Origin of the sequence: uncultured Methanobrevibacter sp. (assembly GCF_902788255.1) — an archaeon.
GTDB lineage: Archaea > Methanobacteriota > Methanobacteria > Methanobacteriales > Methanobacteriaceae > Methanocatella.
This window is the reverse complement of the sequence record NZ_CADAJR010000012.1, coordinates 1-51,624: the sequence shown is the minus strand read 5'-3', so window position 1 is coordinate 51,624 and position 51,624 is coordinate 1. Positions and strand designations below refer to the sequence as shown.

56 protein-coding genes and 2 tRNA genes are annotated in these 51,624 nt (G+C 32.9%); 31 read left to right on the top strand and 27 right to left on the bottom strand.

What is annotated here, in order from left to right:
- From QZV03_RS04475 to QZV03_RS04460, 4 genes are all read left to right on the top strand, one after another.
- On the top strand, window positions 1-589 hold a 589-nt coding region (locus QZV03_RS04475; protein WP_296874500.1), incomplete at its 5' end, for a thiamine pyrophosphate-dependent enzyme.
- A 9-nt stretch (window positions 590-598) separates the two neighbouring features.
- Window positions 599-1,099 carry a 4Fe-4S dicluster domain-containing protein gene (locus tag QZV03_RS04470; protein WP_296874499.1) on the top strand — a complete coding sequence of 167 codons (501 nt, stop codon included), beginning with the start codon at window positions 599-601 and terminating at the stop codon, window positions 1,097-1,099.
- Between the two features lie 6 nt (window positions 1,100-1,105).
- On the top strand, window positions 1,106-1,345 hold the full coding sequence (locus QZV03_RS04465) for a 4Fe-4S binding protein (RefSeq protein WP_296874498.1): 240 nt from the start codon (window positions 1,106-1,108) through the stop codon (window positions 1,343-1,345).
- 50 nt (window positions 1,346-1,395) lie between these two features.
- The gene (locus QZV03_RS04460; protein WP_296874497.1) at window positions 1,396-2,238 is read left to right on the top strand and encodes a fumarate hydratase; all 843 of its coding nucleotides are present in this window, start codon (window positions 1,396-1,398) and stop codon (window positions 2,236-2,238) included.
- A 1-nt stretch (window position 2,239) separates the two neighbouring features.
- Here the strand turns inward: QZV03_RS04460 and QZV03_RS04455 are convergent, their stop codons facing one another.
- The 5 genes from QZV03_RS04455 to QZV03_RS04435 form a co-directional block, all read right to left on the bottom strand.
- A complete protein-coding gene (locus tag QZV03_RS04455) occupies window positions 2,240-3,124 on the bottom strand; it encodes a phosphate uptake regulator PhoU (protein ID WP_296874496.1) in 885 nt (294 codons plus the stop codon).
- Between the two features lie 8 nt (window positions 3,125-3,132).
- Complete coding sequence (locus QZV03_RS04450) at window positions 3,133-4,014, bottom strand: hypothetical protein (protein WP_296874495.1); 882 nt, start codon at window positions 4,012-4,014, stop codon at window positions 3,133-3,135.
- A 144-nt stretch (window positions 4,015-4,158) separates the two neighbouring features.
- Window positions 4,159-4,231, bottom strand: a tRNA-Thr gene (locus tag QZV03_RS04445).
- 26 nt (window positions 4,232-4,257) lie between these two features.
- Window positions 4,258-4,340, bottom strand: a tRNA-Leu gene (locus tag QZV03_RS04440).
- A 67-nt stretch (window positions 4,341-4,407) separates the two neighbouring features.
- Window positions 4,408-4,761, bottom strand: a complete 354-nt coding sequence (locus QZV03_RS04435) for a hypothetical protein (RefSeq protein WP_296874494.1) — start codon at window positions 4,759-4,761, stop codon at window positions 4,408-4,410.
- Window positions 4,762-4,895: 134 nt separating this feature from the next.
- Between QZV03_RS04435 and QZV03_RS04430 the strand changes: the two genes are divergently transcribed.
- The 7 genes from QZV03_RS04430 (at window position 4,896) to QZV03_RS04400 (ending at window position 10,155) form a co-directional block, all read left to right on the top strand.
- Window positions 4,896-5,063: a 4Fe-4S binding protein gene (locus QZV03_RS04430; RefSeq protein WP_342764223.1), complete on the top strand. Its 168-nt coding sequence runs from the start codon at window positions 4,896-4,898 to the stop codon at window positions 5,061-5,063.
- An 8-nt stretch (window positions 5,064-5,071) separates the two neighbouring features.
- Window positions 5,072-5,842 (top strand): TrmB family transcriptional regulator sugar-binding domain-containing protein, encoded by a 771-nt coding sequence (locus QZV03_RS04425; RefSeq protein ID WP_296874493.1) that lies wholly within the window; start codon window positions 5,072-5,074, stop codon window positions 5,840-5,842.
- Between the two features lie 11 nt (window positions 5,843-5,853).
- Window positions 5,854-7,137: an oligosaccharide repeat unit polymerase family protein gene (locus QZV03_RS04420; RefSeq protein ID WP_296874492.1), complete on the top strand. Its 1,284-nt coding sequence runs from the start codon at window positions 5,854-5,856 to the stop codon at window positions 7,135-7,137.
- Window positions 7,138-7,417: 280 nt separating this feature from the next.
- Entirely contained in the window at window positions 7,418-8,050 is a 633-nt protein-coding gene (gene cbiM, locus QZV03_RS04415) for a cobalt transporter CbiM (RefSeq protein ID WP_296874491.1), read from the top strand.
- A 1-nt stretch (window position 8,051) separates the two neighbouring features.
- A complete protein-coding gene (locus tag QZV03_RS04410) occupies window positions 8,052-8,357 on the top strand; it encodes a PDGLE domain-containing protein (RefSeq protein WP_296874490.1) in 306 nt (101 codons plus the stop codon).
- 119 nt (window positions 8,358-8,476) lie between these two features.
- Entirely contained in the window at window positions 8,477-9,307 is an 831-nt protein-coding gene (gene cbiQ / locus QZV03_RS04405; protein WP_296874489.1) for a cobalt ECF transporter T component CbiQ, read from the top strand.
- An 8-nt stretch (window positions 9,308-9,315) separates the two neighbouring features.
- Window positions 9,316-10,155, top strand: coding sequence for an ATP-binding cassette domain-containing protein (locus QZV03_RS04400; RefSeq protein WP_296874488.1), 840 nt, complete (start codon window positions 9,316-9,318; stop codon window positions 10,153-10,155).
- Here QZV03_RS04400 and QZV03_RS04395 read toward each other — a convergent pair.
- The 4 genes from QZV03_RS04395 to feoB (QZV03_RS04380) all read right to left on the bottom strand — a co-directional run bounded on the left by QZV03_RS04395 (window position 10,152) and on the right by feoB (QZV03_RS04380) (window position 15,043).
- Window positions 10,152-10,355, bottom strand: a complete 204-nt coding sequence (locus QZV03_RS04395; protein ID WP_296874487.1) for a hypothetical protein — start codon at window positions 10,353-10,355, stop codon at window positions 10,152-10,154. The two genes, QZV03_RS04400 and QZV03_RS04395, sit on opposite strands and share 4 nt — an antisense overlap.
- 50 nt (window positions 10,356-10,405) lie before the next feature.
- A complete protein-coding gene (locus tag QZV03_RS04390) occupies window positions 10,406-10,636 on the bottom strand; it encodes a FeoA family protein (protein ID WP_296874486.1) in 231 nt (76 codons plus the stop codon).
- Window positions 10,637-10,769: 133 nt separating this feature from the next.
- Complete coding sequence (gene feoB, locus QZV03_RS04385) at window positions 10,770-12,824, bottom strand: ferrous iron transport protein B (RefSeq protein ID WP_296874485.1); 2,055 nt, start codon at window positions 12,822-12,824, stop codon at window positions 10,770-10,772.
- Between the two features lie 200 nt (window positions 12,825-13,024).
- Window positions 13,025-15,043 (bottom strand): ferrous iron transport protein B, encoded by a 2,019-nt coding sequence (gene feoB / locus QZV03_RS04380; RefSeq protein WP_342764224.1) that lies wholly within the window; start codon window positions 15,041-15,043, stop codon window positions 13,025-13,027.
- Window positions 15,044-15,226: 183 nt separating this feature from the next.
- Between feoB (QZV03_RS04380) and QZV03_RS04375 the strand changes: the two genes are divergently transcribed.
- Window positions 15,227-16,234: a lipopolysaccharide assembly protein LapB gene (locus tag QZV03_RS04375; protein WP_296874483.1), complete on the top strand. Its 1,008-nt coding sequence runs from the start codon at window positions 15,227-15,229 to the stop codon at window positions 16,232-16,234.
- A gap of 255 nt (window positions 16,235-16,489) precedes the next feature.
- On the opposite strand, the gene QZV03_RS04370 is transcribed toward QZV03_RS04375, so the two are convergent.
- Window positions 16,490-16,984, bottom strand: a complete 495-nt coding sequence (locus tag QZV03_RS04370; protein WP_296874482.1) for a hypothetical protein — start codon at window positions 16,982-16,984, stop codon at window positions 16,490-16,492.
- Window positions 16,985-17,046: 62 nt separating this feature from the next.
- On the opposite strand from QZV03_RS04370, the gene QZV03_RS04365 reads away from it, so the two are divergent.
- On the top strand, window positions 17,047-17,508 hold the full coding sequence (locus QZV03_RS04365) for a MarR family winged helix-turn-helix transcriptional regulator (protein WP_296874481.1): 462 nt from the start codon (window positions 17,047-17,049) through the stop codon (window positions 17,506-17,508).
- Here the strand turns inward: QZV03_RS04365 and QZV03_RS04360 are convergent.
- Window positions 17,505-18,221, bottom strand: coding sequence for a hypothetical protein (locus QZV03_RS04360; protein ID WP_296874480.1), 717 nt, complete (start codon window positions 18,219-18,221; stop codon window positions 17,505-17,507). The genes QZV03_RS04365 and QZV03_RS04360 overlap by 4 nt on opposite strands.
- 140 nt (window positions 18,222-18,361) lie before the next feature.
- Between QZV03_RS04360 and QZV03_RS04355 the strand changes: the two genes are divergently transcribed.
- The 3 genes from QZV03_RS04355 to QZV03_RS04345 are packed head-to-tail and all read left to right on the top strand — an operon-like array spanning window position 18,362 to window position 20,588.
- Complete coding sequence (locus QZV03_RS04355; protein ID WP_296874479.1) at window positions 18,362-19,615, top strand: tripartite tricarboxylate transporter permease; 1,254 nt, start codon at window positions 18,362-18,364, stop codon at window positions 19,613-19,615.
- An 8-nt stretch (window positions 19,616-19,623) separates the two neighbouring features.
- The gene (locus QZV03_RS04350; RefSeq protein ID WP_296874478.1) at window positions 19,624-20,325 is read left to right on the top strand and encodes a hypothetical protein; all 702 of its coding nucleotides are present in this window, start codon (window positions 19,624-19,626) and stop codon (window positions 20,323-20,325) included.
- Window positions 20,322-20,588 (top strand): hypothetical protein, encoded by a 267-nt coding sequence (locus QZV03_RS04345; RefSeq protein ID WP_296874477.1) that lies wholly within the window; start codon window positions 20,322-20,324, stop codon window positions 20,586-20,588. Before QZV03_RS04350 ends, QZV03_RS04345 begins: the two co-directional genes overlap by 4 nt.
- Here QZV03_RS04345 and QZV03_RS04340 read toward each other — a convergent pair whose 3' ends face one another.
- Entirely contained in the window at window positions 20,589-21,482 is an 894-nt protein-coding gene (locus QZV03_RS04340; RefSeq protein WP_296874476.1) for a methyltransferase, read from the bottom strand.
- Between the two features lie 108 nt (window positions 21,483-21,590).
- On the opposite strand from QZV03_RS04340, the gene QZV03_RS04335 reads away from it, so the two are divergent.
- From QZV03_RS04335 to QZV03_RS04290, 10 genes are all read left to right on the top strand, one after another.
- Entirely contained in the window at window positions 21,591-23,042 is a 1,452-nt protein-coding gene (locus tag QZV03_RS04335) for a CpaF family protein (RefSeq protein ID WP_296874475.1), read from the top strand.
- A 4-nt stretch (window positions 23,043-23,046) separates the two neighbouring features.
- Window positions 23,047-23,946, top strand: coding sequence for a type II secretion system F family protein (locus tag QZV03_RS04330; protein ID WP_296874474.1), 900 nt, complete (start codon window positions 23,047-23,049; stop codon window positions 23,944-23,946).
- Between the two features lie 542 nt (window positions 23,947-24,488).
- Window positions 24,489-25,598 (top strand): site-specific integrase, encoded by a 1,110-nt coding sequence (locus QZV03_RS04325; protein ID WP_296874473.1) that lies wholly within the window; start codon window positions 24,489-24,491, stop codon window positions 25,596-25,598.
- A 749-nt stretch (window positions 25,599-26,347) separates the two neighbouring features.
- Window positions 26,348-26,506 (top strand): hypothetical protein, encoded by a 159-nt coding sequence (locus tag QZV03_RS04320; protein WP_292743691.1) that lies wholly within the window; start codon window positions 26,348-26,350, stop codon window positions 26,504-26,506.
- Between the two features lie 158 nt (window positions 26,507-26,664).
- Window positions 26,665-26,988 (top strand): hypothetical protein, encoded by a 324-nt coding sequence (locus tag QZV03_RS04315; RefSeq protein ID WP_296874472.1) that lies wholly within the window; start codon window positions 26,665-26,667, stop codon window positions 26,986-26,988.
- Window positions 26,981-27,115, top strand: a complete 135-nt coding sequence (locus QZV03_RS04310) for a hypothetical protein (protein ID WP_296874471.1) — start codon at window positions 26,981-26,983, stop codon at window positions 27,113-27,115. The genes QZV03_RS04315 and QZV03_RS04310 overlap by 8 nt, the downstream gene beginning before the upstream one ends.
- Before the next feature lie 14 nt (window positions 27,116-27,129).
- The gene (locus QZV03_RS04305; RefSeq protein ID WP_296874470.1) at window positions 27,130-27,690 is read left to right on the top strand and encodes a hypothetical protein; all 561 of its coding nucleotides are present in this window, start codon (window positions 27,130-27,132) and stop codon (window positions 27,688-27,690) included.
- Window positions 27,691-27,713: 23 nt separating this feature from the next.
- On the top strand, window positions 27,714-28,214 hold the full coding sequence (locus QZV03_RS04300; RefSeq protein ID WP_296874469.1) for a hypothetical protein: 501 nt from the start codon (window positions 27,714-27,716) through the stop codon (window positions 28,212-28,214).
- A 16-nt stretch (window positions 28,215-28,230) separates the two neighbouring features.
- Window positions 28,231-30,246, top strand: coding sequence for a hypothetical protein (locus tag QZV03_RS04295; RefSeq protein WP_296874468.1), 2,016 nt, complete (start codon window positions 28,231-28,233; stop codon window positions 30,244-30,246).
- Between the two features lie 264 nt (window positions 30,247-30,510).
- On the top strand, window positions 30,511-30,921 hold the full coding sequence (locus QZV03_RS04290; protein WP_296874467.1) for a hypothetical protein: 411 nt from the start codon (window positions 30,511-30,513) through the stop codon (window positions 30,919-30,921).
- Between the two features lie 285 nt (window positions 30,922-31,206).
- On the opposite strand, the gene QZV03_RS04285 is transcribed toward QZV03_RS04290, so the two are convergent.
- The 7 genes from QZV03_RS04285 to QZV03_RS04255 all read right to left on the bottom strand — a co-directional run bounded on the left by QZV03_RS04285 (window position 31,207) and on the right by QZV03_RS04255 (window position 35,919).
- Entirely contained in the window at window positions 31,207-32,616 is a 1,410-nt protein-coding gene (locus QZV03_RS04285; RefSeq protein WP_296874466.1) for a phage terminase large subunit, read from the bottom strand.
- Window positions 32,609-33,418, bottom strand: a complete 810-nt coding sequence (locus QZV03_RS04280; RefSeq protein WP_296874465.1) for a hypothetical protein — start codon at window positions 33,416-33,418, stop codon at window positions 32,609-32,611. The genes QZV03_RS04285 and QZV03_RS04280 overlap by 8 nt, the downstream gene beginning before the upstream one ends.
- A gap of 10 nt (window positions 33,419-33,428) precedes the next feature.
- Window positions 33,429-33,677 carry a hypothetical protein gene (locus tag QZV03_RS04275; RefSeq protein ID WP_292896531.1) on the bottom strand — a complete coding sequence of 83 codons (249 nt, stop codon included), beginning with the start codon at window positions 33,675-33,677 and terminating at the stop codon, window positions 33,429-33,431.
- A 138-nt stretch (window positions 33,678-33,815) separates the two neighbouring features.
- Window positions 33,816-34,022 (bottom strand): hypothetical protein, encoded by a 207-nt coding sequence (locus tag QZV03_RS04270; protein WP_296874464.1) that lies wholly within the window; start codon window positions 34,020-34,022, stop codon window positions 33,816-33,818.
- Window positions 34,023-34,166: 144 nt separating this feature from the next.
- Window positions 34,167-34,934 (bottom strand): hypothetical protein, encoded by a 768-nt coding sequence (locus QZV03_RS04265; protein WP_296874463.1) that lies wholly within the window; start codon window positions 34,932-34,934, stop codon window positions 34,167-34,169.
- Between the two features lie 111 nt (window positions 34,935-35,045).
- Window positions 35,046-35,447: a hypothetical protein gene (locus QZV03_RS04260; RefSeq protein ID WP_296874462.1), complete on the bottom strand. Its 402-nt coding sequence runs from the start codon at window positions 35,445-35,447 to the stop codon at window positions 35,046-35,048.
- A gap of 16 nt (window positions 35,448-35,463) precedes the next feature.
- Window positions 35,464-35,919, bottom strand: coding sequence for a hypothetical protein (locus tag QZV03_RS04255; RefSeq protein WP_296874461.1), 456 nt, complete (start codon window positions 35,917-35,919; stop codon window positions 35,464-35,466).
- Window positions 35,920-36,099: 180 nt separating this feature from the next.
- On the opposite strand from QZV03_RS04255, the gene QZV03_RS04250 reads away from it, so the two are divergent.
- On the top strand, window positions 36,100-36,414 hold the full coding sequence (locus QZV03_RS04250) for an HNH endonuclease (protein ID WP_296874460.1): 315 nt from the start codon (window positions 36,100-36,102) through the stop codon (window positions 36,412-36,414).
- A gap of 580 nt (window positions 36,415-36,994) precedes the next feature.
- Here the strand turns inward: QZV03_RS04250 and QZV03_RS04245 are convergent.
- From QZV03_RS04245 to QZV03_RS04235, 3 genes are read right to left on the bottom strand one after another with little or no spacing between them, the layout of a single operon-like run.
- Window positions 36,995-38,050: an FRG domain-containing protein gene (locus QZV03_RS04245; RefSeq protein WP_296874459.1), complete on the bottom strand. Its 1,056-nt coding sequence runs from the start codon at window positions 38,048-38,050 to the stop codon at window positions 36,995-36,997.
- A gap of 59 nt (window positions 38,051-38,109) precedes the next feature.
- A complete protein-coding gene (locus QZV03_RS04240; protein ID WP_296874458.1) occupies window positions 38,110-39,057 on the bottom strand; it encodes a hypothetical protein in 948 nt (315 codons plus the stop codon).
- 9 nt (window positions 39,058-39,066) lie between these two features.
- The gene (locus tag QZV03_RS04235; RefSeq protein WP_296874457.1) at window positions 39,067-40,380 is read right to left on the bottom strand and encodes an AAA family ATPase; all 1,314 of its coding nucleotides are present in this window, start codon (window positions 40,378-40,380) and stop codon (window positions 39,067-39,069) included.
- A gap of 839 nt (window positions 40,381-41,219) precedes the next feature.
- On the opposite strand from QZV03_RS04235, the gene QZV03_RS04230 reads away from it, so the two are divergent.
- From QZV03_RS04230 to QZV03_RS04215, 4 genes are all read left to right on the top strand, one after another.
- Window positions 41,220-43,445 (top strand): hypothetical protein, encoded by a 2,226-nt coding sequence (locus QZV03_RS04230; protein ID WP_296874456.1) that lies wholly within the window; start codon window positions 41,220-41,222, stop codon window positions 43,443-43,445.
- A 243-nt stretch (window positions 43,446-43,688) separates the two neighbouring features.
- Entirely contained in the window at window positions 43,689-44,084 is a 396-nt protein-coding gene (locus QZV03_RS04225; RefSeq protein WP_296811422.1) for a hypothetical protein, read from the top strand.
- Window positions 44,085-44,353: 269 nt separating this feature from the next.
- Window positions 44,354-45,835 carry an Eco57I restriction-modification methylase domain-containing protein gene (locus tag QZV03_RS04220; RefSeq protein WP_296874455.1) on the top strand — a complete coding sequence of 494 codons (1,482 nt, stop codon included), beginning with the start codon at window positions 44,354-44,356 and terminating at the stop codon, window positions 45,833-45,835.
- Window positions 45,828-46,745, top strand: coding sequence for a BsuBI/PstI family type II restriction endonuclease (locus tag QZV03_RS04215; RefSeq protein WP_296874454.1), 918 nt, complete (start codon window positions 45,828-45,830; stop codon window positions 46,743-46,745). The genes QZV03_RS04220 and QZV03_RS04215 overlap by 8 nt, the downstream gene beginning before the upstream one ends.
- A gap of 6 nt (window positions 46,746-46,751) precedes the next feature.
- Here QZV03_RS04215 and QZV03_RS04210 read toward each other — a convergent pair whose 3' ends face one another.
- From QZV03_RS04210 to QZV03_RS04190, 5 genes are all read right to left on the bottom strand, one after another.
- The gene (locus QZV03_RS04210) at window positions 46,752-47,150 is read right to left on the bottom strand and encodes a hypothetical protein (protein WP_296874453.1); all 399 of its coding nucleotides are present in this window, start codon (window positions 47,148-47,150) and stop codon (window positions 46,752-46,754) included.
- Window positions 47,151-47,221: 71 nt separating this feature from the next.
- Window positions 47,222-48,148: a hypothetical protein gene (locus QZV03_RS04205; RefSeq protein WP_296874452.1), complete on the bottom strand. Its 927-nt coding sequence runs from the start codon at window positions 48,146-48,148 to the stop codon at window positions 47,222-47,224.
- Window positions 48,149-48,157: 9 nt separating this feature from the next.
- Window positions 48,158-49,096, bottom strand: a complete 939-nt coding sequence (locus tag QZV03_RS04200; protein WP_296874451.1) for a hypothetical protein — start codon at window positions 49,094-49,096, stop codon at window positions 48,158-48,160.
- The gene (locus QZV03_RS04195; protein WP_296874450.1) at window positions 49,096-49,581 is read right to left on the bottom strand and encodes a hypothetical protein; all 486 of its coding nucleotides are present in this window, start codon (window positions 49,579-49,581) and stop codon (window positions 49,096-49,098) included. The genes QZV03_RS04200 and QZV03_RS04195 overlap by 1 nt, the downstream gene beginning before the upstream one ends.
- 226 nt (window positions 49,582-49,807) lie before the next feature.
- Window positions 49,808-51,088 (bottom strand): helix-turn-helix domain-containing protein, encoded by a 1,281-nt coding sequence (locus tag QZV03_RS04190; protein WP_292887584.1) that lies wholly within the window; start codon window positions 51,086-51,088, stop codon window positions 49,808-49,810.
- Between the last annotated feature and the right edge of the window lie 536 nt (window positions 51,089-51,624).

Below are 51,624 nucleotides of genomic sequence, written 5' to 3'. Positions count from 1 at the left end.
CGGTGGTGACGGAGGAACTGTAGATATCGGTTTACAATCCTTATCCGGAGCTATGGAAAGAGGACACAACATGACCTACATCTGTTACGATAACGAAGCTTACATGAACACAGGTATCCAAAGAAGTGGAGCAACTCCATTTGGTGCAACCACAACTACCTCACCAAAAGGAAGCGGAAGCTTCGGGGAAGACAAACCTAAGAAAAACATGCCTATGATTATGGCTGCCCACGGAATACCTTATGTCGCTACCGCTTCAATCGCATATCCTGAAGATTACGTGAACAAAGTTAAAAAAGCTGCAGAAACCAAAGGCCCTGCATATATCCACTTACAACAACCATGTACTACCGGTTGGGGATATCCTTCTGAAAAAACTATTGAAATGGGTAGATTAGCTGTAGAAACTGGATCTTGGATTTTATATGAAATCGTAAACGGTAAATTCGAAATCACTTACAGGCCTGAAGAAAGAAAACCTGTAAAAGAATATCTCGCACCACAAAAAAGATTCAGACACTTAGATGATGAACTCATTGAAAAAATCCAAAAATATGTAGATGCAGAGTGTGAAGAATTAGGTTTATAAGGTGATACAATGGAAAAAATTTCTGTTAACAGTAATTTATGTGACGGATGTATGAACTGTGAAAACATGTGCGCATCTGTTCATAGATCCAGTAGAATAAAAATCGTAGAATATCATTCTTCCTTTTATTCCATTGTATGTCAACACTGTGAAAGTGCACCATGTATTACAATCTGTCCAACAGAAGCCATAACCGATGAGGGAGTGGACACCTCCAAATGTATCGGATGTGGACTCTGTGTTATGGTTTGTCCGTTTGGTGCAATGACATTTGATGCAAACATTGCTGAAAAATGTGACCTCTGTGCTGATAGAGAAGAAGGACCTGCATGTATCAAAGCCTGTACCAAAAGAGCTATCAGTATTCTTGATCCTGCTAAAGTCAAATCCAAAAATCAGGAAAAATATCTTTCCAAAATGGCAGGATTATATGAACCTGACAAGAAAAAAGGCGGCTTTGTCCATGTACTGACAAGTCAAGCAAGAGCAAGACTTGTGCTAGAAGAATAAAAAATTATGTTTAATTCAGGAAACTGTACTACATGTACAACCTGTGGAAGTTGTCAACAAACACCAAATGTTGACACTCCAACCTTATTTTGTATGAACTGTGAACCATCAGATGCACCATGTCTAAAAGTCTGCAAGGAAAATGCCATTGAGGTTTTAGGCGGAGCCATCATTATCAACAGCGAAAAATGCAATCTCTGCAGAGACTGTGTCGATGCCTGCCCCCACAACATTATCAAAATATAAATATTTCAAAAACCAAAAATAACAATAATTAATTTTATAAGGGTTTTATTTTGATTACTAAAGATGTTATTAAAGAAAGTGTTTATGAACTTTACAAGCAGGCAGTTATCGTTCTTGGTGATGATGTAAAAAAATCACTTGAAGACGCATTAAAAATAGAAGAACATGAACTTGCAAGGCTAAATATTGAAGCCATATTAAAAAATATTGAACTTGCCGAAGAAAAAGGCATTCCAATGTGTCAGGATACAGGCCTGCCCGTTGTTTTTGTAAAATTGGGAAATGTTGAGGTTGAAAATCTGCGTGAAGGAATAGAGGAAGGAATAAAAAAAGCCACAACAGACGTGCCAATCAGACCAAACATTGTAGATCCCCTAACACGTGAAAACACCAACATAAACGTTGGAGATTACATTCCACCAATCGACATTGAACTGATAGACGAAGACTACCTTGAAATAACAATTTTACCGAAAGGATTCGGTTCAGAAAACAACAACGCCCTAAAAATGGCATTGCCTGCCGAAGGAATTGAAGGAATAAAGGAATTTGTAGTGGAATCAGTTCTTAAAGCAAAAGGAAAACCATGCCCTCCAACCGTAGTGGGTGTCGGAATCGGAGGAACATCAGACCTGTGTCTAAAATTAGGTAAAAAAGCGTTGCTCGGCAAAGTTGGTGAAAGAAACCCTGACCCACAAATAGCCAAACTCGAAGAAGAGATACTTGAAGAAATCAACGCTTCAGGAATCGGACCTATGGGACTCGGTGGAAAAACAACAACACTTGACGTTAAAATCCTGAAGGCCCATACACATACCGCAGGATTGCCAATAGGTGTCTGCATCCAATGCTGGGCAGACAGGCATGCGACAACAAGAATCTACGACGAATAGATTATCTGAATGTTCTTGGAGTGGTTGGTCTTGGAATATTGTCGTGGAATTCCACTGCAACATCAACCATTTCCACAGAAATGTCACCTATTCTTTTAAAAGCCTTCACCAGCCTGAATAAGTAAATAAAATAATTTGAACGCTCTTTTTCATCAAAGGTACTTTCAGCCATTTGAGTTGCAATCAAATTTATTGCCTTGGATTGCATTATATGAATTGTATCCGCCAAATCCATAACATCATCTTTCAGCTCGGTTTTGCCTTCAATAAATGCCTTCATGGCAATACTAATCATGGATTGTGCAGTCTTATACATCTTTTTCAATTTTTTCAATATGTTGTCATCAATCTCATAAACATCATTGATTACAAATTTTGCAATATGACCGCAGTAGTCCCCAATACGCTCCAGGTCATATGCAATCTCATTGTAAAGAATTGATTTTGAAATTTCGGAATGCTGATTGATGCTGACAATGGTTTCAACGGAGGTTCTGATTTTTTCAACCATATTGTTTGTGGCAAAGTCCATCTCCAACGCCTTGCTTGCCTTATCCTCATCATATTCCAAAACAGCATCAAAGGACATTTCAAGCTGTGAGTGGACATGTCTTGCCATATTGGCCAACATATCATTGATTAAAACATTGCCAGGAGAATTTTTGGTATTGACATAATCCCCAACAGATTCTACCGCATTCTGATAGCTTTTCAAATCAATCATGTATGCTCTTTTGACTGTGCCCTCCTTGACAAGGGGCTGCAACAGTTGAGTGACATATCTGCGTGTGATTCCTAATTTTTCGGCTATTTCATCCTGGGTGGATGGATTTTCATATAAAATCAAATCCAGAATTTCCTTTAATGTCTTATCACGTTTGCTCATTTAACTCACTATTTCTTATAGTCATCCAAAAGATCATTAGATTCAAATTGGATATTGCTTGAAGACCTGTTAATACCGGTTTGAGGTTTTTCTTCACTTAAATGATTTTCAAATTGAACCTTATCCTCATGTCTTAGCTGATTTATCGGTTTGTGATTTCTTACACGAATACCTTTTCTTTTTTTCTCATATGCAAAGTCATCATGTTTTGGAGAGTGATGAACTTTTCTGGCATTGGATTTGGAGAAATTTCCCTGATTAACTTTATGCGAGAACATTTTGGATTCTTTTTCAGTGTCCCTGGCAGACACCAATATTTTATATATCACAAAGACAATCAATATCAATGCAATAACTGCAATTGGAAAGTCAAACCTGGCAAATACTCCGTCATAGATATTGGTTATGACATTTCCCGCATCTACAAAACCCCTTGCCAGGAATATTAATCCAACGAATGCAATGATTGCACCGTGTGATTTTTTAATTATATCCGGATTTAAAAGCAGAGGATATACGCTGATAATAATCATTGCTACTCCTAAAATCCTGTATAAACTGTTATTTGCCAAATTCTGTAGGGACAGGAATGCATTAAGGAATGTTTGAGGTAAAATTCCCCATTGAGATAATAAAGCGAAAATTAATAATAATTGAATTAAGCCTATAACAACCAATGGAAATATATATGCGATTTCCCATTCAAAACTTTTACTGAACTTTGCTTCAGAAACAGGGTTGGATAAAGCTTCAGTAAGCATGTTGTACAATACAGAACTGATAACAGAACCGATGATTGTACCGGCAACTCCTAAGATTGATGTCAACACTGCCACAAAAGCAGATATGAAACCTACGAGTATTATCTTTTTATGATTCAATTTTTTCACCTTAAAAATTTTATTTATAATATTTTTAATTTATAACAATTTAAACTTTAAGGTAGTTAGCAGTATTTAAAACTTTTGATTGGAAAAAAATTAGAAAGAATACTCATGTAAAATGCAAATATCCTTAAAAAAAATAGTTTTGAAAGCCTTAGGGGGGATTCGAACCCCCGACTTCTACCTTACCAAGGTAGCGCTCTACCACCTGAGCCACTAAGGCGAAATTATCGGAAAAAATATAAGTAGTGCATGGGAAGGGATTCGAACCCTCGAAGGCCTATGCCAAAGGATCTTAAGTCCTTCCCCTTTGGCCGCTCGGGCACCCATGCATATAATAACTAATATGTGCATGTATACTATATAAATGTTTTGGTTTTTTGAAAATTTTTATCAAATTTAAACCAAACCATTATTAAAAGAATATAACCATAATGAAACGGAAGTCAATATTAAAATCACAATTACCCAAACAACAATGAATACTTTCTTAATGTCGGATTCGCCTTTAGTAAAATATTTTTCACCAGGCATATCACTGGAAATCTGACGGTTGTTCTTGTATTTATCATCATTTCTAAGATAGCAATAAAATGCCCTTGTAATGAAATAGAATATTACAAACATGAAAACGCCTACAAAAGGCAATAATCCACCATTTAAAAATAAGGCTGAAACTGATGAGAACAATAACATTAAAAACATGAAAAATAAAACGGACAATATTATTGAAATACCCTTGTTAAATATCATTTATTACACCTACTAAAGTTTTTGTCAATTATAATATTAAAAACTTTAGGAATGCCAAAAAATTATTTTCAACAAACTATATAAACATTGAGAAAGTTAAATTAAATCATAATAAAATTTTAATGGTGTATCAATTGAAAGTAGATATGGAAGAATGTGGAGTTTGCGAAGATTGTATTGATGTATGTTTAGAAGAAGCAATTCAAAGAAGAGCATACACAATCATTATCGATGAAAGCAAATGCAACAATTGCGGCGAATGCGTTGACGTTTGTCCAGTTGGCGCATTATATGAAGAATAGGATCTTTTATGAAATTGAAATTCACAATAATTGATTACATAATAATTATATTGGTGATATGTGCAGTCATTTTTGCATTTATTCATATCACTACCGATGATTCATCCGACCTTAAAAAAACTGCTTTTGATGAATCAACTGTCAATAAAATACCTGACACTTACCTCAAATACTATAAAGACGGTTATATTATAAAAGCCAATGTTGAAGGATACAATGCAACCGATGGAAACAGAACAACATTAAACGGTACAGTCGTCTGGGAAGATGACAACGGCGGAAACGGAGTCAAACTGTTGATTGATTCTAACAACAAGACATATCTGGTTGGATTGTACAGAACAGTTCCAAACGCTGACATCTACATTGACCACATCAGTTTGGAAAGCAATGGTGAAAAATATAAGAATTTATATGAATTCAAAGTCAAACCGGTGGAGATAACCTCCATTAAGGATTTGACAAGCAAGCTTCCGGATGACGGAAACTATGAAATCACAACAACATTATCCGTTGATTCACTTAGCTCCAAAGACTTGCAAAAAATTTCCAGCAAAATTGTAACTGACTCCAAGAGGGAATCCATCAAATCAAGTGACTATGACAATGAATTGGCCATTAAAAAGGCAACAAAACAAAACCTTGAGGATGCGGATGCAATTTTAGGAAACATTGATGCGGCATCATACGAAATCACAATAAGACTTTATGATGCAACCGAAAGCCAGATCAATGAAATTAACAAAAACTTTGATGTTAAAAACATGAGAACCTTTTAGTTGTGTAGACAATGAGCGTTATTTACTCTACCTTAACTTCAATAATAAATAGGATTAGTGACGAGATTCATAAATCCTTTTTATTTACATTTATTTTTACAATTCTAGAATTTATTGAAAAGCAATGGACCAGCAGCTATTTCAAAAGGTTCTATCCAAGCGAGAATTTTTTAGGATTTTTTAACAAAAGCATAATCCTGAAAAATCACATCTTCAATCCGTTGATTGTGCTTTTTTTATTTGCACTGTTTCTGATTTTATCAATGAGTGCACCATCCACCAGTCTGGTGATTACACTGATTCTGGCGTTTGCCGGTTTTTTTATCGGATCTGCACTGCTTCCAAGATACATTTTAAAAAATGATTTGAAAAATATTATCCAATTCCAAAGAAAGGACATTTACTCAATTGGTTTTTGCCTTATTTTGGTAAGTATCGTGTTTTTCTTCATAAGCGTTGCTTCAGTTGGAGGAATTCCTCTCATAAAGCCTTCAATCAGATACCTGCTAAAACCTATCCTTACAATGCCGGTATTTCTCATCATACCTGGAACATGTCTGGTTGCAAGTGCATATCTAAAGGATTTCAACGACTCAAAAATCACCCGTTCACAGGTGAGATTCAGATTCATATTTTTGCTTGCAATTGACTGTGCATTTTTATTGCTTCTAGGCTATAGGACACCACTACTTGCAGCATTTCTCATCATAATTATTATAGGTTTCTATGGAAATATTGTTTCTCTATGGGAAGTTATAGTTGGTGCACTAATTGGTATAGGTGCGATAGTAGGAATTGGTTATTTTCGTTCATTAGGAGAGATGACAATCACCTCATCAACAAGCCCATTCTACACACTTCAGTCCAGAGCGGACTTTACACTGCATGTTTTGAACCTTCTCGATTTCATTGGAGGAAACTTCGGCCTTACACACGGACACATGCTTGCCAGCTCAATTCCGGGAAGCGACCTGGGACCGAGGATGATGGTTGGAAAACTCATAGCATGGAGAACAGAAGTGACCGTGACCCCGACACTTATCGGGCAGATGGTTGTGGACTTTGGAAAGGTAGGAGTTTTTGTCGGGATGATGCTTCTTGGATTCATTTTGGGAATCGGATTTAAAATAGTTCAAATCACCAAAAACTATTTTTACATTGGATTATATGCATTATTGTTAACCTACACCATTTTAGGAATTGAAACCGGAATCTTAGACATTCAGGTATTGATTTATTTTGCAATAGCTATTTTTATCTATTTTACCTGCATCAGACGCTCATTTTGCAAATAGTAATACTAATTTCAAAAATAACACTCAAAAAATATTACTTAACGTATTACTTAACTTTAAAAATAATACAAAAAAGTATTACTTTAATAATCTTTATATACTGAAATTAAATTAACATATTAAATGTCAAGAGCAATAATGAGTTTATTAACCATTAAACTTAATAAAACTCCCAATACACTTGATATTAAGAAAATAATTAAAATATATTACATTTCTAGTAATACTATTTTACTGAAAATATGGTAAAAAGTATTACTGAAAAAATGGAGGAATAAATTTGCATATACCTGACGGATTTATACCTATTGCACAATGTCTAGTATACTATGTAATATTGATTGTTGCATTATACTTCTCAGTAAGATGGGCAAGATCCAATTTAGATGAAAAACGTATACCTCTTTTAGCAGTTCTCGCAGCAGGTATCTTTGCAATCATGTCTATGAATATGCCTATTCCATTCGGTACCAGTGGACACATGGTTGGTGGAGCTTTAGTTGCAATAGTATTTTTAGCACCTGAAGCTGCAGTACTTGTATTTACAGTAGTACTTCTAATCCAGGCACTAATCTTTGGAGACGGAGGAATCACTGCTTTAGGAGCAAATGTATTGAACATGGCAATCGTTGGAGGTTTCGTTGGATTATACACCTTCAAAGGATTGAACGGAATTATAGGAAAATACCCTGCAGCAGGTGTTGCAGCATGGCTTGCAACCGTCATTGCGGCATTAGCCTGTGCAATCGAAATGGGTATCGCAGGAACATTCCCAATAAACATCGGTATTCCATCAATGGTATTATACCACTTCTTTATTGGAATAATCGAAGCAGTATTAACTGTGATTGTTCTTGTGGCATTAGACAAATTCAGACCAGATCTACTTGCATGGAACAAGGGGGACGCATAAAATGGAACAAAAAGATTTAATGTTAATTGGTATTGCAGTAGTAATCTGTGTAATAATCTGTGTGCTTTCACCATACATTGCATCTGGTGACCCAGACGGATTAGAAAAATCTGCAGAGGACTCCGGACTTCCGGAAGATTTCTCAGTAGAAGAAATCAAAGGAATACCTGGAGCAATATTCCCCGATTATGCATTTGCAAGTAATCCTGATAACCAAATGTTGCAAATTGTGGCCTTGGTAATAGGTACAATAGTAACCTTAGTTTTAGGATATGCGGTTGCAGAGGTCGTAAGAAACAGAAATTAAATAAGTTTTATTTAATTTCTTTATTCCCTTTTTTTTAAAAAGTAATTGAAATTGACTAAAATTGACATAACCAAATAATAATATATGACTAATTTTTAATATTATAATAGTGAATAATCATGCCTGACATAACACAGATTATAAGATTTGATGACTTAGCGTCACAGAATAGCCCAATTCATGATTTGGAAGGGAGAATAAAACTCATTTCCACCATTTTTATAATCATAGTTTGTGTTGTTTCACAGGAAATTTTCATACCCCTTGTTTTAGAAATAGTATTGCTTGTTATTCTGAAAATGGCAAAATTATCCTATATTGATTCTTTTAAGAGACTTTTGATGCTGCTTCCATTCGGTGGAGCGATCATAATTTTTCAGCCATTCATACAGCCGGGAAATGTTATCTGGAGTTACTCATGGCTTACCGTCACTGATGTCGGACTGAACTGGGCGGTGCTGTTATTGGTGCGTATGATAACCACCTTGACTGCGATAATCATCTACTCATCAACCACTCCTCTGCAGGAAATGGCCAGTTCCTTTAGAAAACTTAAGATGCCGAGAGATTTGGCAATGATTCTTTCAATCATGGTCCGCTTCCTCTTTCTGTTTGTTGATGAACTTGCTGCAATCCGCAAAAGTCAAAAATCAAGAAACTTCAGCATCCACGCGAAAAACACTCCCTACAAATGGAGAGTCAAACAGGTGGGCTACACCATAGGAATGATGTTTTTAAAGGCATATGAACAAGGTGAAAGGGTTCACAAAAGTATGGTGAGTCGTGGTTTTTCGGATGCCTCTGAAATGTTTGATGAAAAGAAATCTCCCGAAAGAAGCGATTATATGTTCTTATTGGCAATAATCATAATAGTCATAATAATTGAAATCATCATATTCAAATACTCCGGACAGTTAGGTTACTTCGGACAGAAATTATCAATTAATTAGGTGGAATAATGGAACAAATTCATTTAGAGACAAAAAACTTATCATTTACATATCCAGATGGAACTCAAGCTTTAAAAAATGTCAACATTAAAATCAGGAAAGGCGAAAAGATAGCCATTATGGGACCGAATGGTGCCGGAAAATCCACACTGTTTTCACATTTCAACGGATTGAGCGAACCCACATCAGGACATGTTGAGATAGACGGTGAGGAAATTGTCTTTGAAAGGGATGAACTGCTTAAAGTCAGACAGAAGGTAGGTATCGTATTCCAGGATCCAAATGACCAGCTGTTTGCACCGACAGTAAAGGAAGATGTGGCATTCGGACCTATGAATTTGGGTCTTGATTATGATGAAGTCAAAAAAAGGATTGTCGAATCACTGGAAATGGTTGGTATGAGCGGGTTTGAGGATAAGACTCCACACCACCTAAGTGGCGGCCAGCAGAAAAGAGTTGCCATTGCAGGCATTGTGGCTATGAGACCTGAAATAATGATTCTTGACGAACCTACTGCGGGACTTGACCCTGAAGGTGTCGATAAGGTATTGGACATTTTAAATAAACTGAATGAAGAAGGAATAAGCATAGTCATCTCATCACATGACATTGAAATGGTCAATGAGTTTGCAGACAAGATATTTGTCCTCTACAATGGTGAGATTATTGCAGAAGGGGACAAGCATCAGATATTTTCCGATAAGGAACTGTTAAAAAAAGCTCATCTAAAAGCCCCGGTTACAACTGAAATACTTTATAAGCTAAAAGAAAACGGATTAAATGTTGATACTGAAAAATTAAGTATCGAAGAAACGGTTCAAGAAATATTAAAAGCTAAAAATATTTAATTTGTAGCTTTTTTTCTGTTTTTAATTTTATCTTTGAGTTTTACGATAAACTCGAATTCCTGATTTAGTTCTGGAGAGTTTGCAAATCCACAGTTTGGACAGTGAATCTGATTGCAGTTACTGTGTTTTCCACAGCTAGAACATCCACGGTTTTCCAAATCATTCTCATCAAATTCGAAACCGCACATACGACATTTCATGATAAACACCCTTAAAAAATAGTTAAAAAAAATAATAAAAACATTGAAGTTTATTCCACTTCAATATTTTCAGCTTCTTCTTTACGAAGACAAATATCGTATCCTTTTACACTTAACTCGATAGGATCACCTAAAGTTGCAACCTTTTTGATTTTAAGCTCTGCACCTTTAACAAAACCCATACCTAATAAGTGTCTTTTTAAACCAGCATCCCCAGTGTCGTGATACTTAACGATAGTGACTGTTTCTCCTGGTTTTGCATCTCTTAAAGTTTTTGACATTATTTCATCCTCTCTGAAAAAATAATTTTTTAGGTATACTAAACTTTGTTGTATGTAATATATAAATATTTAGTCATGACTAAAAAATTTGATGATAATTAGATTAAATCTAATCATCATTGAATTTTCATATTTATCCGAAACCAGCTAATAAACCGATATTGTATACTAAGAAGGATACAATGTATGCAGTTACCAAAGTGATACCGGACATTATTAATGGCCATTTGAAACCATTGGTTTCCTGTCTGATTGCACCGATAGCAGCGAAACATGGTATGTATAATAATGTGAACACCATGAATGCGAATGAAGACAATGGAGTGAACAAGTCTTTAACCATTGCAGTCATTCCAGCTTCATCATCCTCTTCAACACCGGATAATGTTCCGAATGTAGATACTACAACTTCTTTAGCTACTAAACCTGTAATGATTGCAATACCAGCTTGCCAGGTTCCGTAACCCATTGGAGTAAAGATTGGTGCAATTACTGAACCGATCATACCTAATATACTGTCTGCAGATCCGTATTCAACACCGAACGGCAGGGTACTTAAAATCCAGATTACAATTGTTGAACCTAAAATGATGGTACCTGCTTTTCTGAGGAACCCTTTGGTTTTCTCCCAAGTGTGTAAGAGCACACCTTTTACGGATGGGACTTTATATGTTGGAAGTTCCATAACAAACGGAGCGGACATTCCTTTGAAGAGTGTTCTTTTAAGGATAGCTGCTACAATCAATGCCACAACAATACCGATAAGATACATTGAAGTTACAATAAGGGATTGTTGAGTCACTACAAATGGTCCTAAAGCAAATACCGGAATTGCTCCGAAAAATGCTGCGGTGAACATTGCGTAGATAGGCATTCTTGCAGTACATGACATGAACGGAATAAGCATCATTGCAAGAATACGGTCTGATTCGTTTTCCATTGTTCTTGTTGCCATAATTGCAGGTACACCACAACCGAATCCTAAAATCATAGGAATGAATGCTTTACCGTGAAGACCCACAAGTTTGTGCATAACCATATCTAATGTGAATGCTGCTCTTGCTAAGTATCCGCTGTCTTCTAAAATACTTAATAACAAGAACATGATAATAATTTGAGGCAAGAATACAAGTACTCCACCTACACCCCCGATGATACCGTCATTTACAAAGGATAATAAAGTTGGATCAGAGATAACGGTTTCCATATATCCTGCCAACATTGCAAATCCTTCATCGATTGCATCACAGAATGGAGTAGAAATGGTAAATGTTAAATGGAACAACAAGAAAATAATTACAACAAATATTATTGGTGCTAAAATTCTATTGGTTACTATTTTATCGATTTTATCAGTTGTTGACTCTTTTTCAACGGAAGGTCTTTTGACAGCCTCTGCCATTAAGCCCCCGATAAATGCATATCTTGCATTTGCAACAACTTCTTCTGCACCTTCCTTATATACGTCATGAAGGTGACTTGCCACTTTGTCAACTTCAACCATAATCTGAGAACTTTTGCTTGACTGTTGAACCTTGTCGATTACGATTGAATCTTTCTCTAATAGTTTTACTGCAGTCCAAACTGAAGGAACATCCATTAATGAACTGTCTTGCTCGATTAATTCTTGAATAGGAACCAAATGTCCCCTCAATTCATCCCCGTATGATAACTTTGCGCTAGAATCAATCGGTTTTGCTGCCTGTTTTTCAACGGTTGTCAGCAATTCATCAAATCCGTCACCGGTTTTAGCGTTTACTTCAACTACCGGAAAACCTAATAGTTCACTCATCAATTTAATATTGATGATGTGGTCCTTTTTCTTAGCAAAATCGTTCATGTTAAGAGCCATTACAAGATTGGCTCCTAATTCCATCATTTGTACTGTTAAATATAAGTTTCTTTCTAAATTAGCAGCATCAACCACGTTAATAATTACATCAGAGTCATCATCCACAATGAAATCCCTTGATACGATTTCTTCCATGGAATGAGCACTTAATGCATAATTACCTGGTAAATCAATAACATCATAGTCATAGCTTCCATGCTTGAAATGACCTTCTGCCCTTTCGACAGTTTTTCCAGGCCAGTTACCTACATGTTGGCGCATACCAGTTAATCGATTAAAAACGGTGGTTTTACCCACGTTAGGATTACCTGCTAATCCTACAATTAATTCTGTCATTAACCATTCTCCCATTTTGATAACATCTTTGAAAAAAATGTTATTATTTACTAAAAAATTTTTTAGTTTAAGTCCTAATTCAAAAAAATTAGGTTTGCCTAAACAATATTACATTGTATTTTATTACATATAAATATTTAGGTATGCCAAAAACAATTTAAAAATTAAAAAAAATTACTACAAAAACATTGAATTGAAACCTACACAAACCCAACTAACAGACCCACATTATAAATCAGGAATGAAACGATGTATGCGGTTGTTATAGTAATTGCACACATGATTAAGGCCCATCTGTATCCATTGGTTTCCTGCTTGATAGCCCCAATTGTACCTATACATGGCACATACAGCAATGTGAATGCCATGAATGAATATGCTGAAAGTGGTGTGAAAGTATCCTGAACTATTCTTGTAATTCCTTCATTGTCATCACCGCTGATGCCTGAAAGAGTTCCGAAAGTAGCCACAACAACTTCCTTGGCAGCCAAACCTGAAATGATTGCAACAGCCGCTTGCCATGTTCCAAATCCTAACGGAGCAAAAATAGGGGCAATAACGCTTCCGATCTGACCCAACAGACTGTCGGCAGAGGCATATTTTACACCCAATGGGAAAATGCTTAAAACCCACAATACCACGGAACATACAAAGATCAGTGTACCTGCCTTTTTCAGGAATCCTTTTGATTTTTCCCATGTATGCAGCAATACACCCTTAACTGAAGGTATCTTGTATGTTGGAAGTTCCATTACAAATGGAGTGGACAGCCCCTTAAACATTGTCCTTTTCAGGATAGCGGCAACAATAAGCGCTACAACAATACCCAACACATACATTGACAGCAGCACAATTCCATTGTGTTCATTAAAAAACGCCGCAATAAACACTGCATAAATAGGCAGCCTTGCAGTACATGACATGAACGGAACAAGCATCATCGCAAGCATACGGTCTTTTTCATTCTCCAGGGTCCTTGTTGCCATGATGGCAGGCACCCCACAACCGAATCCCAAAACCATGGGGATGAATGCCTTACCGTGAAGCCCAACCAGCTTGTGCATTATAATATCCAATGTAAATGCGGCCCTTGCAAGATAACCGCAGTCTTCCAGAATGCTTAAGAATAAAAATATTATCACGATTACAGGCAGATATGTCAAGACCCCACCTACTCCACCGATGACCGCATCACAAATGAATGATTTGAGATATGGATTGGCTATATATACAGCAACCTCCCCTGAAAGAAACTTGAAAAATTGAGCAATCAACGCTTCAAAAGGGTCCCCCAGGACATAGGTTACTTCAAACATCAGATACATGAGTACAATGAAAATAGGAATCGCCAAAATTCTGTTGGTGACAATCTTGTCTATCTTATCACTCATGGTTTCCTTTTCAACGGCAGGTCTTTCAACAGCCTCGGCCATCAAACCTCCGATGAAGGCATATCTTGCATTTGCAATAACCTCTTCGGCACTTTCCTTGTAGATATCGTGAAGATGCTTTGACACCTTGTCTGTTTCAATGAAAATTTCAGAACTGTTCTTGGAATTCTGGACCTTTTTTATTACAATGCTGTCCTTTTCAAGCAACTTGATTGCAGTCCATATTGAAGGCACATCCAGCAGATTCTCATCCTTTTCAATTAGTTTCTGCATATCATCCAAATGCTCTTTTAGCTCGGCACCATATGCCAGCTTTAAACTGGAATCGATAGGATTTGCTGCCTGATGTTCAACGGTTGTCAGCAGCTCTTCAATTCCGTCACCAGTTTTGGCATTGATTTCAATGATTGGAAAACCAAGCAGTTCACTCATCAAGTCAATGTTAATGAAGTGTTCCCTTTTCTTGGCAAAATCGTTCATGTTAAGTGCCAATATCAAGTTTGCACCCAGCTCCATCATCTGAACTGTCAGGTACAAATTACGTTCAAGATTGGCCGCATCAACAACATTAACTATAACATCCGAATTGTCATCAACAATAAAATCCCTTGAAACAATCTCCTCGATTGTGTGGGCACTCAATGCATAATTTCCCGGCAAGTCAATAAGATTATACTCATAATTTCCATGCACAAAATGACCTTCTGCCCTTTCAACTGTCTTTCCAGGCCAATTGCCCACATGCTGATGCATACCTGTCAAAAGATTAAAAACAGTGGTCTTACCCACATTCGGATTTCCTGCCAAACCTACAATCAACTTTTCCATAACGATTCCAACGTAGCTCATCAATTAAATTTAGTATTCAAAAAAAATTAAATTCCTCTAATAATTCTATTATCCTCATATTATTTATATATATGATTTAGGCATACCAAAATTACTTATATAATTAAATATATAATTAAAAATAATAAAGATTAATTGTTATTTTCAAAAAGGGTCGATATAATGAGCGATGCTGTCGAACAGGCAAAACAGTATATTTCAAGCAAAAATTATGATGAAGCACTTAAATTAGCAAGAAAAAGGCACGGAAAAGACGATATTGATGAATATCTTAGTATTTTGGACTTGCTTATTGATGAAGATTTTCTGCTTGCACTTGAAGAGAAGGGAATGTATTACCAATACTATGACGAAAGCCATGACAACGGAGACTACGGTGAAAGATACTTTGACAAATATCTCGAAAAGCAACCTAGATCCATTAATGTCATTTCAGACAAGGCACTGTCAAGGTTCAACAAGGGCCACATTGATGAGGCAATGGACTACATGGACAAGGCCTATGAAAAATACAGTTCCTATTCAAAAATCGAAAAGCCAAGAATCAAGAAAAATGAGGTGCTGATGGGTAAAATCGAACTGCAGATTCAGGCAAAGCAGTATCATGATGCCCTGATCAATCTAAACAAGTACGAAAATCAGTACGGAATCGATGAAAAACTGCTCCTATACAAAGGCCAGATGCTTCAAAAGGAAGGCAAAAACCGGGACGCCATCGACTATCTGAACAAATCCCTGGAAAATGAGGACACACTAGTAGGATTTAATGCAAAGGCCGATGCACTCTATGAGCTTGGAGAATATAAGGATGCGCTTAAGGCATACAACAGATGCATCCAATATGAAAAAAGAGCCAACCCGGATTTGGAACTGCGTACCAACTTCAACTACAAGGCTGCGTTCTGCTGTGTCGAGCTGGGCGATGATCAGGAAGCGGTAAAGCATTTGAACAAGACCATCAGCATGCTGAACGAGTATGGAAGGCTTCCGAATGACCTGGAAAAAATCTATCAGAAATGCTCATTTGAAAAGGAAAGGATCATGAAAACCGGACAGGTTAAGGACAGCGAGTTCAAGCAATCCAAATTCATATCCTACAAATCTGCAATCTACATTTTGATAGTCATACTTATTTTATATGTTCTCTTAAAATTATTGGGATACGGATAGTTTAGGTATGCCTAAAAATTTAGAAACATTTATATACTATGAGAACATACTTTAATACAAGTGACATAAATTTAGGCAAACCTAAATTTTCACTTATACAGTTAAATACAATCTCTAAAAAAAGGTATTAAATTAACTTTTCACAATTTTTTAATTTAATACACGGAAAATTAATCTGCCAAATTTTCCAAAATCAGTCAAAATTGGTGTTTAATCTCTCCTCCATATAATTAAACACCAACCTCAATTATTTTTTTAATATCCTTCACCGTCATATGTAGCGGCATCATCGTAGATTTCTTCATCCCAATAGTTATCTTCGATATAATCATCTATTTTCTGATTCAAACCCCAATTATGATTATCATAATAGGTATATGCATTAAAACCTGATTTTATTGTTTTTACGGTTACATCCTTTGTTTTTGAAGCGGATTTATATTTGCTGTCACCGTCAAATTTTACCTCAACACTATATGTGCCAGGATCATATTTCAAGCGAAGATGCTTGTATGGCGCATAGGCCCATTTATAGTCCCCGTTGGAAGCGGTGATTTTATAGTGAAGGGTTCCTTTGCTTTTGATTTCCTTGCCTTTACTGTCAACAAGCTTGATAATGATAACTCCCTTACCGTTAAGCCACTTATCGGTTGAAATCTTTACTTTCACCTTTTCTTTTGCAGATACCGGGCTCAGCAATAGCAGGAAAGCCCCCAATAATATTAATATGATGACGATTTTTTTGTTCATGTTATTAAATTGTTACAAATACTATTTAACCCTTGACATTTAAATATAATATAAGTGATTTTATGATAGAATATGATGATATAATTAAAGACTCACCCTTCCTTGTAAATCATTTGATTACATTAAGCAAGACACATGATTTTTACATAAATAAACACATCAAAAACAGCACAGAAATCCAACCAAGCCAATACTACATGCTCCTGTTTTTATATTACGAAATGGGAACCACACAGTCCGACATTGCAAAGGCCTGCTTTATGGACAGAAGTGGAGTTTCAAGAGCGTTTAAGGAATTTGAAGAAAAAGGACTGATTACACGAGAAGTTGACAACGACAACAAAAGAGCATACAAAATCACTTTAACAAAAAAGGGCAATGCAACAGCAGAGTTTTTAATTAAAAAAGAAAAGGAATGGGATGATATGATTTGTGAAGAACTGAATATCACCCGCAGCGAAACCCTTGAACTGCTTTCAAAGATTTCCATGAAATCATTGAAGTTCAACCGTGAAAAATTCTAGTCATAACCTTCAGATTCAAGATAATCATCTATATCATAATTGTCCCCATATTCATAATGGTCGTAATATGCCCCAGGATCTGTTCTGGACAATGTATACCTGTCAGGCACTACGGTATGATAGTGACTGGAACCGCCAGTAGAATAGGACGGCGAAGAAGTGGAACTTGTCTGAGAATATGTTGAGGTAAACTCATTTTTATCCAAATCCAATATTTTATATAAAAGCTGAGCTTCTGTATATGAGATTTCATCGGTTGAGAGAATTATGCCGTAAACCGCATTCTTTTCCGGATAGTGCACCAAAAAGCACAGGCCATTCATTGAAGTGAGATAATCAGAGATGTAGCTTACACCATCATTGCCTGAAATACTATTATAATTTTCAGGAGAATCCTTCCAGACGATCATGTAACCCTTATTGCCCGAAGTGTCGACATAGCTGATATTTTTAGCATTCTTCCATCCCAAATTCTGACCCAAATTGGTTTTGAAAGTTCCGTCAGGAATGCTTTGCTCACCGACCTTGACACATCCGGACAGTTTGGCAGTAAGCATCTTATCCCCACCGATATCCTCGACAACCTCATCACTATAGCTTGCCTCAGATGGAGGAACAAGCAAGTTGATTGCTGAGCCCACGAAAAAACCTATAAGGAGCATGGCCACAAACAATCCCACCAGAATAACCGCAACCTGCTTAATATTAGACATAATCATATATAACATTTTACTCACATTTAAAATTTTTTAATGCAAATTTTTACCATAGCATCTCAATTCAACAAATCAAAAGCAATGTTGACTTTAAAAATAAATAAACTTTAAATTATACCTCAATTAATGAATATTTCATGATAGAATTAGTTATAGCTTGTTTTATAGGAATATTAATTGGAACAACAACCGGCATGATACCTGGCATACACGTGAATACCGCAGGAGCAATACTCTTTGCATCTTCAACGTTTCTTTTGACAATAGTTTCACCGGAATTTCTATGTGTGCTGATGGTTTCGATGTCCATTGCACATGCACTGATTGAATTTGTGCCCTCAATGCTTTTGGGCGTGCCTCAGGAGGGAACCGCAACATCAATCCTTCCGGGACACAGAATGGTTTTGCAGGGCAGATCAAAGGAAGTGATTAGAATCGTGTCCGTCGGAGGATTCGGGGCAATCATAGTTACAATTTTGATGCTTCCAATCTTTGCAATAGCTCTGCCGTTTCTGCATGAAGCCTCAAAACCATTCACATGGATTATACTTCTTGTCGCATCGGTTTACCTTACACACAAGCTGACCGGAAACTTCAGGGACTTTTTATGGTCACTGCTGCTTTTTGTACTTTCGGGACTTCTGGGTTGGGCCATATTCCAGACACCAATATCCTCCGGAACAACACTGATGTGCACCTTTTCAGGGCTTTTCGGCATAAGCACAATACTTTTCAGCCTGAATGACTCTTCGACAATACCTCACCAGAACCCATTCTATGAGCTTGATATCGACTACGGCAAGTTCAAAAGCATCTTTGCCGGAGGAATCACCGGTGCGATACTTGGTTTTCTTCCAGGTTTCGGACCTGCACAGGGAACGGTAATTGCCCAGGCAGTGAGCGGAACAAACGATAATGACGATGATGATACCGTGAATTTCCTTCTGGCAACATCGGGACTGAACATTTCCGACTGTCTTTTTTCACTGATTGCAATCTACATCATCGGAAATCCCAGAAGCGGAATAGCGGTTTACATGTCCTATCTGATTTTTGAGATGGGTTTGAACCATCTGGCGATTTTCATTTTTGCATCCCTGATTGCAGTTTCGGTTTCACTGGTTTTGTCCTTGAAGTTGGGCGATTCGTTTTCAAGGCTTATGGGTGGTGTGGACTACAAGAAACTGTCGATTGGAGTCATACTGCTTCAGATTCTAATACTCTACATATTCATCTTCTATTATAAGGCACCGGTTTTTTACATGACACTGGCCCTCATCACCTCAACGGCAATGGGAATGCTTCCACACTACATTGGAGTCGGCAAATCCCATCTGATGGGCGTTTTAATTATTCCAGCAATCGTAATCTATATGCAAATGTTTATTTAGGTGATTATATGAAAAGAGTATTATTAAACAAATTTAAAGAATATGAAAATATGAAAAACAAAGAAATAACCAAGGACATCGGCAATTTTAGTCCAACTATCATTTTACCATTAATTTATAATAGAAAAATGAATTTTAATAATATAGATTCAATTAGAAAAATTAATAAAAGTAATGATAATTCTGAAGAAATCTCTAATGAGATTATTGATGAATTAAAACTTAACAAAAACAACATCAACACTTTAAAATTTATTTTTCATGAATTAATAGCCAATGTATACGATCATTCAAAATTTGAAAATGCCTATGTGATGGGCAAATTGGATAACAACTACTATGAATTTTCATTTTTGGATGACGGAATAACAATACCTGCATCATTAAAAAAACTCAACACACCCATTAAAAATGATTGTGATGCAATTATTAAAGCTATAAATGGATTATCCAGTAAAAACGAATTAGGATATGTTGAAAGAGGAACTGGATTGAATAATACCATAAATATTGTTACATCAGGCAGCAATGGTGAAGTTTTAATAGTTTCTGGATGTGCTTTAATCCATTTAACTAAAGATAATATAATAGCAAGGGAAGTTCCAAATGACTGCATTGATGGAACACTGGTGAGTTTAAGAATGAATTTAAATTCAAAAATTGATATCTATAAATATTTAAAACAAGTAAAATATGAATTGATATTATGAGTGAAATTGAAATTTTTCTAAAAAGGGAAATTGGTACTGATTTAGGATCAAGACAAAAAATTGAAACCCTCTTTAAAAACATTGATAGAGATATTTCAAAAGTCATTATGAACTTTGAAGGTATTGAATTCATGGGACGTAGTTTCGCCCAAGAATACCTTAACCGCAAACATTTTGCTTCATTTGAAGTAGTGGAAAAAAATATGTCTGAAGATATTGAAAAAATGTTTGAAATAATATTAAAACTTAATAATAAATTATAGCTAGATAATGAGCACATTATCTGCTATTTTTTCTGCTTTTTGAGTTATTTCACTTATATCCCTTCCCGGAAACGCATCAATAATACACAAATCAACATGTCCCACATCCAACTCCTCAAATGATTCATTGAATATCTCAAATCCACCATCAAGATCATTGATTTTGAGATTGTTTTTCAATGCCTCAACCATTTCCGGATTAATGTCATTGAACATTACCTTTTCAAAGCCGTATTTGAGAAGATATATTCCAATGGCTCCAAGTCCGCACAATGCATCAAGCGCAACACCCTTTTTTATGTCATTGTTTTTCAGGTAATTGTGCAGCTGAACCAGCTTCTGTTCGGTTGTGGTTGCAACCTCAATGTGGTGTCTTGACTGGCTTTTTACAAGAACTATCTTTTCCCGAAGCAGTGTTCTCATCACGTTTATCTGCGTGTCGTCACCTTCAAGAATCTCAAAGTGATTTATCTCCGAATCCTTATCTGCCTGGCCGACCAGACTTTGAGGACTCCCCTTCAATACACATGCAACTTCGGGAACCTCATCCATCAACCTGGATGCAACATCCGAATTGAAATCGGGGTGAAGCAGTATTAGTGTCTTTTCTGAGATGAACTGCGGATTCAGATTACTGTAATAGAAGTTTGAAAGTGGCACGGGAGAGTTGCGCCTGAGTGTGGCTTCGGGTTTTACGATTTCGGATTCGATCATGATTTTCAGGATATGGCTCATCACTATATCCAACGGCCTTTTTCCACATTCGCATTTCATGTAATCCCCATCAAGAACCTCAAAGTCAATAAGGTCTTTTAGAGGGGAAAATTTTTTTATCTGTACGTCCTGGCACTTTTCGCATTCATTAAGTGATTTGATTTTTTCTTCAATTTCCACAGTAAATCACCTCAAAATTACTCATTCAATACAATATTGTTTTCTATTTCTAATAATGCTTTCAAAAGTAATAAAAACTTTATAAATTAGTATTACTAATTAGTAATCATGACTAAAATCGCCATTGGTGAAATTATGAAAAATGAAATTATACCACAATATGATGTAAGAAAAAGTGAATATACTCACCAGGAGAAAATGCTTCTTGGAGAAATGCGTGAAAACCTTGTTGACATAGCTATATCAACCGGCGAAAACTTTCAGGTTTCAGAAGAGAGACTATTATCTGACATAAAGAACCTATTATTCTTAAGACTTTCAGGAGAAAATCAAAATAATGACATCTCAAATGAATATTTGGACCACTTGTCTCGAAGGTTCCTGAGGGACATTATCGGATACGGTAAAATCGACCCCCTCATCCAGGATGATGAACTTGAAGAAATCATGATAATCGGAACCTCAAAGCCGATATTCGTCTATCACAGGCAATACGGAATGATGAAAACCAATCTCCAATTTGAAAATGATACGGAGCTAAGAGACCTGATTGACTCCATTGCCAGACAAATCAACAGAAGAATCGACCAGGAGTCTCCGATTTTGGACGGAAGGCTGGTTGACGGATCAAGGATAAACGCCACAATACCTCCAGTTTCTGCTGACGGACCATCACTGACAATACGCAAGTTCAAGCGGGACCCCCTAACCATCATCGACTTGATAAATTCAAGGACAATATCACTTGATCTGGCGGGGTTTCTGTGGCTTTGCATTGACGGGCTTGGAGTCAAATCGGCAAATGCCATCATCTCAGGAGGAACAAGTTCAGGAAAGACCACCACACTCAATGCACTTTCCGCATTCATCAATCCAAACGAGAGGATAATAACCATAGAAGACACACTGGAACTGCAGATTCCACACGAGCATGTCATCCGCATGGAAACCCGTCCCGCCAATGTTGAGGGAAAGGGCGAGCTTACAATGAACGACCTTGTCAAAAATTCCCTGAGACAGCGCCCGGACAGGATAATAGTTGGCGAAGTGAGAGCCGGTGAGGCCATCACCCTTTTTACCGCACTGAACACGGGACATTCAGGTTTCGGAACCCTCCACTCAAATGATGCAAGAGAGACAATAACAAGACTGACCAATGAACCGATGTCCGTTCCTGAAATAATGATTCAGGCAATTGATTTTATCATAATGCAGAATAGAATCTACACTCCATCAGGGATGTCATTTCGAAGAATCAGCGAAGTGGTCGAGGTTGTGGGAATGGAAGAGGGCACGGTGCAGCTGAACAAGCTCTTCCAATGGAATCCCGAAAGGGACACAATAGACAATGTGGGCGTGACAAGCCATACCCTTCAGCAGATTGCATCACTAAGCGGGAAGACCATACCTGACCTTTTAAGTGAAATCGAAAACCGGAAAATTGTCCTGAAGCATATGATAAACCATGATATCCGTTCTGTCGAAGAGGTAAACAGCGTCATAGAGCTTTACCATAAGGAGCCCCAGAAGGTCCTGAACAGAATCATCATGAACAGGTGATCGGATGTTTAATGATTTTTTTATCCTCATTGGAGGAATACTGCTATCCGTTGTCAAATTCCTGCAGACATTATCGTTTTCAAGAAAAAAAGATGAAGGCAAAAGCATCGACTCCACAATATTTTCCAAACTCAATCTTGATGTTGAAACCCAACCAATAAAGCACGAGACAAGATTTGATGAAATCAGGGACAGTCTGTTATATTATCTTTTAAAAAAACCTGTGATTGGAATTTTGTTTGCATTGCTGGTCATCACCGCCATTTTCACAAGTCTTGAGATTAGCGCAATTTATCTTGTGGTTGTTTTGATGATTTATATCTTTTTAATCTATTATCCTCAAATCAAAGAGCAGAAAGGATATTCGGATTTGAATCAGGAACTTCCATATGCATTGAGGCACATGAGCATTGAACTTAAGGCAGGAAGGGGTCTGCATGACGCAATGATAACAATCAGAAACGCAAACTACGGTTCCCTGTCACGGGAGTTCAATCGGATTTTGGAGGAGGTGAAGTTCGGAAAGCCAACCGAAGATGCCCTTCTTGAAATGGCAAATCGCGTAAAATCAGATGGCCTTTCAAGGTCAATCCATCAGATTGTTGGTACCCTCAGGGTTGGAGGAAACCTTGCTGGAAGCCTTGAAATCATTGCGCAGGACATTTCATTTGACATGCAGATAAAGCTAAAGGAATTTTCCCAGAAACTTAATTCATTTATCCTGATTTATACTTTCATTGCAATCCTGGCTCCTGTGATAAGCCTGATTATGCTGATGGCAGGATCAACTGTTATGGGAGACATAATATCTTCACAGCTGCTGTATCTGATTTATGTAATATTCTTCCCTTTGGTTGTGATAGTTATGGGATTGTTTATCAAAAAATTAGAGCCTAAAATTTAGTTTTAAGTTTAAAAATAGTAGAATAGGTGAAATTAAATATGATAAAACATATTTAATTTCTAGAGAGTAGTCATATGCGGTTATTAAACTAGAAAATGAGAACCAACTAATTTAATAACATTTGAGTCAGTAATTTAAATTAGATTTTTAGGTTAACCTAATTTTTTATCACCAAATATGATTATGTAAAGTATACTATATAAATGTTACGAAATTTTTAGGTAAACCTAAATTACATGTTTTGTAGAAAAAAATTAAAAAGAAATAAGGATTGGTGTTTGAATTTGAGGAGAGTAAACACCAATTCGTTTTTTGGAAAATTTGGCAGATTAATTTTCCATTAACCAAATCAGAAAATTGTGGAAAACTGATTTGATTTAAATACTTATATTTTGGAGATTGTATTATTATTGACTAATAATGAAAGAATTATGTTATACTTATTCCATAAATTGTAAAGAATATATTACAATTTAGTTTGGAATACTTATCATTTGCTCTCACTGTATTTTATAATATTATTGAAAACATAATGTGATATTATGAATAACGAGCAAATTTTAAAGGAAGTACATAGTACCTTCAATCATGCCAAGGCAACAAGGGTTCTTTATAAACAGGCTATAAAGAAGTATTGTAATTTCCATGGTATGTCTTTGGAGGAATTGATTGAAGAAGCAGAAACAGAAGAAGATGATGGCGTCAGGTGGAAAAGAAGAACACTAAAAAGAAGGTTAATCAATTACAGACAATATCTTGTTGAAAACCATTGCATAAATACTGTATATACTTTAATGAGGCCTATTATGGTAGTTTATAAATATTTCGAAATTGAAATACATGAATTACCAAAATTAAACAGAAAACAAGCAATTAAACCAGAACCAATCCGTTTTAAAGATTTACCTGACAAAGAAATAATCCGTGAAGCAATAAACATATCTGATCCAAAAATGAAAGCAATCATTTTGTTCATGGCGTCTAGCGGATGTGCAAGAAGAGAAACATTGAATTTGACAATCCAAGACTATATGGATGCTTTAAGGGAGTATACAAACAAAAAAGATATTTATAGCATATTGGATGATTTGGAAGATAATGAAGACATCGTTCCTACATTCAATGTTCGCAGGCAAAAGACTGACAAGTATTATGTTACCTATTGCAGTCCCGAAGCTGTCATTGCAATAAACAGTTATTTGTTAAGCAGAGAAGATGAACTAAAACCTACCAGCCCATTATTTAAAATTCATGAAAATTATTTAACAAGATCTTTTGAGAGAATAAATGATGATTTGAATTTAGGATGGAAAGGTAATTTCCGTCGTTTCAGAAGTCACATGCTCCGTAAGTTCCATGCAAGTGCATTGTACAATGACGGCATGACCAGAGACAATGTAAATGATTTACAGGGAAAAGCTAAAAACAAAACTGATGATGCATACTTTATGACAAACCCTGAAGATTTGAAATATGAATATATCAAACATCTTCCGGCCGTTACAATAAACAAAGAGGTTGAAAAGTTATCAGTTAAATCTCCGGAGTTTATATCTATGGAACGGGAGAATGAAAAGTATAAACAAACAATTGATAAACTTACAAATGATATTGCAAGTATCATGAGCCGTTTAGACGAGGAAGCTAAATAATCAGGTTTAACTTAAAAGTGAAATTTTTACATTTCACTATTTTTTTCTTATTTTTTTCAACACCACATTTTCAGTAATTATTGAAATATTCTAATTTTAATTTTATACAATGGATACTTTTTCTTACAATTTTGTGTTTCACTGTTTACAGAAAATCGCAAAAATACATGCCTTATGAACACAATTTTTTTCAAAAAAACTGAACGATTTAACAATAAAAAAACAAATGACAATGTTTATATACAAAAACTAATAAACTATGATTAGCCATTACTAACTGAAAGCAATTTTACGAAGTGAGAACAATTTTCCACACTCGTACAACTTTTTTTTAGAAAAGGCTGAAACTCAAAATATGGAGGTAAAATATCAAAAAAAGCAATTCAAAAAAAACAGATCATAAAAATAGGATTATAAAAAAAATATTGAATGAATAACGAGCTTTTAATATTTTTTAACATAATCCTAATGGGCCAGTAAGAAAAATAAAAATAATCGACAGAGTCTGCAAACTATGTTAAAAATTAATACTTTTCAAAACTTAACCCAATATCTAGTTTATTTTAAAGAATATATAAAACTTGTCACATTATATACCAAGAAACTTATTATACACTAATATTTCGGTAAAGAGTGAAAAATTAATTTTACCAAAACTATTTTTATTTTCAAAAGATTCCTGGCCACAGTGTTTTTAGATTGTTGAACATGACTAAGCCCTTAAGGGCACTAATGGAGAATCAAAAACAATGTGTGAAATAATAAAACCCCGGCCAAATGAAATAATAATTTCAAATAATTTCAGGGCACTTGAAGAAGCTATCGATGAGATTCAGGAAAGTGAAAACTTCAGAAATGAAAAGGAATTCTTTGATTCATACGCAATCAAGATAATGAAACTGGACTGATAGCTTAAACCGTTGAACTAAATTTAAAAACATTAAAGGAGTCTGCAAACTATGTTAGAACAAGAAGTAAATGGAGTAACCCACGTCCTAGTACCGAAAGACGTGTGGGATGACATAATGAACGTATTTGGAGAAATCCAAAATAGTGGAGAATAGAAATGAATAGCTATTCACCATATCCGAAAATTAACCCCGAACCTACCGTCAACCAGTTCGAGGACAACTATCATGGAATATTAACCCACAAAGGTGAGATCAAAGTTGCTAAAGCTGATGTGGAGCAAGTTATCCTTCACATTGACGATAACGGAACCGTACTGGTGATGGGAAGAGAAAAGGCATACGTAACCCAAATTCATGCAAAACTATTGTCACTAATGCACTATGCATGTAAAGGTGATATTGGATTTGTGAAATTCAGAAGAGGTGAAGCTTTCATTGTAGGATTTAGGAAAAACAAAGGAGCTGGAAAGAATGTCTAAGCCAGCAAGATTATATCCTAAAGAAGAACCTATAAATCCGAATCCAAAATTAATCTGGATGGGAAGTATAGTGTTTGCTATAGCTATCGGATGGATTGGGATTGCAACAACAACCGCAGCAATATAAAAAGGTGATATAAAATGGTAAAAGCCGAAATTATAGAAAGTCCAGAAGTTTCCAAAGAAACCGGAATTGTTAATGTCGATAATGTCCCTAACGTTGATGTAGCTATCGAACAATGGGACGCTTATCAAAAACTCTGTAAAGGATTGTTGAATGAAACTGATTATCAGGAAATAATCGTTAAGGAAAAAGATGCTGAAGGAAACTACGTTAAAGTGAAAAGACACTTCAAGAAAAAATCAGCATGGCAGAAACTCTCACGTGCATTCAATGTTGACACCCACATTGTTGATCGTGAAATCGAAAGAACAAAAATGGGAAGAGTACGTGAAGCCTACTACTGTGTTAGAGCAACATTACCTAACGGTAGAAGCGTTGAATCAGATGCATTATGCTCCAGGTCTGAAAAAGGAAAAGATAAAGTTTCAGACCACACTATAATGTCCACCGCTAAAACACGTGCAACCAATCGTGCAATAGCTGAACTTATTGGGGCTGGAGAAGTTAGTGCTGAAGAAATGTCAGCAGAAAAAATTGTTAACCAATCAAAATTTCTAAAAGAGGATAATTCCTCTTAAATAATTTTTTAGGAGATATTTAAATGAGTTTTAATTCCAAACAAACAATATTCACAGGTACACAACTTGATTATGAAGAAATTGTAGATATTCCAGACGGATATGAAAAAGCAGAACTAAAAGATTTCCAGGATGGAACCTTAATCACCGGCAGACCTGAAATGTCTTCTGTTACCTCATACACCTTTGATGATAACGGTGAGGAAAAAACAGTAAACAGATTTAAATTGTTCATATTCAAAGATGATGAGCAATTATACGTTGAAATCAATGTCAACCTTAAAAACGATGGGGACATCCACAAGAACATCAGAAAAGGTAGCGTGCTCTTTGACTTCATTACCAGTATTCTTGAATTGGAAAATCCTGGAAGTGTTGGCAAATCAAATATCCTGAGAAATGCCAATCTTGCCGAATACCGTGAATTCGTAAACAGATTAGGTGAGATGACAATACAAGTTAAGGAAAAATCCGGAAGCTATGTATACTACAGTTTCATTGTGAGGGATGTTAAAGTACAATAACGATAGGTATTGAAAAATGGATGAAGGAAGTTCAGCTAAATTAATTAAAAAAGCTATTGAGCATGTCTATAAACCCTCTGATGAGTTAATGTATTTTAAAAACATAATCAGTGCATTCTATATGCAGGGTACTGACATTGAGGTTGTTGAAAAAATTCTAATAGAATTATACAACCAGCTTCCTTCTCATGAGAAAACATTAGCTGAAATCATAAAACTGTTCGATGACATTTATGCATGTGAGGAAAATCCCAACAGTGGCCTTAAAGGAATTGAACAGTTTATTTCAGACAAATATGATAAAAAGACCAGTCTTGAGGTTAGACGTGAATTGAATAAGGTAATCATACCTTATGATACCAACAGAATTTACAAGCTGCAGACTGGATCAAGCAAATATATGGTGATGGACTACAGGAACAATGAAGTTACTGTACAGACAATAGACTGGAGAAAAGGAATTGAAGTAGCTGACTATACCAGAGTTCTTCTCTGCTATCCTTTACAGATTACAATACATGACAATCCGATAAGTGAGGCCGGAAGAACATTTACTATAGAATGGACTTCTTCAAAGGATAATCATTTCAAAACTTCAGATATGGGGATTTCAGAAATAGAACATTATCTCTCAGAACATGGTTATGTCCTTTCTCCAAAGAATTTCAAGGGAGTTGTGGCAGGTTTGATTCAAATAGCTATTGAGAATAACTTGGCAATATTTAAAAATGATATTGAAACACCAGGTTTCTATTATAATAGCGAAAACGATAGTTTAACAATTGTTGATTTTGAATTAAAGCCAGTAGACATTGATAAATTAAATATTGCTCTTGATTTGATTGAGGATTTGGAACAGTTCTTCAAAGGTCAGGAAGCAAAGCTTGCAACAACATTAAAGCACGCAATGATTGCACCATTCGGATTTGCCAAAAAACAAATGGGATTGCCTTTGGAAAATCTAATACCTTACATGTTCCACTTTGGAAAAGGAGGTTCAGGTAAGACTACAATTGCCCGTATTGGTGCATACTTCTACGGCGAGCCTGACAGTGAAACAGATATTGGTGGAAGTGAATTTGATACCGTTCCAAGAATTGGTGCACAAATAAGCAAATCAACATTTGGATTGATCGTCAATGAACCTGCAGGAGTATTCAACAGCAGAAGCTGTGTTGAAACATTGAAAACATGTGTTGAGCGAACCAATGCAAGAAGAAGATATGAAGGCAGAAACCTGGCCACTATTCTTGCATTATCTACAGTGTCCTTTACTTCCAACAGTGCATTGCCAAATATCGAAGGACTGACAAGAAGATTTGTTCAGCTGATGTATTCTCACAGTGAGAAGAAATCGGAGGATGAAAAAAAAGTTTTCATGGAACATTACAGGATGGACTCCCCAGACATATGTCTTTTTCATCGTTTGAAATATCTTGCAGACTTTGTAGTCAATGAGATAAATGAAGATATTGGACTTTTAAGATTGCCATGGCAGGATCTGTCCAATGCTTTAATCATGAGGGCATATGCTGACTGCGAACGTAACTGTCCTGATTGGCTATTGGAATTTGTACAATCAATAACACTTGAGGACTTGGATGATGAAGAGATTGAGAGGTTAAGAATGTTTTTCATAGATGAAATCAACAGGCACAATAAAAACATCAAGGTTTATTCGGCTGAAGACGGATATCCGGTTAGACAATCAGATTACTTTACCGATTCAGTTAAAAACTCTAATGATTTTTATGAACGTGTCTTTAACATCATTAACGAGCGCTTAATCCCATATATGGTGCTGCATCACAGTAGAGAGGGTAAAGACTATGTTTGTTTTACAAGAGGTCTTAAAAAGGCATTGAATGATGCAGATGAAATATGCTATGACTTAAAAGGTATTGCTGAGTTATTAGGTTGGCAATACAAGCCAGTCAGATTGGATAAATTAACAAAAGTAATGATCGTTAGTTTTGATAAGTTTTTAACATTCTTATATCCTAATCTAACAGAAAAGGAGACCAATCAATAATGTTACCTGAAGTTACTTGAAGTTACCTGAAGGTGCAAGTAACATCACTGATAAATTTTAACTATCTGAGAATTGTTTGTTTTAAAAATAAATGATTCTAAAGTTATTTTATTTTTTTGAATTTTGAAGTTACTTTTGCCGTTTTGTGGAGGTGACTATAAGTGACACGAAATAAGTTTTTAGCAAGTAACTAGGTAACAAGGTAACTTTATTTTTGGTAGGTAACTGGGTAACTGGGTAACTTTGAATAACGAGCTGATAATTATGTTTAGATGTGATTGTTATCCGAATCATGAAATCTGTAAAAACAAAAACAGATGTGAATTTTGGATACCATTTAATGAAAAACTCAAACAAGTATCTTATCAAATAAGTTATGAGTTGAATAGATTAGAAAGTCTACATCAAAGAAAACAAGACTACTTCCAAATATTATCTGAAATCAAAAATGGAATATATACTGAAACAGTAGCTATTGATGGAAGATTAAAAAAAATACCTAAAAAGAATGCAAGAGGTGAAGATATACTAAAACCGGAAGATGTGCAGGTTGGATTAAATTATGATATAATCCTTCAGGAGATAACAGATACTGAAACAATAATTCGTGAATTAAGAAGAACTGAAAATAATATAATAAGAATTTTAAAAAAGCGAGCCAATGATTTTGGTTAGGAATAATAAAAAAAGTAGCTATTGGAAAAAGAATAACACATTCAAGTTTAATATTTCTTGAATCTAATTCTTTTTTCAGCTACATCAATTTCAAACTGGTCACAAAGTTTAAAAACATTTTTTTCCACTTGTAACTTCAATTTGATAATCTTCAGGTACTTTTTCAATGATTTCTTTTAAAACTTTAATTTCTAGAATCTCCATGGTAATACTATGTTACAAAACAATATTTAAATCATTTTCCAAACTTATCCCAATGTTATTCCAATAACTGATTGTTATTATTTATGTAGAATACCATTTATCAACATTAACTCTCCTTGTTTGAGCTTCAGAAACTATTTTTTCATAACCTCCAGTGAAGGCCACTACACAGTCATCGTGAATAGCTTCATTGGGATACGCAGTTATTTTTTCCAGAAATTCCATCGCCCATTTTTTCGTGAACCCTGTCCGATTCTTTCCAACTAGGAAAATTCCATTCTTTTGAATATCTGCTGAAACTCTTCTAGCACGGTCAACCTTATTCTCTCTTGAGTTACCAGTACCTGTAGCAAAACCTCTTCTTGTCAGCTCATCAATGATAAGCAATCCAAAGTTTTTACCTGTGCTTCCATCAAGTTCAATATATTGGATATCGGCCTTGTCACGTGCTGCAGTATTGATAATTTCATTGATCAAGTTTCTTGACTCAAGCTGAAATTCATATGAATCCAAAATGTAAATGTTGCCGTTTAGATCTTTAGCTAACATGACTCCTGCAGTATAATCCGGATCACTACTTTTCAGTTTGTCATCATTCAATACTTCAGTTGCAGCAAGATCCCAATACCTGATTACTTTAACGATTGGTATTTTCATGTATTCATCATAAGAGAGTAGGTGGAAGTCTGATTCATCGAATAACTGACCTTTAACTGAAGCATACCAGTTTCCGTTCATTAACTGCTCCCTTGTAACTCTATCAAGACCCATTAAGTATTCCTCGTAGTCTTTTCTGTCCAGATAGATATTATCCAAATAGCTGGAGCTGATGAATCTGATTTGTGATTTATCCTGAATGTCTTCATCAATCTTTTCAATGAACCTTTCTCTTACCCATTTGTTTCCACGCTTACCGGGATTGCTTGAACACATTAACTGTGTTGGAAGCTTATTGTCTTTTGTTTTTCTTACACGAGAACGCATATAAATGTATTTGAATCTTTCAAGTTGTGTCAGCTCATCTATTCCTATGAACTGATATTCTGAACCCTGATATGTATCAAGGTCATTGATATTTCTCAAATATCCAAAGGTCAGTGAATTTCCGTTGGGAAATGTCCATGAATGTTCTGTTCCATCCCACTTTGGTCTGATGCTTGGATTATTTTGAATTTCCTTTCGATTTAACCACTGACTTGCTTTGTGTATTAAAGCTCCTTTACGCTTCAAGTCAGATAAAGTACGTCTCAATATCAGTGCGTGATATTCATTGGCATCATCCTGGACATAGAACAAAGCTCTCATTAAAAGACTTGTTGATTTGGAACCTCCAGCGGCACCACCAATCAGAACTTCCTTTTCTGTAGCCAGTATCATCTCAGCCTGTTTTGGAAATGGAGAGAAAGGTATATATGGATTTTCATATACACATTTCTGAAGAATAGCTTTGTCTTTAGCGTCAAGATGGAATTTGCCGTTTTCATCATACATCGTTATCATCTATTTGTTTTGCAAGGATTTCAATTTCTCTCATCATGTCCTTTTGTGATATTTCAATTTTCTTATCTTCCAATTCTAAAACTCTATTTTTGAATAGTCTGTCCATTTCATCTTTGAATAATTTGTTTTTAGCGTCAAATGCTTTAACGGACAATTCAAGATATCTTATTTTCAATTCTGTTAAGTCAAGCAGATATCTCGCTAGGCTTTTTTCATTGGCGTTGTGTCGTATTTCATGGTCTAGTTTTTCAAAGTCGATTTCAATGCATACAGCATTCTTGGTAATCTTGTCCAGATTTTCAAGTCCCGTTTTGATGTCTGTAACCTGTTGCTGAAGAATGTTGTCAATAGCTAAATCGATATTGTCCTCGTGAACGTTATTATCTGTTATTTGTTTTTGAGCAATGGCCCTATTGGTTAATGCTTCTTTATCTCTTGCTCTTGAGTCTTTTTCTGTGTCAATTAAATTGTATTTCTTTTTGAATCTTGAAAATGTTGCTCTGCTTACTTCGAATTCATGTTCTTCTGCCAGCCATCTTCTGACGCTTTCATCTGTTGCTCCTTGAGTTTTCATTACCTTGATTTCATCAAGAAGTGTTTCCAGGAAATCTCCTTTTGTCAGTTTTAATCGGGCTTTGAATTTTCTATATGTTGTGAGTGGGATTTCACGGCCATATTTTGTTTTTAATAATTCTATGACTTCCTTGTTGCTCATTGCCTTTTTGCAGCAGTTGATTATTTCCTGTTCATGCTTTTCTAAAAAATAGCTTTCATCTGAATTTACACGATCCATAGGTTACCTCCTATAAATCTCTTAATTCTTTTTCCAGCTGTTCCTTTTTGGCTTGGATTATTTTGTATTCGTTTTGTTTTATTAATTTCTGAAGAACTGGATCTGAGTCAATTATCTCCATGGTTTCTTCTGCATCCCCGATAGCTATCAGTTTTGCTCCAAGCTCGTAGGCATCTTTATGGTTGAAGGTTGATTCTTCTACTATTTTTTTGAGTGTTATATCCACTCTTGCGCTGATGTTGGTTTTTTCGGTTATCATAATACATATATTTATTATGTATTATATATAAAAGTTTATTATAAAAAAATATATAAGTAATAATAAAATTATTACTTACACGATACAAAATAAGTTTTTTATTAAGAGCATTATCCTGGAGATTTATTTTTTGAAGTTTTATTGTTGCTGTTCTTTTTCATCCAGTTCGGCAAGTTCCTTTTTCAAATCATGTATTTTCATTTCTTTATAGTGTCTTTCAAACTTACCGGTTTCAATAAGAAAAGCTGATACTTCAAGAGCATCTCTATAGGTATAATTGGACTCTTGTATAATTTTCTTTTTTTCTTCATCCATATAGGATGAGGTATTATTAACATTGGCCATATATATTACAACCTATATAATAATTAATATAATATTATATTATTACATTTATATAAAGTTAATTATTTAACTCATACAAGTATTATTTGGTTTTAAAAAAGATTTATTTAATGATAAAATAAAAAAAAGAGTTAACATGGACTGTTAACTTGAATATAAATCTGTAAAAATCCAAGATGGATCATAAGCTATTATATTTCCGTCTTCACACCAGATTGTTCTGACATTACCAGAAGTTGTGTCTGCAACTGCAGCAGGATCACGGTTAATCCAGTTTCCACTAGTATGTTTCTTATGCCTCAACCTTAACCTAATGTGGCCAGTGCCACTTACACGACATCTGACATGGACAAACTGCACCTCATAACCTAATGATTTAGCTATTCTGTAATATACTTGTCCCCAGTCGACACAGTTGGAACCTTTACCATCCTTAGCGTCGGTTATTGTTTTCTTGTCTGTTTTTTGTGAATCAAAGTATTTGCTGTATAATTTCTTTTTAGCTATTACTGCCAATGCCTCATCAATACTATTACCTTTGAAAGTATAAGTCTTTATAAATAACTTCATTGTTGAATCGTTATAGTCAGGTAATGTTGATTTGCGATATACAATTGCCGGAAGCCTTCCATTTGCTTTAATATATGCCTCTGTCCTTATGGCCATGCCCACATATTCAGCCTTGTCAATTTGAGTTCCATCTTTTAAAGTTACATAGTTTGGAAGGAAATCTAGTGACTTGTTGTCTTTGATTACAGCCATCATATACATTGCCACTAGCTTATCACTACCTAATTTCTTTGCTTTCTTTTCAATGTCCTTACAGTTACCGTTCAGTGTTAGTATCTGGTAGTAGTCACGTTTTTTGTATTTCTTTTTGTTTTGAATCAGCCAATAACAAATTGAGTTCATGGCTTGGCAAAAGCTTGTCCAACTTATATTATCTTTTTTATTATCTAACATATTATATTATTTATATATCATAGCTAATATATTTGTTGTAATACCCTTACACTATTTATTTTAAAAATTAAAAGGCAAAATATCAATAGAAGATTTTAAACCAATTATTAAATATTTTATAGAATAACACGCAAATAGCAATATAAACAACAATAACATTACGAAAATAATTAAATTACCAAATATATATGGGTCTAAAACATTTATTGCATCAAAAGACAATATATCAGAAATTTTAAAATAAATCGATAAAATAAACATCCCTGCTAAGAAAAATGTTGCAAATATTGTTGATATAAAGAAATACTCCCCATTTTTTCTCATAATAATTTTCTTTTCCACTTCTTCCTCATCAAAAATCATTTTGTAAGTAAAAGCAAGTAAAGCTAATGTAGCCCCCAATAAAACAATAGTTAAGGACAATATAAAAAAATTATTTGGATTGTCAGGTATAGCAGTCACAATAGAAGTAATAATATCAAAATAGAACAATAAAAAAAGAGAAAAAAATCCCTAAAATAGCAAAAACTATTGAACCATATATTGAATCTTTTATCTTTGAATTTGCATCTGAAATGAAAAAAATAGCATAAATTCCATAAATTGATGCACCAAATCCAAACAAAATTTTACAAGTTATTGCTTCAAGAGTTATATCTGCAAATAGTGGTACAAAACAACCTTCCAAAAAAGAAAAACATAAAACTAAAATCAATTTAAAATAATTTAACTTAACATTTTTTTCATGAAAATCATTAACATGCTCCAATCGGTATTTAGTCTCATCAGGAGTTAAAGTGTCATCCATCATTATTTTGTCTATTTTATTAAAAAATAACTGCTTAAAGCTCAATTCATTTAATTCAAGTGGAGTTAAATTTAAGCTTAAAAATCTGAGAGATTGATATAATCTCTCAGATACAACCTTTTTCAATCAAGTGATTGAATGAAGATTTTTTTGGAAAAAATTATAATGAGGTAGAACTATTATAACCTATCCAATATTTTGAAATTAAATAAGATCTGTAAAATAACTAATGCAATTATTTTACAATTCTACTTTTTTGGCCTTTTAGTATAAATAGCTACCCTTATTTTTAAAGTGAGGATTACCATGACAACAGAAGATGAATGGATTGACATTAAAAAAAGCAAAAACATTGATGAAGTGAGAAACACAAAAGAGTATAAGGACTGGGTTAAGGATGTAAAAGAACGGGATAATAAATGCTGTGTCCTGTGCGGAGCCGACCAGCACCTGGAAGCCCATCACGTGTTCTCGTTTAAGAATTTCATACCTCTTAGACTGGATTTGGATAACGGAATAACCCTCTGTCACTGGTGTCATAAAAAGTATCATGCATTTTATAATCTGGAAAATACCAATCCGGTGACGCTTCTGAAATTTTTTAAGGAGTTTAGGTTTTAGGAAAAAGACTTTTTTAAAATAGAAATATCTGAGCCAGTATTTAAATAGTGCCCAGTTAGGTTTTCTCATGTTTGTGGTTAAAAATTGTTCCAGAAGACATAATTATACAGTAGTAGTGAGAAATGGCCTGTAATTTTGCTGTCGATATTTCACCACCACATTGTAAATAATCTTACTTCAAATAATATGTTTTCAAAAAGAGTGTTAATATCTTAAGGCATGTACATTTCTTATTTTTTAAATATTTTTTTAACTACTCAGACTAACAATTTATAATTATTCAAATTTAACTTTCAATTAAGAAATTAAGACTAGAACATTAAATTAAAAAAAAGACCCATATTTTATGGATGGTTTTTATAAGTTCTACACAATCATTAATAATTTTTATACTATCATCAAAAAATAGTATTTAAATTCAACTTATCAACAAACAAATCCTAATTCTCACAACATTCTGAAAAATAATCATGAGACATATATAATTTGCTTTTAATCACTTAGAGACAATCTTATAAATTAAAATATTTTCTCAAATAACATTTAATTATGTAATATATTGTTAACCACTTGATTTAATTTATTCATATTTATCTTTAAGCCTATAAAACTCCGCTCTATTTTTCATCGCTTCTGCAACACCCCAATATCCAGGAAATAAGTATTCTTCTGAGTAACCATCAGCATATAACTCTTTTAAAATTTCATATTTACATTCACCAGGAATAATAAATTTATAAAATATTCTTTCATTCTCTTTAAGAGTAAATTTTTCAATACCGCAGATTCCAATCTCGATTTCTGAATTACTATTTTTATTATACATACCTCCTTGAATCATATTGCAAACCATTTTATCCAATGATTCAAATGAATGTTTATTAAAAGTTTCGGATTTGTTAATTAAAAAAGTAAATAAACCTTTTTGAGCTTTTAAATTAGAATTATTATAATATCTTGGCCTATAAAATCTAAGTTGAGGCTCATTTTGTGATTTTAATCCATCTTCCACAACAAATGTGGAGTACTTCTCAAAATATTTATAATTAAACGCCCATAATACGCAGTCTTCTTCATTTTCATTTAAAATATTTTTCACAGCAAAATATAATGCAACCTTATAATCATATGACCAATCTAAAGCACAGGTAGGCAATCCATAATGTTGTGCTAGAGATATAACTTCATAAAATTCAGATTTTGGCCAATAACCTGGAAAATGATTAATATTGGAATGCAATAGTTTGCGAACACTCATACTTACAGGGATTTTCAATCCACTTTTATCTGCCCAGTCTAGAAATCTAAATAAAATAAACAATTCTCTTTTATACTGCAACTGCAAGGTTAATTCATTGCCATTGCCACATCCGATATCTCGAAAAGAAGCCGAGTGATATTCTACAGTATTTGAATTTAAATATTTACAAATCTCATATTTTCCATCATCAGATGTTCTTAAAGCTTTTGGAACTAAGCCATATTTAGTATTACTTACTCCTCTAAAAATACACTCATTCTTTAGATTTACTGGAAATTTTTTACCATTAGGATGTCTTCCATCTTTTACTTTTTTTAAATCTTCAGGTAGAAGAAATATTTCTTCAACTAAATCATCATATACCTCATCAGCCATCTAATCACCTCAAATAAACATAACATATTTTATAAGTAAAAATATCTACATTATTAATATTAATTGTTAATATAATTCATGCAACATTTTGAAATTATCCTGCGCAATCTTTCCTTTTGATTATCATCAATATTAATTTCATTTTCTTCAACATAATCTTTTAGGACAATGTTAATTAAATTTCCAAAATCGTGAGGATCTCTAGATTTATTTAAAACATCCTCAGTGACAAACAAGACAATATATAAAAAGTCAATTGGAAATTCCTGAATATCATTTAATAAGTTCTTGTCAAATTCCACCTCATCATAGACTTTAAAATCAAATACAATGCCATTATTTTTTAAAACATTATATTTGTCTCTTAATGAAGCGACAAATGTTTTTTCATCATTAAAATGATTTATTCCAGATTGATAAACAATAATCAAATGACATCTAATCTTTTCAAATAAAAAGGAATAAAATTCATTAATTGAAAATTCAACATCATTTTCATTTGCATATTTTTCACATATTTTTGGAAAAATAACAAAAAATGATTCAAATGGTTTTATCTTTAAAATTGAAGAAACATTATCAGTATATGATTCAAACATCTTATTTAAATATGGTTTAGACAAAGAATTAATTGGACAATTGTTTTTAGAATCATTACATTGTTCATCAGTTAAATTAATAATATTTTCCTCAAAATAATCTTTGAATGATTCTTGACCTAATAGAGTGCCTTTAAATTCAATGAAATATAACGATAAAATTGAATGTTTCTTATCAAAATTAAAATACAGACCATCAACAGTTGACGGCATAATTTTTTGATCAGAAAATATATTATTTCGAATATTTTCAAAATTCAATATCAATTCATCCGAAATCACCAAAGGATTTTTACCATCATTATCTGCAGAAACTTTTGTAATGTTTTCATAATAGTTATTTTCTTCACATTCATATTCCACCAGATACTTTAAAAAAAGTAAAAAATTAAAATAGTTTGAAAACATTAAACCACCTTAATCTAAATCGTTTAATTCATTTTCAAATCTAATGTTATTTATTATCCTAAATGGATTGGATAAATTATCATAAACTGTTTTTAAATCATCCCTTTGAATTGGAATTATATCAAAACGTTCACCATTAAAATCTAAATCATCACATAAATAAAAATTTGTAAATTCCTCAATACATTCCTTTTTAGAGTATACTTCTAATGCTTCTATAATAAATGGACTATGAGAATTTATATAAACAGTTATGCCTAATTTTTTAACCATCTGGACAATTATTCTAGCCAACTGAATTTGGAAACTAGGATGTAAATTAATTTCAGGCTCATCAAGTATTAACAATGTTTTGCTTGTCAACTGATGATTACTTAATAATAATTGTAGAACTCCAATTTGTTTATAACCTGAAGCAATATTTAGAACATCATATGATTGCCCATGGGATTCAAATGAGAAAATTTTTGACAATGGATTAAATTTAAATTTACCATTTAACATCCCATGAAACTGTTTGGTAATACTCATTAATTCATCTATATTATCATAAACATTAGGTTTGTAATTTAAATTAGGACTATTTAAAGAATTGAAAAGAGAAGCATAATGATAATGACTATGAACTCCGTTTAATTGAAAATCCATTACAGATATTGAATCCATATAAACTACATTACCAAATTCCATACAGGAAACTTGATTTTCATTATTTAAATCTATAGATAATCCTTCAGAATTAAAATGTAAATTATATTGCATTTTACAATCTTTTTTGTCCATTAAAACTTCAACATTACCATTAGCAAATGTGATTAATTGTTCAGCCCCAAATTCCATCATTAAAATAAATCTAAGTACTGAAATAACATATTGAAATTTGTTTGAATGCAAATCAATCACACGTAAAATATCATTGAGATCATCTTTTAGTTCCACATCATGTTCATTTAAAATTTCAACAAATTTAGAGTAAAATTCATTGAAATACTCATAAGATACATCATAATCTTCCCATGATTCCATTAAACTATTTAATTTGGAAGTTAAAATTGAATTTATAGTTTCCAATTTATCCGAAGAAATCTGTGAAAAAGATAAATCATACTTATCAATGATTGCTTTGAATAATTCTTTAACTCCATTGTTATCTATTCTTTTTCCTTCATCAGACAATGCAGTCATTATACAGAACAATAATCTAGCAGAAAAAGATTTACCACTTGCATTTACTCCACCAACAACATTTAATTTGTTTATTTTTAATTTTGCTTCATTAATAGGGCCAAAATTATAAATATTAAACTCTATTTCATCAGGCATTGCATTGTCTCCATTATTCTATACATTAAATAATATAAATATATATTTACACATAATATATAAACATATCTTATTCTTAAATTTGAAATAATTGATATAAATGTTAATCTAGAGCAAATAAAACATGAAGAATGCAATTTTTAGATGTAAAACAATTCAAAAATTTCTTAAATTTAAACTTTTAATAAACAATACTAATTTACAACACATAAATTAAACCAAAATATCATCAATAACCGATTATAATTTAACTACTCTTTAAGTTAATATATAAAAATAAATTATCACAAGTAATTCTATATAATATCAAAGTCAATACGAACTAGTTAATATTGACATACACCAAAGTCGATTAAAATTATTTTTTTAATTAAAGTCGAAAAATTCATCCAGTATTTTTTTGAAAAAGTAAATCTGGAGTTCCAAACGAGGTCTTATTTGCTAATACCCTTGCACAAGGAGTTTTCAATATAATTAAATCCTTTAAAATTTAAAAAATCAAAAGCTAATTTTTGAAAATCATATTCATTCATTGATTTCAAACCAGTTTCGATAAGGGAAGTGAGCGAAGCAAACATAATTATCAGTTTTCATTTATATTAAAAATAATTTATGATATGGTTAATCATCATTTAAATAGTTTTAATTTTCTATGACTGAAAATCATATTAGAAATATTTATGTTTTTTAAAACTTTTTCATTGATTATATTGATATAAACTAATAAATCGAACATATCTAGTTGGAGGTGAAATACAACAAAGATAAAAAAAAATAATAATATGAATTTCACATATATTATTAATTGAAAATGTTCTTTAATTTAAAGGTGGGTAAATATGGATAAAATTTTCATAAATTTAAAAAATTGTCACGGAATTAAACAATTTAAACATACATTTAATTTTGAAAGAACAGGATTTAAAAATACGAATATTTCTTTAATTTATGCTCCAAATGGAATGATGAAAACCTCCTTTGCAAAAACTTTAAGAGATATAGGCAATAACGAATCCCCTCAAAATCAAATCAATGGCCAACCACCTCTTTATAATATTAAAATTTATGAAGATGATGATTCATTTGAAATAGATAATGAAGAGGTAAATAAAAGGATTTTTGTAATCGAATCCATGAACAGAGACTTTTCTTTTGAAAACACAACTCCCTTAATTTCAAATAAACAATCAAGAGATGAATACAATGAAATTTTTAATGAGTTAATATCTAAAAAGAATGAATTTCTTAGTATTATAAAAAATAAAACCAAGATATCTGTTCCTCGAAATGAAGATCCGTATGACTTTATTGAAAATAAAATAAATAACGATTTGAATAATGATTCCGAATCATTTCTAGAATTTTTATTTTCATTTTCAGAAGAGTTAGAAAATGATGATTTCCCACTTGATATTAATTCAATAAAATATTCTGATTTATTTGATGATGGTATTATAAAATTATTAAAAGAAGAAGATATTCAAAATAACATTGAATCATTTTCTAATAATCTAAATAGGCTTCTTTCAAGATCTAAAATTTATGATGTTGAGCATTTTAATCATAATCATGCTAGTGATTTAGCCAAAGCCATTAAAAAAAATAATTTATTTGAGGTTGGTCATCAAATTAATTTCAAGGGCGTTAGAAAAAATGTATCTGATTATAAGGAATTAAATAAATTATTAAACAAACAAATGGATAAAATTTTTAAAGATGCCTCATTAAAGGATGATTTTGAAAATATCAATAAAAAATTTTCCAATGCAAAAACAAAGAATTTCCAAAATATTTTAGTTGAGCACAAAGAAATTATACCTTATCTTGACGATATCGATAATTTTAAGAAATCATATTGGATTGCAGTTTTTAATTCAGAAAAAGAACAGTTTTTCACAATTATTAATGAGTATAATGATAAACATTCAGAGTTAGATAGAATTAGATTAGCTGCTTTAAATGAACAGACAGAATGGCAAAAGATTATTGAAATATTTAATAAAAGATTTCATGTTCCATTTACACTGAAATTGGAGAATAAAGAAGATGTCATATTAAAAGAAGATACTCCTCGAATATCATTTTATTATGAATACAATGATGAACCAATAGAAATTTCATTAGACACCCTGAAAGAAATATCCAGTGCAGGACAGGAAAGGGCGATGTATTTGTTAGATATATTATATCAAATCGAAGCTAAAAAAAGCGATAAAGATACACTACTAATTTTTGATGATATAGCGGATTCTTTTGATTATGATAACAAATATGCGATAATTGAATACATTTATGAGTTATCAAAAAGAGATGACTTTAAAATTATTCTGCTAACACATAATTTCGACTTTTTTAGAGCATTAAAATCTAGATTGAATTGTAAATACACTTATTTTGCAAGTAAAACCGAATATGGTATTATAAAGTTAGAGGATAACAATTTTGAATCATCAAATAATATCTTTGTTGAAATCCGAAAAAGAATTGAAGAAAACCCTGAAGAACATATTCGTGACATCCTGGCATTAATACCATTTATTCGGAATTTATATGAATATAATGGAAATCAAGAAAATTTTCTAAAGTTAACTAAAATCCTACATTATGATTTTGATTATAATGAAGTTCCTTTAAATTCACTGACTAATATCTACTCAGAATGGAACATTCAAATCCCCAACAATACTGAAAAAATATATCAGTTAATTTTTCAGGAAGCTGAAGAAATTACACAAACACGAACAACAAAAATCAATATCGTCAACAAGCTCGTTTTATCAATGGCTATTAGATTAAAAGCTGAAAAATTCATGCTTGATTATTTAAATATTACAGATACATCAGAATTTGATAAAAATCAAACTAGAGCATTATTTAATATGTTTAAAGTGAATTCTAATGAAAATAAAGATATTGAAATACTTGAACGTGTTGCAATAATGACACCTGAAAATATCCACGTCAATTCATTTATGTATGAACCATTATTGGATATGAGTGATGCAGCTTTAAAGGACTTGTATTCAGATGTTTTAGATTTAATTGATAGTTACAATAATTCATAATATATAATACTAGGGCAAATGACTTATTTTATAAACAGTGAAATTATGTTTGTGGATACAAACCATATGAAAATGCCTTGAAATAAGTTTATCCATTATGTTTTCAAATGTCTAGTAATCAAATAACTTGTAGTGAAATATAGTATATATCAAAAAAATTACTTTGCAAATGCTCTCTCTAATTCTTTATATACATTATAAACATACTTACTATATATAATAATATATTAAAAGAGGTTATTTATGTCAAGTGAAAAATTACTAGAAGTAAATGAAAATATTTTATCTGAATTAACCAAATTAAGAAAAGAAGTTACTGAGATTAAAAAAGGATTGAATAAATCTAATTCAAACAAACAAAAAAATACAGAATCCCATGAGGATTTATTTGATACTGAAAAAATGAAAAAAATAATTTCAGAATATGAGATGTACAATATTCATGATTTCATGGATTTGCTTGAAAATTTAAAAGATGGAAAACCTATTAATAATTATTCCTCTGAGGATAACAAAATATCTAGAAAGTTATATACTGAAATTTGTGAGTTGTTAACTAATATTAAAAATGGGGATTATGATTCAATTTTTAAACTCGATGAAAAATTCATATCTGATGAGGATTCCCCTGAGGAATGATACCATTAATATTTTCAGAACAGGCAATGACAATTATGGCGAATATAATGAAAAATCAATGCAAGGCATATATTAAAATTTACAATATTTAATTTTAATTATTTGGAGTTTAAAAAGACATATTATTAATTAATGAACTAAAAATCATCAATATATCCCCATACTCCAGATAATTAAGTTATACACTATTTAAAGGAGATTCATTTATAAATTAATAATATTTAAGTATTATTAATAATATAATTATTAAACAGTTCCGGAGGATTTTTATGTTAAATCATGTTGTTAATATTACCGACCAATATTTAGAAAAATTTCCCAAACCTGAAAGAAAAAACATTGGTCAGTTTTTCACTTCTAAAAATACTGCCGTTTTCATGGCAGATATGTTTAAGGAAAATATTAATAAAGACTTAACTATTTTAGATCCTGGTGCAGGTACTGGAATATTATCTGCCGCATTAATTGAAAGACTACAAAGTCTTAATTTGAATTCCATTCATCTAGTGATGTATGAAAATGATGAAAATATTCTACCAACATTAGAATCAAATTGCAGATATCTAATTAAATCTTCCAAAATTCCATTAACAATTGACTTAGTCAAAAAGAATTTTATTTTAGACAATGAATTTGAAAATTCCCTATTAAACTCCAATACCAAATTTGATTTAATCATTTCAAATCCTCCTTATAAAAAAATACCTAAAAAAGCCCCTGAATCTCAGAAAATGTTAAATGTGGTTTACGGCGCTCCAAATTTATATTTTCTTTTCATGGCAATGTCTCTGCACCTTTTAAAAGAAAATGGGGAAATGGTATTTATCATACCTCGTAGCTGGACATCTGGAAATTATTTTAAAACATTCCGGAAATACTTATTAAGAAATGGGGAAATTAACAATATCCATTTATTTATCAATAGAAATAATTTATTTAAGCAGGATTCCATTCTCCAAGAAACTATAATCGTTAAAGTTTCTAAAAGCCACAATAATCCTGAATTCATTAATGTTTCCTCATCAAATGATTTCATGTTTGATGATTTGAAACGATTTAAGTTACCCTACGAATTATCCGTATCTAGAGACGATAATTCATTTATTTTTCTGCCGACAAATCAAAGCGAGGTTAATGTTTTAACTCTATTAAATAAATTTGAATATAGCCTCACTGATTTGGGAATTAAATTAAAAACAGGTTTAACAGTTGGCTTTAGAAATAAAGAGTTATTATCTGATTATCAATGCCCTCAATCCGTACCTATATTTTATCCATGCCATTTTAATGAAGGATTTGTTAAGTTTCCAGTTGACACTGATAAAAAACAGTTTATTTTAAAAGATAAATCTAGTTTACTTCAGGACAATAAAAATTTCTTGTTTTTGAAAAGATTCACATCTAAAGAAGAAGAAAGAAGATTACAACCTGCAATATACCTACATGACTCTTTAAATGAATTTAATTATATTTCAACTGATAATAAAATTAATTTCATTGACACTATTAACAAAAATGATTATTTGACACTGCCTGAAATTTACGGATTATTTGCCCTATTCAATTCCACAATATATGACATGTATTACAGGATTTTAGACGGAAGTACACAAGTAAATGCTAGTGAAATTAATTCAATGCCTGTTCCAGATAGAAATTCATTAAAACAACTAGGTAATAAAATAATTCATTCCAGTAATTTAACAACCCCTTATTGTGATAAAATATTAGGAGAATTAATTTATGGATAATTTAGATTCTGCAAAAGAAATATTAAAAGCAATTGAAATGCCGGAACAACAACAAAATGATACTAGTGCTTATACTTTATTAGCATTGGCGAATATTCACCAAGGTACTGAATGGAGCCAATCTACTAATAATTGGATAAGAATACATGACATTATAAGATTTATAAATATTAATTATGATGTCCAATATGCTGAAAATACACGTGAAAATATCAGAAAAAATGTTATTCACCAATTTAGAGATGCTGCAATTGTTGAAGATAATAGTAAATCCACTAATTCTCCAAACTATAGATATAAATTAACCGATGAATTTTTAAAGTTAATACAAACTTATGATTCACCGGAATGGGATGATTCTTTAAATGAATTTTTATCCGAACACGAATCTTTAATAGACATATACTCTTCTAAAAGAGAATTGTTAAAAAGACCTGTAATGATTAATGGGCAAGAGTTTAGTTTTTCTCCAGGTCCACATAATGAATTGCAAAAACAAATCATAGAAGAATTCGGTTCCCGTTTTGCACAAGGAAGTGAATGTTTATACGTGGGAGATACAGCTAAAAAAGATTTATTCATTAACAATGAAAAATTAGAAGAGTTAGGATTTGCAATTTCAACCCATGATAAAATGCCTGATGTTATTTTATATTGTGAAGATAAAAATTGGATTTATTTTATTGAAGCAGTTACTTCAACCGGACCAATGGATTATAAAAGAATAGGTGAAATTAACCAGTTAACTGAAAATGTTAAAGCTGGTAAGATTTTCATTACTGCATTTTTAGATTTCAGGACTTTTAAGAGGTTTGCAGCAGATTTAGCTTGGGATAGTGAAGTTTGGATTGCTGATAATCCTAATCACTTAATCCATTTTAATGGTGATAGATTTTTAGGTCCAAGGTGAAAATTATCACTTTTCACCAATATTTTTGTTATGAATCCACTCACGATGCTTTCCAATAGCTACCCGTACAATAACATCGATCAATTCAATTTCATCAATCTGTTTGAAATAATATTCAGCTGGTCCTTCAAGCATCTGCCTTAAGTCATAAAAAGGTCTTGGCTTAACAGCATCCGGATGCATCAACCCATATTTTTTCAATAGCTTCACATTTTCTGTTTCGTATTTCTCCAATCCGGATTTCTGCACTTTAGTGGCAACGGTCTTTTCTTTTTTATCAAATATCTTTGCAATTTGAGATGAATCGATTAAAATACTAGATTCAATTAACAGCAATGTTATTTCATGCCCTTTAACTGTTATTGTTGTTGGATGTGAATTTTCACTATCTAGTATTAATTTCATTTTTTGCCTCAGTTATATATTATGAATATTATCTAAAATATGTTTAGCTAGGAGAATTAACTCCCAACTATTTAAGCCCTGAACTTACCTTTAATAATCCTATTAGGTGCATTCATCAAAACACCTACTGAGGTAAGTATGAATAACTTTGTATACATCGGCAGTTCATCACGAATATCTTTACGCATGAATTCAATCAATGGATAGAAATCATAGACGTCCCCGTCAGGTCCGAGTGGTGCAACGGTTGTCCCTGTTATCTTTGAGTACAGTAGTTTCATTCCTGGATTTTGATAGTCCATACCGATGTAGGTTTTCTCGGCAATTTCAGATCCACCATCACAAACAGCAGTTCCGAGTAAATCAATATTGTCAATACCATAATATGATTTTATTGCCTCTACCGGTTCAACCTGTCTGTTCGCTGCAAACATATCAGACTTTAATGTGGTCAATGACTTATAATTGACTGCCATACTGTTCAGGTTACAGAAACTTCCGGCAGATTCCTTGAACTTTTCCTGAGCTTTTAAAATGGTAACTCCGCTGTCATCACCGGAAGTGTGATTATAGGTTGCCACCTTATCGTTGTTTAAAATCATGTTGATAGCAGCCTGCTCAATGCTTCTTCCTATAAGAATCCCAACATCCTGAAGCATATCATGGACACTTATCAAGTTAGAGTCAAGCATCTGTGCTGAGACATTCAAAACACCACCTATTGTATCAATTGACACGGTATCGCTTACAGGTTTTCTTACATTCAATTCCTGTAAAGTAGCACCGGGTGCAACATCTTTTGCTTCACCTAATTGACCTTTTGCTATTATTTCATCGATATTGACACGCTGTGACATGTAAGTGTAATATTGGGAATTCTCTTCAATTTCCTGTTTTGGAATCAGTCTTGTGAATCTCATCCATTTGGCTGAAGTGTCTGCCACAATCTGCGCCATCACTTCATCTTGAACTTTAGCATTGTTTCCTTTAGTCAACATTAATATCACCTATGGTCTGCATGTGCCTGTCATGGCAAGATGCGGTTTGTTCAACAATATTCCAACCTTGGACTGGATGAACAGTTTAGTATACTGAGGAAGCTCATCATAAATGTCCTTGCGCATGATTTCAATTATAGGATAAAAATCAGCAATATCCGGATCTGATGTAATCGGTGCAACAGTTGTTCCTGAAGACTTGGAATACAATACTGTCAATGGGGCATTTCTTAAGTCAAATGCGATGTAGTCCTTTTCTCCAAGCATTGCTCCGCCGTCTGCATGGGTTGTTCCAAGAAAGTCAATATTGTCGACACCGTAATAAGCCTGTATTTCCTCTATCGGCTGAACGAGCTTGTTGCTCATATATGCCAACTGCTTGATATAGCTTAATGTCCTGTATGACTCGACCATTATTGTCAAATCAGCACCTGCACCGGAGCTTCCCTTGAAGGCTTCCTGTGCCTTGATGACGAACTGACCGAAGGCTTCCATGGTATCCTCGGTTTGTGTGGTATTGTATGTTGGAACCTTAGGTGAGCTTACAAGAGTATTGTAAATGTTGGTTTCGATTTTATTGGCAATGAGTGTTGCCACATCGGCCAACAAATCCTCAAAGGAGATTCTATCACTGTCAAAGACATCCTTGTTGACGTTTAAAACACCGCCAACTGTGTCAATTGAAATAGTGTCTGTTACAGGTTTTCTTATGTTTAACTCTTGTAAAGAGGCACCAGGTGCAAGATCTTTTGCCTCACCCAAAAGTCCACGTTTAATTGCATCATCAAGATTGATGTTCTGTCTGAAGTAGGTATAGTAGTCGGAATTTTCCTTTATTTCCTGCTTTGGAAATAGTCTTGCCAGCCTCAACCTTTTAGCTGACTCATCAGTAATTGTTTGAGCAATTACCTCATTTTGCACTTTGGTGTCGTTTCCTTTGGTTATCATTAACTATCACCCATATCATATGGTCTGAATACTTCAATGTAGTTGTAATCGTCTGAGCTTTCAACCGGATGCATCGCAATGTATTCTCCGTCATCTGATTTGATTGCTCCGGTACTGGTTAGGGCAATTCTGTCATTGACTTTAATGTTTGATAATCCACTAGCTAATTTTAATCTGAATAAATGCCCTAAAACTAAGATTGATGTTTTTCTTCTGCCACCTGTCATGGTGACTGGATCATTAACTGCAATACCTAAAATTATTTCTCCTTCTGAAGCAGTGTATTTTTTAACTGTTGGCTTTCCAATGTCTGAGGCATCAGATAAAGTCACTGCATCATCGACCTTGATTTTATCTCCTGCGTATTCATAACCAGGAGTCTCACCGGTAGGAGTTGTTACGGTGGTTGCAGTGATTGTGCCCTCATCCAATAGGAAAGTTGTGACTTCTTTTCTCTCTTCGAGCAATATTATAGAATCTGCCATTAAATTTTTCCTCCACTTAATTTATTATATAATTTATTATTTATAATATATAAATATTTATATATTATGGCTACTTTTTTAAAAATTTAGGGAAGATTTACAATAACGATTAATAATCAAAAATAATAAATAGAATAGGAATAAGTCAAAAATAAAGTTTGATACCTATTTCTATATTAAAAACAATATGGTTGATTAATTTATCTACAGCACAAACTTGTTAAATCTATTTATTTGACCTAATATTAATATATGTGGCATACCCCTCAGAAATAACATCAATTAAATGCCTTGGAAGACCAGTTGCTTCAATAATTTTAATAGCAAATGTCAATGGATTAAAATCCTTAAATTGACATTTTGAATATCCTCTATTTGGAATATTAATTGAAGTTTTAAGATTAATAGGCAGTTTATTTTCATTAATGAACCCCATATATTCATCAGAATTCATAAATGGAGTAATTGAATCAAAATTATTAAATTTATATTTAAAAATTAATTCATGATTACAATTAAATTTTTCCAATAATCTTTTATATTGGGTCAATATAGTTTGAAATGCAAAAATAGATTCTGCCAAATCTATAATTTTTAAATCACCATATTCAGAAACAAAGGAATCATAATAAATTAATGATTCATATTCTCTATTCAATGAAAGATTATCATATACATTAAATGGGAATATTAATTTTAAGTGCCCTTCTTTAAATAATTCTAACGTGAGTCCAGTTTGCATAGGGTCATTATCATACACGTGCCTTAGTATATAAGAATCTACAGAGCCATAGACATTATCAAAATTAATGGAAGCAGATAATTCTAATTCGTCTGTTAATTTTACATTTGAGTTAAAATTTTCCTTAAGATTTTCAAAGAATTCTTCAGAATAAAAATCTTCAAATAAAACCTCCTCAGGATTATTTAAATAAACATAAAATTCCAAATAAGGTTGAGTATAATACTCATCAAAGAAAAATGTATTGTCCATGAATGAATTTATATTTTTTTGAAAAGATTGTTTTTTATCAATTAATTTATCAAATTGGTATCTATTATCAATAGCTAATAGTTTTGAAGTTTCACCAATCCTCAGATAAATACTACCATTACTAATATATGGTGCATCATGACCCTCAAATACTTGAACTACTAAAACAAATTTATTTTTAGGAATTTCTACAAGTTTAGTCTCAAAATAAGGAATGGGATCAATGTTATCTTTAATAATATTTGTAATTTTATCAGTGGGCTTTTTATTATCTTCCAAATCAAAACCAATAATTTCAGAAGGTTTACTTTCATTTTCATTTTCTTCTATTCCAATAATATACCAACCCCCCAATGAATTTGCAAAAGATGCAATTGAATTGGCTATCTTTTTATTTTTAGGAAATGATCCTTTATATTCCATAACCCATCCTTCTGAAACATCATTTTCTGTTAATTTTTTTAAATCTTCGTATTCTATTTCTGAGATATTTTTATTAAACGGATTGTACATTCTATCACCTTTTAAATGGATTTATTCATTTATTATTTATTAAACATTTTAATAAACATAATTTATAAAAGTATCATTAATTTAATTAATTCTAATTTATCATACTCTTAATCATCAATAATTTGTTCAGTTCTAAAAATCCAATAATAGCAATATTAAAAATAATAACTATTATAAATCACTTCCAATATATAGGGCATTATATAAAGTAATCCTTTCTAAATCAATGATTAAAAGAAAGATTCAATCATTAAAACATGACGAAACGACATTAAATTATTCATGTGAACTTTAAAAAGAAAAAACTAAGAATACTAATTATAAAGAGGTATTATAAATTATGAACAAAGATTTAAAACGAATATCAAATTGAAAACATTAGAAAATCTCAAATTAGAATAAATGATAGTTTAATGAATTCAAAGTCTGCTATAGATAGCATAAGAGCATTAGACATGCACCAACCAAACATCACCAATACAGCAAAATTAATGAGAGACAGCATGGAAAATTCAAAATCCGCAATTGAAAGCATA

Excerpts from the sequence above, each read along its gene's own strand:
- QZV03_RS04470 (WP_296874499.1), top strand. The coding sequence starts at position 599 with ATGGAAAAAATTTCTGTTAACAGTAATTTATGTGACGGATGTATGAAC.
- QZV03_RS04465 (WP_296874498.1), top strand. The coding sequence starts at position 1,106 with ATGTTTAATTCAGGAAACTGTACTACATGTACAACCTGTGGAAGTTGT.
- QZV03_RS04455 (WP_296874496.1), bottom strand. The coding sequence starts at position 3,124 with ATGAGCAAACGTGATAAGACATTAAAGGAAATTCTGGATTTGATTTTA.
- QZV03_RS04435 (WP_296874494.1), bottom strand. The coding sequence starts at position 4,761 with ATGATATTTAACAAGGGTATTTCAATAATATTGTCCGTTTTATTTTTC.
- QZV03_RS04425 (WP_296874493.1), top strand. The coding sequence starts at position 5,072 with ATGAAATTGAAATTCACAATAATTGATTACATAATAATTATATTGGTG.
- QZV03_RS04420 (WP_296874492.1), top strand. The coding sequence starts at position 5,854 with ATGAGCGTTATTTACTCTACCTTAACTTCAATAATAAATAGGATTAGT.
- QZV03_RS04410 (WP_296874490.1), top strand. The coding sequence starts at position 8,052 with ATGGAACAAAAAGATTTAATGTTAATTGGTATTGCAGTAGTAATCTGT.
- cbiQ (WP_296874489.1), top strand. The coding sequence starts at position 8,477 with ATGCCTGACATAACACAGATTATAAGATTTGATGACTTAGCGTCACAG.
- QZV03_RS04400 (WP_296874488.1), top strand. The coding sequence starts at position 9,316 with ATGGAACAAATTCATTTAGAGACAAAAAACTTATCATTTACATATCCA.
- QZV03_RS04395 (WP_296874487.1), bottom strand. The coding sequence starts at position 10,355 with ATGAAATGTCGTATGTGCGGTTTCGAATTTGATGAGAATGATTTGGAA.
- QZV03_RS04390 (WP_296874486.1), bottom strand. The coding sequence starts at position 10,636 with ATGTCAAAAACTTTAAGAGATGCAAAACCAGGAGAAACAGTCACTATC.
- feoB (WP_296874485.1), bottom strand. The coding sequence starts at position 12,824 with ATGACAGAATTAATTGTAGGATTAGCAGGTAATCCTAACGTGGGTAAA.
- feoB (WP_342764224.1), bottom strand. The coding sequence starts at position 15,043 with ATGGAAAAGTTGATTGTAGGTTTGGCAGGAAATCCGAATGTGGGTAAG.
- QZV03_RS04375 (WP_296874483.1), top strand. The coding sequence starts at position 15,227 with ATGAGCGATGCTGTCGAACAGGCAAAACAGTATATTTCAAGCAAAAAT.
- QZV03_RS04370 (WP_296874482.1), bottom strand. The coding sequence starts at position 16,984 with ATGAACAAAAAAATCGTCATCATATTAATATTATTGGGGGCTTTCCTG.
- QZV03_RS04365 (WP_296874481.1), top strand. The coding sequence starts at position 17,047 with ATGATAGAATATGATGATATAATTAAAGACTCACCCTTCCTTGTAAAT.
- QZV03_RS04360 (WP_296874480.1), bottom strand. The coding sequence starts at position 18,221 with ATGTCTAATATTAAGCAGGTTGCGGTTATTCTGGTGGGATTGTTTGTG.
- QZV03_RS04355 (WP_296874479.1), top strand. The coding sequence starts at position 18,362 with ATGATAGAATTAGTTATAGCTTGTTTTATAGGAATATTAATTGGAACA.
- QZV03_RS04350 (WP_296874478.1), top strand. The coding sequence starts at position 19,624 with ATGAAAAGAGTATTATTAAACAAATTTAAAGAATATGAAAATATGAAA.
- QZV03_RS04345 (WP_296874477.1), top strand. The coding sequence starts at position 20,322 with ATGAGTGAAATTGAAATTTTTCTAAAAAGGGAAATTGGTACTGATTTA.
- QZV03_RS04335 (WP_296874475.1), top strand. The coding sequence starts at position 21,591 with ATGACTAAAATCGCCATTGGTGAAATTATGAAAAATGAAATTATACCA.
- QZV03_RS04330 (WP_296874474.1), top strand. The coding sequence starts at position 23,047 with ATGTTTAATGATTTTTTTATCCTCATTGGAGGAATACTGCTATCCGTT.
- QZV03_RS04325 (WP_296874473.1), top strand. The coding sequence starts at position 24,489 with ATGAATAACGAGCAAATTTTAAAGGAAGTACATAGTACCTTCAATCAT.
- QZV03_RS04320 (WP_292743691.1), top strand. The coding sequence starts at position 26,348 with ATGTGTGAAATAATAAAACCCCGGCCAAATGAAATAATAATTTCAAAT.
- QZV03_RS04315 (WP_296874472.1), top strand. The coding sequence starts at position 26,665 with ATGAATAGCTATTCACCATATCCGAAAATTAACCCCGAACCTACCGTC.
- QZV03_RS04310 (WP_296874471.1), top strand. The coding sequence starts at position 26,981 with ATGTCTAAGCCAGCAAGATTATATCCTAAAGAAGAACCTATAAATCCG.
- QZV03_RS04305 (WP_296874470.1), top strand. The coding sequence starts at position 27,130 with ATGGTAAAAGCCGAAATTATAGAAAGTCCAGAAGTTTCCAAAGAAACC.
- QZV03_RS04300 (WP_296874469.1), top strand. The coding sequence starts at position 27,714 with ATGAGTTTTAATTCCAAACAAACAATATTCACAGGTACACAACTTGAT.
- QZV03_RS04295 (WP_296874468.1), top strand. The coding sequence starts at position 28,231 with ATGGATGAAGGAAGTTCAGCTAAATTAATTAAAAAAGCTATTGAGCAT.
- QZV03_RS04290 (WP_296874467.1), top strand. The coding sequence starts at position 30,511 with ATGTTTAGATGTGATTGTTATCCGAATCATGAAATCTGTAAAAACAAA.
- QZV03_RS04285 (WP_296874466.1), bottom strand. The coding sequence starts at position 32,616 with ATGTATGATGAAAACGGCAAATTCCATCTTGACGCTAAAGACAAAGCT.
- QZV03_RS04280 (WP_296874465.1), bottom strand. The coding sequence starts at position 33,418 with ATGGATCGTGTAAATTCAGATGAAAGCTATTTTTTAGAAAAGCATGAA.
- QZV03_RS04275 (WP_292896531.1), bottom strand. The coding sequence starts at position 33,677 with ATGATAACCGAAAAAACCAACATCAGCGCAAGAGTGGATATAACACTC.
- QZV03_RS04270 (WP_296874464.1), bottom strand. The coding sequence starts at position 34,022 with ATGGCCAATGTTAATAATACCTCATCCTATATGGATGAAGAAAAAAAG.
- QZV03_RS04265 (WP_296874463.1), bottom strand. The coding sequence starts at position 34,934 with ATGAACTCAATTTGTTATTGGCTGATTCAAAACAAAAAGAAATACAAA.
- QZV03_RS04250 (WP_296874460.1), top strand. The coding sequence starts at position 36,100 with ATGACAACAGAAGATGAATGGATTGACATTAAAAAAAGCAAAAACATT.
- QZV03_RS04245 (WP_296874459.1), bottom strand. The coding sequence starts at position 38,050 with ATGGCTGATGAGGTATATGATGATTTAGTTGAAGAAATATTTCTTCTA.
- QZV03_RS04240 (WP_296874458.1), bottom strand. The coding sequence starts at position 39,057 with ATGTTTTCAAACTATTTTAATTTTTTACTTTTTTTAAAGTATCTGGTG.
- QZV03_RS04235 (WP_296874457.1), bottom strand. The coding sequence starts at position 40,380 with ATGCCTGATGAAATAGAGTTTAATATTTATAATTTTGGCCCTATTAAT.
- QZV03_RS04230 (WP_296874456.1), top strand. The coding sequence starts at position 41,220 with ATGGATAAAATTTTCATAAATTTAAAAAATTGTCACGGAATTAAACAA.
- QZV03_RS04225 (WP_296811422.1), top strand. The coding sequence starts at position 43,689 with ATGTCAAGTGAAAAATTACTAGAAGTAAATGAAAATATTTTATCTGAA.
- QZV03_RS04220 (WP_296874455.1), top strand. The coding sequence starts at position 44,354 with ATGTTAAATCATGTTGTTAATATTACCGACCAATATTTAGAAAAATTT.
- QZV03_RS04215 (WP_296874454.1), top strand. The coding sequence starts at position 45,828 with ATGGATAATTTAGATTCTGCAAAAGAAATATTAAAAGCAATTGAAATG.
- QZV03_RS04210 (WP_296874453.1), bottom strand. The coding sequence starts at position 47,150 with ATGAAATTAATACTAGATAGTGAAAATTCACATCCAACAACAATAACA.
- QZV03_RS04205 (WP_296874452.1), bottom strand. The coding sequence starts at position 48,148 with ATGTTGACTAAAGGAAACAATGCTAAAGTTCAAGATGAAGTGATGGCG.
- QZV03_RS04200 (WP_296874451.1), bottom strand. The coding sequence starts at position 49,096 with ATGATAACCAAAGGAAACGACACCAAAGTGCAAAATGAGGTAATTGCT.
- QZV03_RS04195 (WP_296874450.1), bottom strand. The coding sequence starts at position 49,581 with ATGGCAGATTCTATAATATTGCTCGAAGAGAGAAAAGAAGTCACAACT.
- QZV03_RS04190 (WP_292887584.1), bottom strand. The coding sequence starts at position 51,088 with ATGTACAATCCGTTTAATAAAAATATCTCAGAAATAGAATACGAAGAT.